The following is a 57671-nucleotide window of genomic DNA, read 5'->3' on the forward strand; positions in this document are numbered from 1 at the left end:
GTCCGTTGCAAACAGTATACATCATTCCAAACATATTTACAATTACCTGAAAGCATTAAATCTCGGATTATTTTTATCCGATGTGTATCTGAACCACTTATTGACCATCATCCTGTCTGTTTTTCTCCGGGGATACCGGGGAAAAACAGTTGATTTCCAAGAAGTCAGCCATTGCCACAGGACAACGACCGCTTATTTCCTGAATCACGGAAAATGGAAGGACGATGCATTGCAGGATGTTTTAAAAAGCAGCATCCTCCAAGCCATTTATAGGGAAGCACAGCGTTCCGGACAACCGATTTACTGTATTGTGGATGATACGATTGCTTCACATACCCGGCCTTCGTCACAGGCGGTTCATCCAATCGAAGCTGCGTATTTTCATCAATCACATTTAAAAGGCTGTCAGGATTATGGGCATCAGGTTGTCTCCGTTATGCTTTCCTGCAACGGGATTACCCTGAATTATGCAGTCATCCTGTACGATAAATCAAGATCAAAGATCCAGATTGTACAGGAGATCGCGGAAGAACTTCCCGCTGCGCCGGTCATTTCCTACTTTCTTTGTGACAGCTGGTATACTACTGCAAAAGTGATGGACCGTTTTATTCGGAAAGGATTCTATACGGTTGGGGCATTAAAGACCAACCGAATCCTTTATCCATGCGGGATCCGTCAAAAAGCCAGTGCATTTGCCCTTCATTTGCGGAAAACAGACCCGGATGTCAGCCTCGTGACCGTTGGCAGCCGTGAATTCTATGTATACCGCTATGAAGGGGAGTTGAATGGCATTCCAAATGCAGCGGTGATCCTCAGCTATCCGAAGGATGGATTTGGGAATCCCAAAGCATTGCGTGTATTTCTCTCTACAAATGCAGAGTTATCCACGCAGGAGATCCTGGACACCTATACGAAACGGTGGCCGATTGAATTATTTTTCCGGCAGAGCAAAAGTAAACTTGCGCTGGATAGTTATCAAATCCGATCCCGTCAGGGAATCCAAAGGTATTGGCTGATCATGTCGTTGGTCCACTATTTGTGCTGTATGCATTCTGGAAACTACTGCACATTCGAAGAGGGATACGCATCCTTGAAGCAGCAGCTAAAGCAGGAACAGTTTGCAAACCTGTACCGCCTCATAAAAAGCAGCGCCTCATTCGAAGAAGCTTTTAAGTTTGTGGGATAAGTTTGTGCAAAATTCGATATTTGCTCATTTATAGTTCTTATAATGAAAATGGTGAGATGAAGGGCATTATCCCGGATTACTTCCGGAAAATTGCAGACTATGCCGGGATTTCCTATGAGTTTCTTACACCTGTCACCAGAGATGAGTATATTGCTTATCAGAAAAATAAGGAAACCACAGATATGAGCATCGATGCACGCCTGGAAACAGATAACTATGCTGAGACGAATAAATGGGGGATTACTGCACCTTTCATTACGATGCAGCTGGCAAGGGTGACACGGCGTGACTTTGATGGAAAAATTAATGTTGTTACTACGGTTGACCAGACAGCATCAAATTCCATTGAAGATGCAATGGCACCAGGCGCAGAAAAACTGATGTGCAGTACCCGGCAGGAAATGATGGAGGCTGTCCGTAAGGGAAAAGCCGATGCTGCCTTCGTCTACTATTACATGGCACAGGCGTTTGTGAATAGTGACACCACAGGCACCCTGACATATACTTTGCTGGAACAGCCTACATACACCTACCGCATGGTAATATCATCAACAGAGAATCATGCACTGGCTGGCATCCTGACGAAAGCAATGTATGCCATGCCCCAAAATCTTGTCGAAGATATAGCAGCACGGTATACCACATACAAAGCAGCAGATCTGACATTTGTTGACTGGATCCGTCTGCATCCTGTTGTTACTGTTTGGGTTCTTCTTATTTTCGGATGGCTGCTGACTACTATGGCTGTGATAGCAATGCGTCTCAGTGCAAGAAAAAAAGCTCAGAAGGCAGTCCAGGAGACGGCTGAGGAAATGGCGGAACTGGCAGAGCATGCGCAGGCTGCAAACAAGGCAAAAACAGCATTTCTGTCACATATGTCCCATGATATGAGAACACCGATGAATGCAATCATGGGATTTACCGGTATTGCAATGAAAAAAAATCCTTCAGACGAAGTGAAAAATTGTCTGGAAAAGATTGATGAAAGTTCAGAGTATTTACTGTCGCTGATCAATGATGTATTAGATCTGACTCGCGTGGAAAGTGGAAAAGTGAAATACAATCCGGTACCGGCAGATTTGAAAAGTATCACAGATTCTGCACTGGATATTACAAAAGGTTTTCTTACGAACAGGGATATCAGCTTTAAGATCCAGCGTGAAGAAGCAAAGATCCCAAATGTACTTGTGGATCCTGTACGTCTGCGAGATGTGCTGGTTAATATTCTGAGCAATGCCGTGAAGTTCACTCCGGATGGAGGGGCGATTACATTTGAAACCCGGTGTCAGGAAAAGGGCGGGGATGGATATATAAATATGCATTACCGCATTTCGGATACTGGTATTGGCATGAGTGAGGAATTTACAAAAGAAGTTTTTGAGGAATTTGCACAGGAAGATTCCGATGTGAGAACGCAGTACCATGGAGTTGGACTGGGGATGGCTATCGTAAAGAAGTATGTAGATATGATGGGTGGAACCATTTCCGTGCAGAGTAAAAAGCATGAGGGAACCACATTTACTGTGGATATTCCTTTGGAAATTACAGATAAGGAATGTAATAAGTCAGACACAGGTTTTTCTGAAAAGGTAAATCTTACAGGTGTGAATGTTCTTATTGCAGAGGATAATGAACTGAATGCAGAGATTGCTGCCGTGCAGTTGGAAGAGTTCGGGATGAATGTAGAAAGAGCTGTGGATGGAAAGAATGCTGTTGAGATTTTCAGAAATCATCCGGAAGGCACATTTGATGTAATCCTGATGGATATCATGATGCCTGAAATGAATGGTTATGAAGCGACAAAAGCAATCAGGGCAATGAATGACAGACCGGATGGAAAAAACATTCCTATTATAGCAATGACAGCCAATTCATTTGCAGAAGATGTTCAGGCATCACTGGATGCAGGAATGAACGCACATTTGTCAAAGCCGATTGTGATTGAGGAAGTTATAAAAACGATTTTAAGGTATGTTCATAATGATTAGCAGAGGTTCATGAATTAGTGGAATACAATTGACAGGAGGGCTAAAAGATGACAATGCAGGAGTGCTATAAAGCTATCGGAGGAAATTATGAGGCTGTTTTGGGACGCCTTCACAGCGAAGCACTGATTCAGAGATTTACATTAAAGTTCCTTGAAGACCAGAGTTATCTACAGTTAAAACAGGCATTGGAAAATAAAAATTATGAAGATGCTTTCCGCAGTGCGCACACATTGAAAGGGGTGTGTCAGAATCTTTCCTTTGACCGTCTGTTAGTAAATTGACACAAGTTGGCTGTAGAGTATAATTATAGTAAAAGTACAGCAGAAGCTGTCGCAAAGATATTTATAAAAATGTTGTGGGGGTATTGAACATTAATGAATGTAAAATTAAAATCTGGAAGCAAGCAAGCAAGCAAGCAAGCAAGCAAGCAAGCAAGCAAGCAAGCAAGCAAGCAAGCAAGCAAGCAAGCAAGCAAGCAAGCAAGCAAGCAAGCAAGCAAGCAAGCAAGCAAGCAAGCAAGCAAGCAAGCAAGCAAGCAAGCAAGCAAGCAAGCAAGCAAGCAAGCAAGCAAGCAAGCAAGCAAGCAAGCAAGCAAGCAAGCAAGCAAGCAAGCAAGCAAGCAAGCAAGCAAGCAAGCAAGCAAGCAAGCAAGCAAGCAAGCAAGCAAGCAAGCAAGCAAGCAAGCAAGCAAGCAAGCAAGCAAGCAAGCAAGCAAGCAAGCAAGCAAGCAAGCAAGCAAGCAAGCAAGCAAGCAAGCAAGCAAGCAAGCAAGCAAGCAAGCAAGCAAGCAAGCAAGCAAGCAAGCAAGCAAGCAAGCAAGCAAGCAAGCAAGCAAGCAAGCAAGCAAGCAAGCAAGCAAGCAAGCAAGCAAGCAAGCAAGCAAGCAAGCAAGCAAGCAAGCAAGCAAGCAAGCAAGCAAGCAAGCAAGCAAGCAAGCAAGCAAGCAAGCAAGCAAGCAAGCAAGCAAGCAAGCAAGCAAGCAAGCAAGCAAGCAAGCAAGCAAGCAACTGTAGCCCGGAGGGTGGGAGAAAGATGAAGAAGTGCAAATTAGTACAGAATATAAGAAATTTCAAATCTTGTTATTTTATATTTTGCACAATGATATGTTTAGTTGTTTTTCCTGTTTCCACATCTGCCCAAGAAAGATCCAGAGCGGATCTTTATCACAGGAAATACAGGAATTGATGCTTTGCACTATACGGTGCGAAGTGATTTTTATCATCCGGAAACAGAATGGGCAAAAGGCAGCAGACTGATTGCTGTAACAGCACACAGAAGGGAGAATCTGGGAGAGCCCATGCGTGATATGTTCCGGGCTATACGCAGGATCGTGGAAGAATTTACAGATGTGAAGGTTATTTATCCTGTACATTTGAATCCGCAGGTCAGGAAGATCGCAGATGAGGAATTTGGTGGATGCGAGAGAATACACCTGATCGAACCAATGGATGTGGTGGAATTCCATAACCTGATGAAAGCCAGTTATCTGATCATGACAGACAGCGGCGGAATTCAGGAAGAAGCTCCTGCACTGGGAAAACCGGTACTGGTCATGCGGGATACAACAGAGCGTCCGGAAGGTGTGGAAGCAGGAACCTTAAAGCTTGTAGGCACGAAGATGGAGGATATTTACAGAGAATGCAGGCGGCTTCTTACAGAGCCGGAGACATACAGAAAAATGAGTGAGGCTAGAAACCCTTATGGTGATGGGACTGCAAGTATCAAAATCAGAAAAATCCTGGAGGATATAGATGCATAAGCATAAACAGAGCCAATGCAAAAGAAAAGTGAAACATCGAAAGAACTTGATGGGACTTATTATATTTTGCATAACTGTGTGCATTGTGTTTATGTTTGCTTATTATCAGAACCTGAGAAAAGAAATATCTGTCCGGCAGGAATGGCTGGAAACCGTCCTGACCAGAGAAAAAAAGTGGATCCTTGAGAATCAGGGCCCTGAAGGCGAAATCTATATGAATGGAAGTAAAGCCGGAGATGTTAATCCATACTTTGCATGTATGGCTGCACTGGGGCTTCTGGCAGAAACAAAGAATTGCCCCATGACTGAAACAGAGCAAAAAGCTGTTGGCAGGTATCTGGACTGGCATACTGGGGTTTTGCTGGAAACAGATGGAAAAATGGGAATCTACAGGAAAGAGGGTGGGGAACTTATTTATAAAGAAAAGGCTGATTCCGAAGACGGATATCTTGGTATGTACCTTTTTCTTATGGGAAAATATCTGGAAAAGACAGAAAGTACAGATCTGCCGGAATCCTGGAAAAATGGAATCAGCCTTGCATTAAAAAAGATTCAAAGCCTGATGCAGGATGGAATTACACAGGTTTCAGAAGAAAACACAACAGTTTATCTGATGGATAATCTGGAAGTATGGAAAGGCCTGTACGAATTGGAACTTGCAGGACTGGAAGATACGCAGGCGATCAGTGAAATTCGTAAAAAGATACAGAAACAGATAGAAAAGATATTCTGGGATGATGCGAATCAAAGATGGAGAATTATCGGAAACAGTGATCGGTATCATCAGACAGAATTTTATCCGGATGGTGTTGCTCAGATTTATCCGCTGATTTATGAATTTCCGGTAAAAGAGAAGAAAAAGCAAAAGGTATTATATGATCAGTTTACGGAAAGGTTTCAGTGGCAGAAACTGAATAAAAAAAGAACTGGCTTTTTGTGGGCAATGACAGGAATGGCTGCTGCGCAGATGAGGGATATCAATAACCTTGTGGAATTAGTAGGAAATTATGAAACAGAATATTGTAAGAAACGAAAATATCCGCTATATACAGGCGAAGCAGGATGGATATGCATGGAATGCGAGAAATTGTATGGATTATATGAAAGAAAAATAAAAACAGCATTTATACTATGTATATGATCTTGTGCAGAGTGAATAAACGAATACTATCGCAATTTTCAAAAATAGTGCCTGTCAAAACAGCATATTTGCAATATGCAGTTTGCGGATGTTGATGAAGCCCAAAGAACCCGAATCTGATTGTAATCAAGTAAAACGCCGGTTGTGTGAATTTCTGAAAAAACGTGAGGAAGAATTAAGCTCCACGCATGAAAACCTCCAGTTTATTGCCGTGGACCAGGAAGGATACTATTATTCCGATGAGGGTCTGCAGGGCGTGTAGTACAGATCTAAAGATCTGCAGGATGCGGATATCAAAAGCTTTCTGACATCGGACTGGATCACCAATGAAAACCAGATGGTATTTGCCAGAAAACTGCAGAGCCAGCTGGTGGTCGACGGCAGTATCATCACACACTTTATTCTGATCCGTTCGATGGAGGAGATGGCACCGTATTTCAGAAGCAGTGCATTCAGCAACCAGAGCACGACGTATGTGGTGGACAGCAACGGAACGAAGATGTTCGAGGATACCGCTGTCGAGGAGCTGAGGATTCTGGCAGTAATTCTGCTTCTGATCCTGGCATCGGTTCTCTTTGTGACGAAATTCCGGAACAGCAGCCACCCGCTGGCAAAGAAAATCCCGATTCTTGCGATGACAGACAACGCATTTTCAGAAGATGTGCAGAATGCCTTCAATGCGGGCATGAACGCACACATAGTAAAACTGGTGGATATGAAGGTACTGATAAAAACAGTGTGGAATCTTCAGACGGGCGCCGGAGCGGCAGGAACTTTAAATTGAAAAAATCCGGCAGAGTGTTTATAATGGATGGGAAAAACAAAACAGAAAGGCAATGCCGTTATGCGTAAAATTACAGAATTAAAAGAAAAACAGGAGATTGCGCTTGGAATATTACTGTATCTGGATGAAGTCTGCCGGAAACATCACCTGATCTATTTTGCAGCAGATGGAACTCTGCTCGGGCTGATCCGGCATCAGGGGTTCATTCCGTGGGATGATGATGTGGATGTCTGGATGCCGAGAGCGGATTATGAAAAACTGGAACAGATTGTAAACAGCGAAACGGATACACCGTACCGCGTCATGAATTTTCATAATACAAAGGGTTTCACACTGGCATACGGAAAGCTGGTACACACCGGAACGAGTCTTGTGGAGCACGTGGCAGGAGCTGTGGATACCGGTCTTTTCGTCGACATTTTCCCGTTTGACGGACTGCCGGAAAAAGATACACCGGAGTACGACCGTCACTGGAAAAAGCTGCTGTTTCTGGAAAGCCAGCGGATGAATGCATTCCGCACCTACCGCCAGACCTTAAAAGGAAACAAAGGAAGCTTCGCAAAATGGTGCAAATGGGCGATCCGGAAATGTTATGGAAAAGAGCGGATTCTGCGCGAGATGGAAAAAGAGTGCAGAAAGTACCGCGCGGAGGACTCAAAGTGGGTGGCCTGCCAGTGCGGCGGTTACCGCAAGTCGGACGCGATTCCCAAAACAGCGATCGAAGAGATCGTGCGCCTTCCGTTTGAAGGCCATCTGATCAATGCCCCGGCGGGATACGAGACGTATCTTCACACCCTGTACGGCGATTACCATCAGCTTCCGCCGGAGGATCAGCGTCATCCTGCGCATGTGGGAGATGCCTACTGGCGTTAGAACAGAGAAAAAAGCAGATGAGAGGTAAGCAATGAGTAAAATACTGGTGCTGGGACGTACCATGGACATGGGCGGAACGGAAGTTGCCATGGCAGCGCTGCTGCAGAAACTGGTGGAGAAAAAAGAAGATGTAACGCTTCTTCTGGTCGAAAAAAGAGGCGTTCTGCTGGAGCGGATTCCGAAGGAAGTGGAAGTGCGCCAGATGATCTGGAACAAAAAGCCGCATCCGGCTTTGGAACGGATTGTGGGAAAACGGGAGACACCGGCAGAACGGTCTTTCTATGCCAGAGGAATGGGCGTATTTCTGATGCGCGTCGTGTATGGAAAGAAACGGTATGGAAAACTGTATGAACGGATTCTGGAGTGTGTGGAGCCGGAAACAAAACAATACGATCTTGTTTTCGACTTTTTCGGATTCGGTGCGTTCACAACCGCATTCGGAGCCAGAAAGACGAATGCGCGGAAAAAAGCGGTCTGGTTCCACGGAGAAAATCTCTGGTGGCTGTTCCGGACCAGGGACTTTATTCCGGAGTATGATAAAATTTACTGTGTTTCCGAGCCTGTCCGAAAACAGGTCATTGCCCGTTTTCCGGAACTCGCGGACCGGACAGAGGTTCTGCTGAATTTCATTGACATCAAACAGGTGCAGAGACGGAGTGAGGAGCCGCTTAGCGATCCGCAGTACACAGGAGAGCTGAAATTTCTGACGGTGGGAAGAGCTTCGGAAGAAAAAGGATATGATATTGCGGTGCAGATTACGGCGGAGCTGAAAAAACGGGGACTTCGCTTCAAATGGTTCATCATCGGTGATGGAAGAGATCTGAACAAGCTGCGGACCATGGCAAAGGAATATCAGGTGGAGCAGGAAATTATTTTTCTCGGAATGCGCGAAAATCCTGCGCCGTACGTAAAATCCTGCGACCTGTATCTCCAGCCGTCCCGTCACGAAGGCTATCCGATTACGATTGTAGAGGCGAGAAGCCTGCAGAAGGTCATCATCGCTTCCGATATTCCGTCCATGCGCGAGCAGATCCGAGATGGGGAAAACGGATATCTCTGTCCGCTGGATGTGATGCAGTTTGCCGATAAAATCCAGAAAGTGCTGGCAGATCAGGAAGGACGCGATGCGGTCAGAAAGAAGCTGCGGGAGGAACCCATTGATTTTTCAGCGGGATATGCGCAGATAGAAGCGTTTGCAAAAAAATAAAAGAGAAACAGCAAGAAAAAACGCCAGAACCGGCGATAAGATATTTCCGGTTCCGGCGTTTCTTTAGTCCTGGCGTCCCTGCTTGTTTTCATACATATATTTATCTGCTTTGTCAAACAGCGTGCGGAGCGTACATTCGTTGTAATCGGTGGAAAGTGCCCAGCCGTGGGAATAGCTGATGCGGAACTGGGTTCCGTAGCTGTTGAACTGTTCGACTTCGTTCTGAAGCTCTGTGAGGATTTCTGTGATGCTTTCGCGGGTTGCATCATAGATGACCGCCATAATTCATCGCCGCCGTATCTTCCTACGAAATGCTTCGCGGGAATCGAGTTTCGCAGCAGCCGGGCAAAGTTCAGAATCAGCTGGTCGCCGATGGAGTGGCCGAGGCTGTCGTTGACGCGTTTCAGGTTGTTCATGTCAAAGACGATACAGGCGGTAGGAGTTTTGATGAATTCCACATTGTGGAACAGCTCTTCGCACTTGCTCTTGTTCGGCAGTCCCGTGTGAAGGTCGATGTAGGCTTTCTGTTCCAGCTGGCGGTTGGCACGGGAAACTTTGACTGCGGCAACCGTTTCATCTGCCATCTGGAAATACGTCTCGCTCATGTCTACCAGATCCGCCGTTCCGTTTTCTCCGGATCTGACCTTCTGAATTTCATTTTTCAGTTTATCCCAGTAGGCAATCTGGACATCCAGTTTTTTCTGATAATCCTTGTCGGAAAGACTCACGAGATCGTAGTGGCCGTCCTCGTATTTCAGTCCGCTTAAGATATCGTCCAGGTAAGGTCTATCTCAAATCCGGAAAGATCCCAGACTTCAATACTCTTTTTTCCCTTCCTGAAGCTCCTTTTTCTCCCCTCGTCCCGCTGAAACATGCTTTCCGCATTCTGAAACAGAAGCCTTCTTTCATCTTTCAGACGGATTACCGTTTCTAAACCGCATTCTTTCAAAGTATTGATAAACGGGGCATTCAGGTACAGCGCATCCGCCACAATCACATCTGCGAAATGACCATGCCTTTTCTTTAAATGCCGGATGAGCCTTTTCGCTCCTGTCAGTTCCCCTTCATCTTTTTCTGAACCATCTCTGGGTTTCAGCATTTCCTGCCCAAAGATCACATGCGGCGATTTTCCTACCGTCATACATACCACACTTCGATGAAAGTATTTTGTCTTCCCCGTCCCGTTCTTCCGGCTCAGGCAGTCTGGACAGGACTTTTTTGTACTGCTGAATAATTCCATCCCATCAATACCTGCTGCAACATATCCGCCTATGGTTCCTTCCCGAAATACGCGGTTGCGTTTCAGAACATCAATCGTCTGCGCGTGAATTTCCTCGATTTCTTTTGGATCAATCCGGGAAAGAAGATCCCTGACTGCATCAACTTTTGGGATTTTTCCACGGATACAGTTTTTCAGTCGTTTCTCCATGCTTTCCGGCGCTGAAAAAATGGTGTGAAAACTTTCATACTGAAGCATCAGGAAAATCAGCACTGGCATAACGATATTAAACAACGGGATGGATTTTCTTTTTCTTTCATCGGATAAACCCTTGATTTTTTGTGGAATTTTGTATACACTTTTCATATAAGTTAGCAGTTTCTTCAATGCTAATTTTTCATTAAGGACACCTTCTTTCGTATGTTTGTGGGGTAACATAATTATACAATAAAAGGTGTCCTTTTTGAGTGTTTATCCGGACTGCGGCACAGATGGCCCGGGCATTTGGTGCTAATTTTACAGCACTGTATGTGCAGACCGCGGAACCGGCAGAGAAAACGCCGGAGGATCAGGCAAGGCTGCAGAAGCATATCCGCCTGGCAGGACAGAGCGGGGCGGAGATTGTAACGACGCACAGCGAGGACATTGCCCTGCAGATTGCAGAATATGCGAGAATTTCCGAAGTAACGCGGATTGTCATTGGAAAAAGCATGATGGATCAGGGATTTTTTCGAAAGAGAAGGGGATGGACCGAACGGCTGACCGATCTGGTGCCGGATTTGGAAATCCATATCATTCCGGATTCCAATATCATTACCATATATCTGGTCGGCGTTATGATGACGTCCATTCTGACCAGCGGTTATACCTGCAGCGTAATCAGTTCTGTGATCAGTGTAGTGCTGTTTAACTACTTCCTGACAGAACCGCGTCTGCCACTATACGCGTACGGTTCCGGTTATCCGGTGACCTTTGCCATCATGCTGGGCATTTCCATTCTGACAGGTACGCTTGCATCAAAATTAAAAGAGAATGCAAAGCTGTCTGCGCGGGATGCGTTCCGGACGAAAATTCTTTTCAATACCAGCCAGCTTCTGCAGAAGGCAGAGGATGCGTCGGAGATTTTTGATATTACAGCGACAAAGCTTGTAAAACTGCTGGGAAGGGATCTGACGGCCGCACCGGCAGGGGCACAGGAGAGCAGAATTGTCCGCGGAACACTTTACAGCGCGCAGACAGGAGGAAAGACGGAAAAAATCTTTGACCCAAGGGAACAGGAAATCATTCAGTGGGTTCTCGACAGCCAGAAAAGAGGAGAAAAATATCTGGATCGCGGTGGAGGACAACGGCCCCGGGATTCCAAAAGAGTCCAGAGAGCATGTGTTTGAGATGTTCTATTCCGGGAAAAATAAAGTAAGCGACAGCCGCAGAAGCCTTGGCCTTGGACTGGCACTCTGCCGTTCGATTGTAAATGCGCACGGCGGGGAGATAGCACTTTATGACTGCGATCCACAGGGCTGCTGCTTTCGGTTTACCCTGCCGCTCAGTGAGGTGAATTTGAATGAATAAGACATTAATTCTGGTTGTGGAAGATGATACGCCGGTTCACAACCTGATTACTACGACGTTAAAAACACACGATTATAAGTATATTTCTGCAAAGAACGGTGCGGGTGCCATTATGGAGGCATCCACACATAATCCCGACATTGTTCTACTCGACCTTGGCCTGCCGGATATTGATGGCGTAGAGGTGATTGAAAAGATTCGAAGCTGGTCGAATATGCCGATTATCGTAATCAGTGCAAGAAGTGAGGACAGCGATAAAATCGAGGCATTGGACGCAGGAGCGGATGATTATCTGACGAAACCGTTTTCTGTGGAGGAACTGCTGGCCCGCCTTCGAGTCACACAGCGCCGTCTGTCCCAGATGCAGGCAGAAAATGGAGTCCAGTCGGCTGTCTTTGAAAACGGCGCACTGCGGATCGAGTACGCAGCGGGGTGCGCATATCTTGACGGAGAGGAACTTCATCTGACACCAATCGAATACAAGCTGCTCTGCCTGCTGTCGCAGAATGCAGGGAAGGTGCTGACGCATACGTTTATCACACAGAAAATCTGGGGAAGCAGCTGGGAGAACGATATCGCTTCTCTCCGTGTTTTCATGGCGACGCTTCGGAAAAAGCTGGAAAAGAACGGAGAGCAGACGCAGTATATCCAGACGCATATCGGGGTTGGCTACCGGATGCTGAAGGTAGAGTAAAAGAAGAAAAAATTTGACTTTACAGGCCTAAAATGATAGCATAAAGGACAGAGAACGCAGTTTTGGGAGGACGAAAAAACGGATGATGAAAAACCTCGAAGTACTGGAGGAAATTAGAAAACAGGGAAAAAATCTGATCGAGACAAAACGGGATGAGTTTGTAAAGCAGAATCTTTTATCGGATGAGTTTATTGAGATGATGCAGAAGAACAAAAAGCCGTTCGATCTTCTGATGTCGTATTATCAGTGCGCCATTATGGAAATCGAGACAAAGTTCCGCGTGCTGAATCAGGAATACTCGCTTTCCTATGACCAGAACCCGATCGAAGGAATCAAAACAAGGGTCAAATCGTATGAGAGCATTATGCGGAAAATCCGCGTGAAAGACATCCCGGTCACACTGGAATCTATTGAGGAAAATATCCGCGATATCGCCGGTGTGCGCGTGATCTGTTCTTTTCCAAGCGATATTTATAAGCTGGCAGACAGTTTTCTGAAACAGGATGACATTACGCTGATTGAGCGGAAGGACTATATTCAGCATCCGAAGGAGAGCGGCTACCGCAGTCTTCATCTGATCGTTCAGGTGCCGATCTTTTTACAGGATACAAAGAAACTGGTCTACGTGGAAGTACAGTTCCGTACGATCGCGATGGATTTCTGGGCGAGTCTGGAGCACAAGATGCGCTACAAGAAAAATATTCCCGAAAATCATGTCAAATATCTGCAGGATGAACTCTACGACTGCGCAAGACAGAGCGCGGAGCTGGATAACCGTATGCAGAATATCCGGAATCTGATTGCAGAGGAAGCAGAAGAGGAAGAGCGCGATACGCTTGCAATGCTGCCGATGAAATAGAGAACGGATTTGGGAGTTGGAGAAAAAGAGCATAAAAATACGCCGCAGGTCTAGTGATCAGATCTGCGGCGTATTTTTGCTCATGCTTCTTTCGAATAATGAATATGCTGCAATTTCCATTTCTCGTCCTCTTTGACGGCGACCTGTGTCTCGAGTCCGCGGATGCCGTACGAAGTGCCATCCTCACGGCGGATGCATTCGGTGTGGTAAGAGAAAAGGATGAGAGCTGTGTTTTCGTTGATCAGACGCGGTTCAATTTTATCTGTGCGGAACAGGATGGAAAAATCAAGCGAAGGTTCATAAGCGGCTTGCGCGGCTCGATTCGGTTAAAAAATCAGCTCCTGTTCCCGAAAGAGCGAATCAACGGCCTCTTCATACTCGGCAAGGCGATTTGCTTTTTTGATCTTTTTCAGATACTTCTGGGGATTCGTAAACGATGTTCCGAGGTAAATCCACAGTGCCTTTAATTTAAACAGCACATTTTTATCCCCGGAAATAACGCGCGCATAGCCGGCACAGAGATCTTCGCAGAATGCGCGCAGCAGCTCCTTATCTGCCGGAGCTAAATTTTCACTGCTGGCAGGATCTGTACTGCGCAGCATCCCGATCAACCAGGGGTTCTGCAGCACCCCGCGGCCGAGCATGACCTTTTCCGTCAAGGGAAAATCATGGCAGAGCTTCTGAAAATCAGCGGTTGAGAAAAGATCCCCATTGTAGCACAGCGAGTGGCGGCTCGTCTCATATGCTGTCCGATAACACTCCATGCGCGGCGTATATTTGTAGAAATCTTTCTGAATCCGCGGATGAATAATCAGCTCTTCCAGCGGATATTTGTCATAAATCGCAAGCAGCGTCTCCCACTCATCGGTGTCGGTTGTGCCAAGTCTTGTCTTGATGGAAATCCGGCAGTCGCAGGACGAAAAGATTTCATCGAGAAATGCATCGAGTGTATGCGGCCACGCAAGCAGTCCGGAGCCGCGCCGCTTGGCGACAACCGTGCCGGACGGACAGCCAAGGTTCAGATTGACGGTATCGTAGCCGTACTCCTTCAGTTCTTTTGTCAGAGAAAGAAAGTCCTCCGCCTGGTTTGTGAGAATCTGCGGGATCACCGTCATCCCTTCGTTATGCTCCGGGAGAATGTCATTGCGCTCGCGGGAGCTCATCTTTTTATTTGTAATAAATGGCGTGAAATAACGGTCAGCCGCCGGAAAATATTTGTGGTAGGCGCTCCGGTACACATATCCGGTCAGCCCTTCCATTGGGGCGAGATAAAATTGCATGATGATAAAATCCTTTCAAAAAAATCGGTTTTCCAATACGAAAAGTGTATCATAAAACTGCCGGAAGGGACAGAAAAAAATGAAAGTAAAATAATATCTACTAAACAAGTAAGAGGTTAAAAGAAGAAGCCGGTGCGACGTCTGTTTTACAATATGTGATGAGATGTAGAAAAAATCCGATACAGAATCTTTTTTGAGGGGTCCTCAAAGATTTCTGTACCGGATTTTTCTAATTCTGCATATGGATCTGCTCGCCCGTCACCGGCGCAAAGCAGCGAAGCGTTTCGCCATCGAGATTCTCGCGGTGCATATCAACCGCAGAAATCTGATGATTGTCATACGTCGTATAATAGTAAATTCCCTGCGTCGCATTGCAGCAGGAAGTATAGAGCGTGATCTCATACTTTCCGTCCGCCACCTCACAGCATCCTCTCTGCTGGTCAACAGAATTTAAAATATGGAAAAACTGGCTGACACTCTCCGTTTCGCTGTTTCCCGAGATCGAGTTCTGCTTTACAAACGCCACGCGTGCAAAGCGGGAAGCAGAAGAGAGGTCGCCCGGCAGTCCGAGGCCACCCATGCCGCGGCTGTACGTAGAAAGATCGAGCTGGTTGGAAAATGTGTTGGCCGGCTGTTTCGGTGACAGATGCAGGTAATTGTTCAGTGAGAACATCTGCATTGGAAACGGCGGATTGTTTGTCAGAACGCCGACCGGATTGTCGTAGACATGCAGACCGTCCGCCGTGGATTCCACGGTGATGGCACCCGATGCATCTGCGATGATCCAGTGAAGCTGTGCGAGCGGAAGATTCTTTTTAAAAGGTGTGCTGATGAGATTGATACGGGAGAGGGATTCTTTTGCTTCCGCAAGCGAAGCACATGTACCGAGAATCCACGGGATCAGCTCGAACTGCGCGATATTGTCTTTCTCCGGTTTCGGATCGAAATAAACGGCATTTCCTACAAAATTAAGGCCGGCGATACCAAGCCCTTTTTCATTGAACGCCTCATAATAGAGCGGGTAATCATCCATCACACACGCCATGCCGATCATTGCATAGTGATGGGAAAGGGACGGCATATGAAGAAAGGAAAACGGGTAATTGCGAGGTGTAACGGTGATCTGGTCGCCATAGGAAAATTCATAATCGAGTGTGCGGCCCATATAAAAGTCGCGTGTTTGATAGGTTGCTGCTGTACACATAGAAAAACTCCTTTCGATGGATGATTTGTCATTGCTATAAGGTATCATAGCACAGAAGCGGAGGAACGAACAGGAGAAAAATATGAAAAAAGTATAAAAAAGGATCCTTCAGAGTGGAGACAAAACCCTGCTTTTGCAGGGTTTGCTATGGATGTTTTTTGAGGGATGATTGCTCAGATACGCTCCGGGTCGCTGACCGGTACCTGTTTCGAAGCAGCAGATCAGACATAGATGCTGTGATTTGAAAGGATGCTGCAGGAAGAGGTGGAATTACGCAAGATGCTTCCGGAAGTGTTCTATGACAGCAACGGATTCTGCACTGACAGGTTTCGGAACAGCGGACGGTTTTGCAAGAAAATAGCCCTGCAGGAGATCAACATCCAGTTCCAGTACCTTCAAAAGTTCAGCTGGAGTTTCCAGACCCTCGGCAATGATTTTCATGCCTCTTTGATGTGCATAGGAAACAATATTTTCTACGATCTGCTGCTTGTCCGGATCGGAGTCGATATCGCGGATGATGGAAAGATCCAGCTTGATATACGCCGGTGCAAGCTCCAGAAGCGTTTTTTCATTGCTGTAGCCGCTGCCGTAGTCATCCAGGGCAAATACACCGGAAAATCCCGGCATCTCACGTTTTTTCAACAGAGCTGTAAGATCCTGTGAATCCTCCTCTGTGATCTCGATGACAATCCGATCCTGAAGAAAGCTGTATTGTTCGACGTAAGCCACTGACTCATCGTGATTCATGTATTGGCTTGCAATCGAATTGACAAAGAGAAGCTCATCACCGCGTATCTGATGGGTGGAGAGGAATGTGGCATAGGATTTTGCAGAGAGAAACATAGTCAGACGTTCTATTTCATGCAGGCACTCTTCCTCGTGAGCCAGCTGCAGGATCTGATCCGGACGAGTAAGTGCCGGGAGATTTCCGCGCATCAGCGCCTCGTAGGCGTAGATACTGCCGTCCGCAGCGGAAACAATTGGCTGGAAGTAATACGTAAACAGCTCTTCATTCAACATTTTATGGAACAGGCGGCGCATCTCGGTTTCCTTTGCGTTTTTTGTAAAAAGCTCCAGATCGAATTCGGTAATGTACCCTTTTTCTGCTTTCTTTACCTGGTACATTGCGAAATCCGCATATTTTTTCAGCGTAGACAGATCTGTACTGTTTTCCGGATACCAGGAAACTCCGCCGGAAAGGCGAAGGGGCAGTTTACGACCACTTGGCAGCTCCAGGGCTGTATTTGAAACCGCAAGGGAAAGATTCTGCAGAAGTGCTCGAATTTCTTCCTGCGATTGGTAGCCGTAGAACAGAAGATTAAATTCATCGCCGGAAATACGGGCACAGAGCGTTTTAGCCGTCACAGAGGAGATAAAACACTGTCCTGCCTGCCGGATATAGGCATCGCCCCAGTCGTGGCCGAAGGTGTCGTTGGTGCGTTTTAGATTGTCAAGGTCGATCATCAGAAGGGCAGCGTGACCGAGAACTTCCGAATGCTCAAAAAGAGCTTCACTTTCCCGCTGAAACGCGCGTCGATTGTAGAGACCGGTCAATGCATCGTAATCACGCTCGTGCTCTATGCGCTGCCGTTCCAGCATAACGGAGGTAAAATCTTCGACAAGTCCGATCTGCGCATAGCCCTCGCGGGAGGTCTCCATACGGATGTAGCGGATTGTTCCGTCAGAAAATGAAATTTCATACACCTTAGAATGCTCGACCCATACGGTATGAGAATGTGTCTGGTCAAATTCACGCAGCATCTGCTGGAAATACCGGGTGGAAAGCCCGGAGACATCTTCAGATGGAAGGTTGAGCATGGGAAAAAAGTTCTTTGTGACATAGACCGTGTTGAGATCAAAACGCATCTCATAGCCACCCAGTTCAATACTTGCCATTTCCATGATACGCAGGAATTTTGTGGAGGTTGTCAGAATAATGTGGATACTGCCGTCATCGGAAAAGTCACCTTCTTCCAGGTAATTGGGAAGATAGGCAGCCTTTTCTTTCTCTGTAAGATAAGGGGAAAGATCAACGACCTGTCCCATCTGCTCAAGCGTATAGGCGGTATCGGCGTAGGCGGAAAAAATATTTGGCATGGCAAGGGCACCAATCCTTCCTTTGGCGGCATCGAGAACATTTTTTCCCAGGTCATTGATGCTGCCCTGACTGGAGGCTTCGACCGTAATATGCTCTTTTTTTCCGATCGTTGTATTGAATTCCTCAACAAGACGTTCAAAGGAAGCTAACTGATCTCCGTTGTAATACGTCCATACGGTCAGCGTAACGGGTTTGTCGGAGGCGCGGCATCCGCCAAGAAGCGATACAGCGAGAACAGAACTCAAAAGAAAGGTTGTGACTTGATTTGAAAGAATTATAACATAAAGGAACAGGAGCCGCAATCGAAATTAAGCCGTGGAACAGAAAAGTTGTTACAGTTCACTGGTTCCCAGCGAACTGTAACATTCGCAGCCCTCATTTAAAGTTTTGCTTCGCAAAAGGAGGGCTGCTCACGCCTGAATCACTTTCTTACGCAGCGAAACAGCAAGTGTTTCACTGCTGAGTGAACAGTAACGAAAAGTTACCTGTTGTTTGCCGGGTACCGGTGAAGTGTAATGCAGCAGGAAAGAATCCGGTAAAGGAAAAAAGCTCCGCCGGAAAAAAAGGTGGTATTTCCGGTGGAGCTCTGTGAAAAAAGTGATCAGAATTTTACTGATGATAATAAGAGAGAAAGTCGGTGATCTTTCCAACCGCATCCTTTAAAACTTCAATTCGCGGCAGGTAAACAACGCGGAAGTGATCCGGCTGTCCCCAGTTGAAGCCGCCGCCGTGGACAATCAGAAGTTTCTTGTCGCGCAGCAGATCGAGAGCAAATTTTTCATCGTTTGTAATATTGAACTTTTTGGTGTCAATTTTCGGGAACATATAGAACGCAGCTTTTGGTTTGACTGCGGTAATGCCCGGAATATCGCAGAATGCTTTGTAAACGTATTCACGCTGCTCGTAAATCCGTCCGCCCGGAATGATGTAGTCGTTGACACTCTGGTGGCCGCCAAGAGCGGTCTGGACAACGGACTGTGCCGGAACATTGGAGCAGAGACGCATGTTGGAGAGCATTTTGAGCCCTTCAATATAGTCCTTTGCGATAGCTTTATTTCCACTTAAGATCATCCAGCCGATACGGAAGCCTGCGATCATGTGCGATTTGGAAAGACCACTGAAGGTGACACAGAACAGATCCGGTGCGAGGGATGCAATAGAAACATGCTCGAGACCGTCCATGACGAGCCGGTCATAAATTTCATCGGAAAAGATGATCAGCTGATGTTCTCTGGCAAGCTCGACAATCTGCTGCAGTACCTCTTTCGGATAGAGTGCACCGGTCGGGTTATTCGGATTGATGATAACAATCGCTTTTGTGCGGTCGGTGATCTTCTTTCGCATATCATCAATGTCCGGATACCATTCGGACTGTTCATCGCAGATGTAGTGGACGGCTTTTCCACCGGCCAGCGTTGCGCAGGCGGTCCAGAGCGGGTAATCCGGGGATGGGATGAGGATTTCATCCCCGTCATCCAGAAGAGCGGACATGCAGAGGTTGATCAGCTCACTGACGCCGTTTCCGGTGTAGATATCATCGATAGAAACATTTGGCAGTTTCTTTAACTGCGCATACTGCATGATCGCTTTTCGTGCAGAGAAGAGACCCTGGGAAGGAGAGTAACCCTCGCAGTCGGTAAGCTGATGGCTCATGTCGTAGATGACCTCATCAGGAGTACGGAAGCCAAATGGAGCCGGATTTCCAATGTTCAGTTTCAGAACCTGTGTGCCGCACGCTTCCATGCGGTTTGCTTCTTCTACGACAGGTCCGCGGACATCATATAAGACATTGTCGAGTTTCGATGATTTTTTAAATTCTCGCATAGGGGAACCTCCTGTTTTTGTCTGGGAAAGGGAAGCGGCAGATGGATCAGAAAAGGATTCTGCCGGATCGGAAATCGTATCTGCCGTATAGTTTACTGTGGAATCTTTTGCAAGCAGCCAGTCGGGATCGACCTGGAGCACATCGGCCAGAAAGTGAAGAATGTCGGAGCGCGGAACCGTTTTTCCGCTGACATACTGGCTGACATGGCTTTTTCCAAGCTTCACACCGCGCCGCTGGGCCGCTCGGATCAAATCGACCTGCTTGAACTGTTTCGCCTGCATGGTCAGTTTCAGACGGTCGGAAAAGGTTTCATTTGTCATAGAAAATCTCCTTAAGATAGAATACAAAATAAAAAAAGTTCAAAACTGTGCTTATTGTAGCATGGACAAGAAAAAAGTTCAATAGAAAAACTGAAAATTGTAAAAATGTTGAAAAGTTCAAAATTAAAGCGAAACAAGTTCAATTATAATATTGTCTATTCTGTACAGGTAAAGCGTTAAACCTTGCGCATTTTGCAAATTGACAAACGATGAGATTTCGGTAGAATAAAAAAATAGGATGCTATGCGTTTCTGTTGGGATCCGCCAATAGAAACGGGAGAGAAAGGAAGGAAAATGTATGGGGGAAGGTCATAAAAAACTGAATTTTTCCGATTGTATGGGACTTGCGATCGGACAGATCATCGGTTCGGGCATCATGGTACTGACGGGAATCGTCATCGGTCTGACAGGACACGGCATTGCCGCAGCGTTTATTTTAGGTGCCGTGCTTGCCATTATCACCTGTGTACCGTTCATCATCCTGACGTCCGCAATCCCGTCATCAGGCGCCGGCTTTACTTACATCCGACGATTAATGGGTGAAAAAGCCGGCTTTATGTACATTGCGATGTTTGTTTTAAGCCAGGTTCTGATCGCAACGTACGCGAAAGGCTTTGCAAGCTATTTCTGCTCGATTTTTCCGCAGTTTGGCGAGTCGGCTGTCGCAATGGCAGCACTTGTAATCTGTACCGCCGTCAATCTCATTGGACTGAAATCGAGCGCACTGGTGCAAAAGGGCATGGTTGTGCTGCTGCTTTTAAGCCTGTTCTTATTTATTGTATTCGGGTTGCCCAAAGTAAGCTGGGATGCCCTGACACCGACGGTATCCAACCTGATGCCGAACGGTCCGAAGAACTTTTTCACAGGCGTGGCACTTTTGAGTTTTGCGTGCGGAGGCGCAAAATTCGTTGCGGAGAATGGAGACGATATTGTGGAGCCGTCCCGCACAATTCCAAAGGTTATCGTGCTTTCCACGAGTATCGTTGCTGTATTCTATGTGCTGATCGGTATCGTGGCAGGCGGCGTGCTTCCGGTCGAAACGGTTGCATTTCAGAATCTGACGCTTGTCGCACAGGAGATTTTTCCAACCTGGCTGTACCTGTTTTTCGTGTTCGGTGGTGCTGTATTTGCACTGCTCACCACCCTGAATGGAACCTTGAGCTGGGTGACGCGAGGACTGCAGGCGGCCGCAAAACAGGGCTGGCTGCCAGAAAAAACTGCGAAGGAGAATAAAAACGGTGTTCCGGTGATCCTTCTGATGGTCTTTTTCCTGATGGGCGCTATTCCGATTCTTACGGGAATGGATCTGACATTGATTTCCAACATGGGTGTCGGAACCGATATGGTGACGGAATTTATGGTACTCCTGGCCTGCTGGCGTCTGCCGGATATTTTCCCGGAAGAGTATCAGAAGTCTGCGTTTTGTATGAAAAAGCGGACACTTCACATTCTGCTGTTTTTCATCGGCATTCTGATGATCGGAACCTCGTATGTCAATCTGTCGGATCTTACGGTTCCCGCGGCGATTGCATGCGGCATCTATATTCTGGTGATGTTTGTTTACACGCAGGTCCGATATCCGTATGTGAAGGCAAAACAGGAAAAGAAAGAAAACAAATAAAGAAGAGAAATGGAGAAGAAACATGAGGGCAACAACAAAAGAGCAGGGTTTTTACAGCCAGATTTTTAAGCTGGTTCTGCCGATTGTGATTCAGAATCTTTTAAGCGCGGCAGTCAACTCTGCCGATGTCGTGATGCTGAACTACGTGGGACAGTCCGCTATTTCCGCGGTATCCCTGGCATCCAACTATGCAAATGTATTATTTATGGTTTATTACGGACTGGGAACAGGAGCAACACTTCTGTGTGCCCAGTACTTTGGAAAGGGCAATATGCGCGCAATTCAGACTGTCGAGGGAATCGCACTTCGATTCTCCGTCATCATCTCCGTTATTGTGGCAGGAATTGCTTTTACCATGCCGCAGATGATGATGCGTCTGTTTACAGATAATGCGGAACTGATCCGGATCGGTGCTTCGTATCTGCGCGTCATGGGTGTGACCTACCTGTGTTGGGGCATCACGGAGATCTATCTTGCGGTACTTCGAAGCCTCGGCCGTGTGACGATCAGCATGGCGATGAATATGATGGCATTCGCACTGAACGTATTTTTCAACGCATGCTTCATTTTTGGCCTCTTCGGATTTCCGAAGCTTGGAGCAACCGGTGTTGCAATCGCAACGGCGATGTCGCGTGTCATTGAACTGATCGGCTGCGTGATTGTGTCGATTATGAGTAAGGATATCAAGCTTGATCTGCGGTACATGTTCATCCGCAACAAGCTGCTGTTTTCCGATTTTGTGAAGCTGTCACTTCCGGCGCTTGGAAATGATCTTTCCTGGGGCGTTGCATTTTCGATGTATTCTGTGATCCTGGGCCATCTGGGAAGCGATGCGGTAGCGGCAAACTCGCTCGTTGTCGTTGTAAGAAATATCGGAACCGTGCTGTGCTTTGGTGTGGCAAGTGCAGGCGGTATTCTGCTTGGAAATGTTATGGGAGAAGGAAATCTGGAAAAGGCGAAGGAATATGCATCGAAACTGCTGAAGCTGACGGTTGTTGCCGGAGCTGTGGGCGGACTGGTTGTGCTGGGTATCACGCCGTTTGTATTGAAATTTGCTTCTTTAAATGAGACCGCGATGCATTATCTGAAATATATGCTGCTGATCAATACCTATTATATTATGGGGGCGGCCGTCAATACGACGCTGATTGCCGGAGTATTCCGTGCCGGAGGTGACACAAAGTTCGGACTGGTCTGTGATACGATTGATATGTGGTGCTACGCGGTGCCGCTTGGATTTATTGCAGCGTTTGTCTTCAAGCTTCCTGTCCTTGTGGTTTATTTCCTGCTGTGTACAGACGAGTTTGTAAAATGGCCGTGGGTTCTGAAACGGTATAAGAGCGGACTGTGGGCAAAAAACATTACGCGGGATCACCTGTTTGAGGATGAAGAAAAAGAATAGATGATATAGAAAAAAGACATCTGCAGGGGTGAAAAATCACTTCGCCAGATGTCTTTTTCAAACACGCTCTAACTGTGCTGCAAGAGTCAAAGAAACAACAGCGGAAAGTCAGAATGGTTATAGCATAACGGATCGGAAACTGGTATGATCAGACCGTAAAAGGATAGTGCAAAAGTTTTAAAGAACGGTATATCCTTTGCTCTTTAAGCTTGCTTCTGTCTCGTACACATCCGGTACATGGAACACCATGATCGGGCAGCCGGACTCGCGGTTGAAGGAGAGATAGATATAGTCGATGCTGATATTTGTCTCAAGCAGTGTTTTCAGAAGGGAATTTAAGTTGCCCGGCTGATCGACGACTTCAACACCGAGTACATCCGTCTGGCGTGTCATGTAACCGGCAGCCTGAAGCGCCTGCTCTGCTTTATCCGGATCGGAAACGACCATGCGGACAATGCCGTACTCTGCGCTGTCGTTGTTGACAGAACCTAAAATATTGACGTCGTTTTCAAACAGAATCTGTGTGATCTGCTGCATCGTGCCTTTTTTATTTTCTGCGAAAATAGAAAGTTGTTTTAACATAATGGGGGCCTCCTAAAATTGATCTCTGATTCCATTATACTGCCAAAATCAAACGCGTCAACGAATTTTGTAAAAGAAGACGAAAAAAAAGGTAAAAAAGCGTATCGTTTACAGAAAATTAATAGAATAAAAGCATCAATATAAAAAAATAAAAAAAGAAATCAATGAGCGAAAAAAAGACAGAAAAGTCGGATAATAAGAGAAAATGCACAAAATACAAATAAAATATGAGAAAACGGGTGAAAAAACTTTTGCATAATGACGAAAAATGCGTTACAATATAAGCGCTATATGTGAAATTATTATTGGGAGGTATTAGAATTATGGCAACATTTTATGCATCAAAAACAGGAGAAGTATCTGCAAGAGAAAAAGAACATTCCGCGCTGGTACGTGAACTGGCCGGTGAGTGTATGACACTTCTTGAAAACGACGGAACCCTGCCGCTTGCCGGTGCAGGAAAAGTCGCAGTTTATGGTAACGGCGTCCGCCACACGGTAAAAGGGGGTACCGGTTCCGGAGACGTTAACACAAGAACGGTTGTTACGATCGAACAGGGCTTAAAAGAGGCCGGCTTTGAAATTCTGACTGGTAAATGGCTCGATGAATATGACAAAGTGCTTGCAGATGCGCAGGCTGCATATCAGGCAGAGCTGGCAAAAAAAGCAGAGGAGCTTCACGTTCCGATTTTTGCTGTTATGTTCTCGGAAGTATTTGCACAGCCTGATGTGCCGGTAATTACCGAAAAAGAGGACACCGATACCGCTATCTATGTTCTGTCAAGAAACTCCGGTGAAGGTGCAGACCGCTATAACAGAGCATGCGATTATCTGCTCGGCGAAAACGAGCTCGCTGACATTGCCTATCTGGCAGAGCATTATGAGAAAACAGTTTTAATTTTGAATATTGCGAACCTTGTAGACACCACAGAGTTAAAGAAAATCAAAGGACTGAATGCAATTCTTCTTGCAGGACAGGCCGGAAATGCAACCGGAAACATCGTTGCAGACGTTGTTCTCGGAAAGAGCATCCCATCCGGAAAGCTGACTGATACATGGGCTGCTTCCTATGAAGACTATCCGTCCTCAAAAAATTTCAGCCACAACAACGGTGACACCAACGATGAGTATTACAGCGACGGCATTTATGTCGGCTACCGTTATTTTGACACCTTCAACGTAACCCCGAACTACTGCTTCGGCTATGGCAAAGGTTATACTGATTTTGAGACGGAAGTAAGGGACGTGGAGGCAGATGCCAAGAACGTTACCGTTACCGCATCCGTAAAGAATATTGGTGATACATTCGCCGGAAAAGAAGTCGTACAGGTTTACTATTCCGCACCGGATGGCACGATTGAGAAACCGTATCAGGAGCTTGGCGGCTTCGGAAAATCCGATCTGCTCTCGCCGGGTGAGTCCCAGACGATTACCATTTCCTTCCCGACAAAATCTATGGCTTCCTACGATGAGAAAAAAGCAGCATGGGTACTCGAGGCAGGAACGTATTACATCCGTGTCGGCAACAGCTCCAGAACAACGAAAGTAGCAGCAGCCCTGAATCTCAAAGAGACCGTTGTTACGGTTCAGGGAAAGAATCTTTTCCCGGCAGATGACGCTCCACAGGAACTCTCCAAAGCAGGCGTAACACCATACAGCTATGAAGGTGAGGCAGAAGAAAAAGCAGCTGCAAAACAGATTGAGATTTGTAGTAAATGCATCAAGACAGAGACCGTTATCTACAGTGGAACACCGGAAGCATTCCCGGTTTATGAGGGAGAGAAGCTGACTGCGGCAGATGTAAAGAGCGGAAAAGCGACGTTAAAAGATCTCGTATCGCAGCTGACCGTAGAAGAGATGGCTGCCGTTTGCAATGGTACGGCAGACGGCCTCGGACAGGAAGGCTTTATCGGATCTTCTTCCGATATGGCGCCTGGAGCAGCGGGAGATACAACTTCCATTCTTCTGGAGGACAGAGGTATTTACAATACGATTCTTGCAGACGGTCCGGCCGGTCTTCGTCTGATTCCGCACTTTGTCGTTGATGCAGACGGAAAGATGGTATCCTCCGGAAATCCTCTGGAAGATGCGTTTAACAAAAATGAAATCGAAGTTCCGGAAGGCGGCACGGAGTATTTCCAGTACTGCACCGCAATCCCGGTAGCAGCGCTTCTTGCGCAATCGTGGAACATGGATCTGATCCGGAAATGTGGTGATATCGTCGGAAAAGAGATGGAAGAATTCCACATTTCTGTATGGCTGGCACCTGGCATGAACATTCACAGAAATCCGCTTTGCGGAAGAAATTTCGAGTACTACTCGGAAGATCCGCTGGTGGCAGGTATGTGCGCCGCAGCCGATACCAGAGGAATCCAGTCCCATGCCGGAATCGGAACCAGTATCAAGCACTTTGCAGCCAACAACCAGGAAGACAACCGTATGTACGTCAATGAGCACATCAGCGAGCGCGCAATGCGTGAAATCTATCTGAAGGGCTTTGAAATCGCAGTCAAGACAGCACAGCCGATGACGATCATGTCTTCCTACAACCTGGTAAACGGTGTACATACTGCCAACAGCCACGACCTTCTGACCGCAGCAGCAAGAGATGAGTGGGGCTTCGCAGGTTATGTCATGACCGACTGGGGAACCTCAGAGGACATGAGCGGATTGTTCGCTTACAAATATAACCTGAAATACGGACATTCCACTTCAAGAGAGTGTGTTCTTGCAGGAAACGATCTGCAGATGCCTGGCCAGCAAGGAAACCGTCAGGAAATTGTAGCATCTGTTGCAGACGGAACTCTGCCGCTTGGACAGCTTCAGACCTGTGCGTACCGTATTCTGAATGTTGTTCTGCAGTCCCTCGCCTATGATGACTGCAAACCATATGGTGATCAGTTCGATCTCGAAGAGGCAGTTACCGTTACAAAAGCATAAAAAATCAAAAAAACATAGAAGCAGCCCCGCAGACCTTTACCATAAGGCTTTGCGGGGCTGCTTTTTGTACGGTCAAAGGAGCAAGGCTGTGACTGCAAGAGATAAGCGATTTCCGCAATCTGCAAGCCCAGCTTGGTGGCATAAAATGTAAAAAGCTCACGAAAGAACTGTAAAACTGGAGAAAAATACAGAATAAAATCGGTAAAAAAATAAAAAATAGTGAAAAATGCACAAAAAGATTGTCCATAGAGCAAATAGTGTGTTATAATGAATGCATCTATTAAAACAGGGGGATAGATTATGGCAAAAGAAATGATAGCAATGCTTCTTGCCGGAGGTCAGGGATCTCGCCTTTATGCGCTGACCGAGAAGCTTGCAAAACCGGCAGTTCCATTTGGCGGAAAATATAGAATCATCGATTTCCCACTTTCTAACTGCGTAAATTCCGGAATTGATACCGTAGGTATTCTGACACAGTATCAGCCAATGGTGTTAAATGAGTACATAGGAAACGGCCAGCCGTGGGATCTGGACCGCCTCCATGGAGGTGTTCACGTGCTGCCTCCTTATCAGAAAGCCTCAGGTTCTGACTGGTATAAAGGAACTGCAAATGCCATCTACCAGAACATTCCATTCATCGAGAGCTACGATCCGGAGTACGTCATCATCCTTTCCGGAGACCAGATCTGCAAACAGGACTACAGCGATTTCCTCCGCTTCCATAAGGAAAAGGGCGCAGAATTCAGCGTTGCGGTTATGGAAGTGCCGTGGGAGGAGGCATCCCGTTTCGGACTTATGGTAGCAGATGAAAATGACAAAATCACCGAGTTCCAGGAAAAACCAAAACAGCCGAAATCCAATCTGGCATCCATGGGTATCTACATTTTCAACTGGGATATCCTGAAAAAATATCTGATTGAGGACGAGGCAGACCCGAATTCTTCGAACGATTTCGGAAACAACATCATCCCGAATCTTTTAAAAGACGGACGCAATATGTACGCTTATCATTTCAGCGGATACTGGAAAGATGTAGGAACCATCTCCTCTTTGTGGGAGGCAAATATGGAAATCCTCGATCCGGAACACAGCGGAATCAACCTGTTTGACAATAACTGGAAGATTTACAGCCGAAACAGCGGAAAAACAGGCCATAAGATCACCGAAACCGCTGTTGTGGAAAACTGTATGATCACCGATGGCTGCCGTATTGCAGGTCATGTCAAACATTCGATTCTGTTCTCCGGTGTAAAGGTTGCAGAGGGCGCAGAAGTAGAAGATGCCGTTATCATGGGAGGAACCGTGATCGAATCCGGAGCAGTCGTGAAACACTGTATCGTTGCGGAAAACGTTGTGATTGGCCAGAATGCCGTGGTAGGAGAAATGCCGCATGACGGTGAAAAAGGTGTTGCCACCATCGGATCCGGAATCCATATCGGTGAGCGTGCCAAAGTAGGACCAAATGCAATGGTAAATGCAAATGTAAAGGATGGTGAAGAAGAATGGTAAACGCAAATGCAGATGCACTGGGCATCATTTTCCCAAACAGTTATGATGAGCAGGTACCGGATCTGGTAAACGAGCGTCTGATGGCCTCCATTCCTTTTGCCAGCCGTTACCGCATGGTGGACTTTATTTTATCCAGCATGGTAAACTGCGGAATCGGAAATGTATCCATTATCGTCCGCAAAAATTACCATTCGCTGATGGATCATCTCGGCTCCGGACGTGAGTGGGATCTCGCCAGAAAAAAAGGCGGCTTAAACATTGTTCCGCCTTATTCCGAGAAGAAAATTCAGGTGTATTCCGGAAGAGTGGAAGCACTGGCAAATGTTCTCGATTTTCTGAAATGGCAGAAAGAAAAATATGTTGTTATGGCGGACACCAACATTGCCTGCAATTTTGATTTCAAAGAGATGCTGAATCAGCATATCGAAAGCGGCGCAGATGTTACTGCAGCTTATACCAAGCAGCCGATTCCGGAAGGCGTCAGAAGCTCTTACGAGAAAACCAATTATCTGCACTACACCTTCTCCATGGCAGGACAGAAGATCAGCAAGATCTTTGTAAACTCGGAGGAAAACGGAGTACAGAATGTATCGATGAATATCTACGTGATGGAGCGTCAGCTTCTGATCGACGAAATCAAAAAAGGCTTTGTCCTTGGAAATAAATTCTTTGAGCGTGATGTCCTGGCACCGCAAACGGAGAAACTGAACATTCAGGGATATGAGTTTACCGGTTATCAGGCAAGAATTGATGATATGAAGAGCTATTTCGATGAGAACATGAAGCTCTTAAAAGATGAGAATCTCGATAGTCTCTTCTCCGGCAACCCGATCTATACCAAAGTCCGCGACGACAATCCGACCCGTTATATCAACGGATCAAAAGCGAAAAACGTGATGGTAGCAGACGGCTGTGTGATCGAAGGCGAAATCGAAAACAGCATTTTGTTCCGTGGTGTCAAGGTAGCCAAGGGAGCAAAAGTAAAGAACTGCATTCTGATGCAGGATACTGTGATTGAAGCAGGCGCTGAGATTGAGTACGTTGTTTCTGATAAATACGTTACGGTATCTGAAGGAAAACAGCTCAAAGGAACCGATTCCTTCCCGGTATTTATTGCGAAGGATCAGGTTGTATAAAGAAAAGAATAGAATGAAATAGAAATACCGACTGCCAATGTAGAATATATCAATATTGATGGGCAGTCGGTATTTTTTGGAAAAATTCAGAGAAAAATAGTAGATTGAGTAATGCATCTGTGATATGGTAATAAAACAAAACAGTGACAGCCTAAGGAAGGGAAGATTCTTACCATAAAAATTCCCGGTTGTACAGCTTATGGTTACAGTACAGTCTGTTTTCAGGCTTTTACATCCGGCAGCTGATACTGTTTTTTCAGCTCTTTATATTCTGCCTCAAATTCTTCTTCTTTCTTCAATGCATGCAGATATTCATGTGTATCGAACGATCCGCTGTGGATCTGGCTGACGCAGACGGCGATGTTGGAGCAGTGGTCGGAGATTCGCTCGAAATCGGTCATGACGTCGGATAAGATGAAGCCAAGCTCGATCGTGCATTTTCCACTCTGGAGCCGTTCGATGTGGTGGTTCTTCAGGCTGGAATTCAAGCTGTCAATCACCTGCTCGAGTGGTTCTACTTCATTTGCTTTTTTCACATCTTCATTATTGAAAACGGAGAAGGTCAGACTGACGATATCTTTGACTGCTTTTCCATAAACAGCAAGCTCTGCGGCTCCGTCAGAAGAGAACTGCAGGTTCTTGTCATGCATCTCTCTTGCAGCCTTCATGATGTTGACGGTGTGATCGGAAATTCGTTCGAAATCGCCGATGCAGTGCAGAATCATGGAAAGTGTCTGGCTGTCCTTCGGAGAAAGCTTTTCGCTGGAAAGCTTCACCAGATATGTGCCGAGGGCATCTTCAAAATGATCCACCTTTTTCTCAAGAATATCTACATTTTCCGCATCCGCCTCGTTGTAGGAGGCCATCAGGTCAACAGAAGTAACAAGGCCGGTTTCGGTCAGCTCTGCCATTTTTGCGGCTGCAACTTTACACTGCTGCAGAGCAAAAGCCGGGCTGTCGAGAAAACGGGTATCGAGCATCTGAACAGCTTCGTCTGCTTTTTCTTCCGGTCCGTCCGGAATGGTCAGTTTCGCAAGTTTGACCAGTCTGTCTGCAAACGGAAACAGGATCAGTGTTGCAAAAATATTGAAGCCGGAGTGAACGATTGCGATGCCGGCTGCATTTGCGGAGGTTTCCAAAAATGGAAAATGTACAAAGGCATTGATTCCATAGAAGAGAACCAGGAAAATAACAGTACCGATGATGTTAAAATAAAGGTGAACCATTGCGGTACGGCGTGCATTGCGGCTTGTACCGATGGAGGAGAGCAATGCGGTGATACACGTACCGATATTCTGTCCCATAATGATCGGAATGGCCACGGCGTAGCTGACGGAACCAGTTGCGCAGAGTGCCTGAAGAATACCGACAGAAGCAGAGGAACTCTGGATCACGGCGGTCAGAATGGTTCCGGCGAGAACACCGAGCACCGGAATTGAGAATTTTACGAGAAGTCCCGTGAATTCCGGTACATCTGCAAGCGGTGATACAGCGCTGCTCATGGTGTGCATACCAAACATCAGAATGGAAAAACCGGTTAACAGGGTACCGACATTTTTCTTTTTATCGCTCTTTGCCAGCATCAGCATAAAAACGCCGATGATTGCAAGAATGGGGGAAAAGGACGACGGGTTCAGCATTTTAATGAACACATTGTCGCCCTGAATGCCGGTAAGACTTAAGATCCAGGAAGTGATGGTGGTACCGATGTTGGCGCCCATGATAATACCGACTGCCTGGTTCAGCTTCATGATGCCGGAGTTTACGAATCCGACAACCATAACAGTAGTTGCAGAAGAGGACTGGATAACTGCGGTAACACCGGCACCTAAAAGAACTGCCATAATCCGCTTTGATGTCAGCTTTTCCAGCAGGTATTCCAGTTTACCGCCGGAAAGTTTGGTCAGGCCATCGCCCATGGCGCTCATGCCGTATAAGAACATGGCAAGGCCACCAACAAAGGATAACACTCCAAAAATGTCCATAATTTCTCCCTTTACGTAATTTTCTTTTTCTTTTCGTGGTTTTAACAATAGATACACGTTTTGCAGGTCTTACTCGAGAAAAAACCTACATTTAGAAGATAACATATCTAAAAACAGTTTTGTGTTAAATGTATGTAAAGTTTGTAAAACGGTCAAAACAACTCAAAATCCGGTGCGGCACTGTTTTGTGCCGGTACCGGATCGTTTCTCGATTCCTTTGCATCTAAAAGAAGCTGCTACTAGAGCGTGTCTGCAGATGCGGGTAGTTTGGCTGAATATGATTTTCATAAGAAATCTTTTAACTTTTCCATGTTGTATTCTTCAAATTTTCGCAGCTTATCCATCAGATCCCGGATTTTGGGATCCGCGTCCTCATACTGGCGGTACTTCTGGATTGCCTCGACGATGCCCATGCTGCTTCCGGTAATCAGCATGCTGGCAATGTGTGAGACGGACGGATCCGTCATAGTCTGCAGGTTTATCATAAAATACGTGCGTGCTTTTTCCATTATGCCAAGGCCTTTTTCATCGTAGCCGTGTTCATTCAGCAGCTCCTTTGCCGCTTGATGAAATTCCTCATAGCCCTGAAACTGGGTTTTCAGATGTTCTTTTAAGTCTTTGTCCTCAACGACTCCAATGAGCTGCCGGATCGTGTCGACACCCATCTGGGAGTTCTGGTAAATAAAGTTTAAAAGCTCTGCATCTCCACTCATCGTGCATCTTCCTTTCTTACTTTCTTTGGTGGTTTCATGAAAAAGTATTGCCGGAAATCGGGGTAAATATACCTGATTTTAATTGTAATTTTACCTGAAATCCATATTTCGGCAGCGACAGGAAAGACGGCTGGCATCTGCTGACCACAAAAGATATGGTGCATTACGGGCCGGAGACGGCGATTGGGATTCTGGGAGGAACGGGATCTGTCATCTGGGCAGATGGTCTCTTTTGAGAGAGTTATTCATTTGGTAACTTTTGCTTGCAGTTTTGCCGGAGTGTGGTAAAGTAGTAGAGGAGTTATATGAATTTCAGCGGGAGACAGAAAATCGGATCTGTCGTTCCGCGTTCAGAAAGAGGATAGAACATTATGCTGAAAAAAATTGGAAGAAATGATCCCTGCTGGTGCGGCAGCGGGAAGAAGTACAAAGACTGCCATCTGGCGCTGGATGAGAAAATCAATTCTTATAAATTAAAGGGATGGAAAATTCCGCCGAAGAAAATTATCAAAAGACCGGATCAGATCGATGGAATTCGTGAAAGCGGTCTTGTCAATATTGCAGTTCTGGATTATGTGGCCGAAAACATTCATGCAGGCATGAGTACGGAAGATATCGACCGTCTGGTCGCAGAAAAGACAAAAGAACTCGGCGGAATTGCAGCACCGCTGAATTATGAAGGATTTCCGAAGAGCGTGTGTACCTCCATCAACGATGCAGTATGCCATGGAATTCCGAATGAGGAGGAAATTCTGCAGGACGGAGACATCATCAACGTCGATGTTTCTACTATTTATAAGGGATATTTTTCCGACTCTTCCCGTATGTTCTGTATCGGTGAGGTAGACGATGTTTCAAAGAAGCTGGTGGAAGATACGTTAAAAGCCGTACAGCTCGGACTCTCCGAAGTACGTCCGTTTAACCGGCTTGGCAATGTCGGCGCGGTGATCAATGAATTTGCCCAGAGCCAGGGCTATAAAGTTGTCCGTGACATCGGTGGCCATGGCGTCGGTCTGGAGTTTCACGAGGATCCGTTCGTCAGCTATGTCACAAGACGAGATACCGGAATGCTGCTCGTACCGGGCATGGTATTCACCATTGAGCCTATGATCAATCTCGGAACCGATGAAATCTTCATCGACTCCGACAACGACTGGACTGTCTACACCGAAGACGGCGCACCGTCAGCCCAGTGGGAGGTTACGGTTGCGGTAACAGAAGATGGATATGAAATTCTGGCATATTAATTGACGCATAGAAATACAAAAGCTGTGTCTGTGGAAGAAACTATTTTCCGGAGACACGGCTTTTTTCTAAAGAGAAAAGGGAGAAATATTATGCTGGATTTGGAACAGGAGATGAGCCGGTGCCGGGTTTGTCCGCGGAAGTGCGGAGCGGACCGGGAGCATGGAAAGACGGGATATTGTAAGGCGCCCTCCGGGGTTGCGGCGGCGCGGGCTGCACTGCATTTCTGGGAGGAGCCGTGTATTTCCGGGACGACGGGGTCGGGGACGGTTTTCTTTTCCGGATGTAATCTGCGGTGTGTTTACTGTCAGAACCATCATATTGCGGAGATGGAGAGCGGAAAAGTGATTTCGATCGGGCGGCTTTCGGACATTTTTCTGGAGCTGCAGGCACAGAATGCAAACAATATCAATCTTGTGACACCAAGCCACTACGTGCTGCAGATCCGGGAGGCACTTTTTCAGGCAAAGAAAAAGGGACTTACCGTGCCGGTTGTGTATAACTGCGGCGGGTATGAGAGCGTGGAAGCCCTGCAGGCCCTGGATGGGCTGATCGATATTTATCTGACAGATTTTAAGTATATGGACTCCTCCCTTGCAAAAGTGTACTCGCGGGCAGAAGATTACCCGGAAACAGCAAAACGGGCGCTGGCGGAAATGGTGCGTCAGACAGGAGAGGCTGTATTCGATGAGAATGGTCTGATGAAAAAAGGTGTGATTGTGCGCCATTTATTGCTGCCCGGTGCTGTAAAAAATGCAAAAGCTGTGGTAAAATACGTCTATGAGACGTACGGCGATACCGTCTGGCTGAGCCTCATGAGCCAGTACACGCCGCTTCCGCAGGTGGAAAACATAAGTCCGCTGAACCGGAAAACGACAAAGCGGGAGTATGAGCGTCTGCTGGACTATACGTTTTCCCTCGGCGTCACCAACGCCTTTTTACAGGAAGGCCCGGTGGCTGAGGAGAGTTTCATTCCGGAGTTTGATGGAAGAGGAATCTGACGTTATAGTTCACTCGTGCAAAAAGGAGCTGCGCAGCAGCAAAAAGCGCTGGAAGCGCGGTTTTGTGAATGCAAGCAAAACACATTTGTCTATGATTAGATATGACTAACTATATTGTTTTAAGGAGGAAAAACTTTTGAGCAACGCAGTTGTAACACTGAAAAAAGGAGAGGGCCGCGCCTTAAAGCAGGGCGGAGCCTGGATTTTTGATAATGAGATCGCTTCGATTTTAGGAGCATATGAAAACGGAGATATCGTGCTGGTGCGCGACTTCGACGGATACCCGATGGGACGAGGTTTCATCAACGAGCATTCCAAAATCCGCATCCGTATGATGACAAGAAATATCGACCAGGAAATCGATGAAGCATTTTTGAGAAAAAGAGTGCAGGATGCTTGGGAATACCGCAAAAAAGTGACAGACACATCAAGCTGCCGCCTGATCTTTGGCGAGGCAGACTTCCTGCCGGGACTCGTAGTGGATAAATTCTCCGATGTGCTGGTCGTTCAGTCGCTGGCACTTGGTATCGACAAAATGAAAATGACGATTATCCGCCTGTTGGAGGAGGTTCTGGCAGCTGACGGGGTTAAGATCCGCGGCGTGTTTGAGCGAAGCGATGCAAAAGTGCGTGAGCAGGAGGGCATGGAGCGTGTGAAAGGATTTCTCTCCGAGCCGTTTGACACCAGCGTGGAAATCATCGAGAATGGTGTCCACTATCTCGTCGATGTCAAGGACGGCCAGAAAACTGGTTTCTTCCTGGATCAGAAATACAACCGTCTGGCTGTGCAGAAGCTCTGCAAGGACGCGAGAGTGCTCGACTGCTTTACCCATACCGGGTCGTTTGCACTGAATGCGGCATATGCAGGAGCAAAGGAAGTTATCGGCGTTGATGCATCAGAGCTCGGTGTAGAGCAGGCACGGAAAAACGCAGCCTTAAATGGTCTGGAAAACGTAGCATCTTTCGTGTGCGAGGATGTCTTTGAACTGTTGCCGCGTCTTGAAAAAGAGGGAGAAAAATTCGACGTCGTTATCCTTGACCCGCCGGCCTTCACAAAATCAAGAAACTCCATCAAAAACGCAATCAAGGGATATCGTGAAATCAATCTGCGCGGCATGAAACTGGTCAAAGACGGCGGCTATCTGTGCACCTGTTCGTGTTCCCACTTTATGGACTACGAACTCTTCACGAAAACCATCAACCAGGCGGCTCACAACGTCCACAAACGTCTCCGTCAGGTAGAATACCGCACCCAGGCTCCGGATCACCCAATTCTGTGGGCGGCGGATGAGTCCTATTACCTGAAATTTTATATTTTCCAGGTTGTGGATGAAAAATAGAAATTCTTCCTCTGTCGGAAGCGCAGAAACGGAAAAGCGAAGTGTAAGAAATGGGAGGAATTGCCATATGACAGAACCAACACCCCATGCACAAAAGAAAAAGCACTCCCGCCAGATGGCCACAAGCTGTGAGTCGTGCGGCAATTTTGTGTATGATGATGATTATGAGTGCTACACCTGCGAGGTGGATCTCGATGAGGATGAGATGGCACGTTTTCTGCAGGATAAATTTTACAACTGTCCGTACTACCAGCTCGGCGACGAGTATCGGATTGTGCGGAAACAGATGTAGGCAGGCAATGCGTCCGGTATACAAAGCTGCGGCGTTTGCGATAAAAACAAAAAAAGAACAGGAGGATTTTTACCATGAACAACGAAGTATTAAATGCAATCAAAACAAGAAGAAGCATCCGCAAATACAAAGCGGAGCAGATTACCGATGAGCAGCTCGATGCAATTCTGGAGGCCGGAACGTATGCGGCAACCGGCATGGGAAAACAGTCGCCGGTGATTGTTGTGGTACAGAAACCGGAGCTGATTGCAAAACTTTCGAAAATGAATGCGGCTGTTATGGGTACAACATCCGATCCGTTCTACGGCGCACCGACCGTTCTGATCGTGCTTGCTGACCCGGAGCGCGGAACTTATGTGGAGGACGGCTCTCTTGTCATGGGAAATCTGATGCTGGCAGCACATGCCGTTGGTGTGGATTCCTGCTGGATCCATCGTGCAAAAGAAGAGTTCGCGAGCCCGGAGGGAAAAGCCCTCTTAAAAGAGTGGGGACTTTCCGAAAATTATGTTGGAATCGGCCACTGCATCCTCGGCTATCGCGACTGTGAGTACCCAGAGGCAAAAGAAAGAAAATCAGATTATATTGTAAGAGTATAATCATCTGCGAAAACGGCTCCGGGAGCGGCTGTGCGTTGAAAACACCCGCCCGGAGTCCATATTTTTAACCGAATCAAGCAAGTAGCGAAGCGGATTGCGAATATCCGCTTTGCTAGAGACAACAGAGGAACAGCCATGTATCGAATTATGATTGTAGAAGATGATGAAGTCATCGCCCGCGCCGTGCAGCAGAGTCTGGTTTCCTGGGGCATGGATGCGTTCTGCGTACAGGATTTTTCCGGCGTTCTCGCCGAATTTGCCGTGAAAAATCCGCAATTAGTGCTGATGGACATTCATCTTCCCTTTTTTAACGGATTTCACTGGTGCCAGGAGATTCGAAAAGTCTCGAAAGTGCCGGTAATTTTTCTTTCTTCTGCATCGGACAACATGAACATTATTATGGCCGTTAATATGGGCGGCGATGACTTTATCGCGAAGCCGTTTGATTTAAGTGTCCTGACCGCCAAAGTCCAGGCGATGCTCCGCCGCACCTACGAATTTGCCGGAGAAACGAATTTCCTCGAGCACCGCGGTGCCATGCTCGATACGGGAAGTGGTGTGCTGAATTACCGGGGAAAGCGAATTGAGCTGACAAAAAATGAGTGGCGCATTCTGCAGTCCCTTCTCGAAAATAAAGGAAAAGCCGTCAGCCGCGATATGCTGATGATGCATCTGTGGGAGTCGGACAGCTTTATAGATGACAACACGCTGACAGTCAACGTCACGCGCTTGCGGAAAAAACTGGAGGAGGCAGGACTTACAGACTTTATCCAGACGAAAAAGGGTGTCGGCTACCTGATCGCATGACGGAAGCAGAACAGGAGAAAGAGGATGGAACAACAGAAAGAGGGAATCCGGCAGGAGTTTATGCTTCTTAACTGGTATTTGAAAGAGCATCTTGCATCGGCCGTGCGGATTGCCGCTTTTATAGGAGTATTTTCACTCCTCTGTTTTCTGCGCAATGTGCCGCAGGATGTCACCGTTTATATGATCGTGCTGATGGCTGCTGTCGGAGCCACAGGTTTTTGCTTTCATTATGGGAAGTACCGGAAACATCATCTGGTCTTAGCACTCCTTGCCGCCGAACCGCAGGGCAAAACAGAAGCGCTTCCGGAGGCGGACGGGCTTCTGGCGCGGGATTACCAGCAGATCATCGCATCCTATGAGCGGCAGTTTCAGGAAGAACAGATTAAGATGGAGCAGAAATACCGCGATATGATGGAGTATTATACGATGTGGACCCATCAGATCAAAACGCCGATTGCGGCGATGCGGCTGCTTCTGCAGGAGGAGGATACGCCGCTTTCGCGTGAAATGCAGAGCGAACTTTTCCAGACGGAGCAGTATGTGCAGATGGCGCTGCAGTACCTGCGCATGGAAAAAATGACATCGGATCTTGTCTTTGCAAGGTACGATTTGGATGCGCTGATCCGCCAGGCTGTGCGGAAATATGCTCCGCTTTTTATCCGCCGGAAGATTATCCTTTCCTACGAGCCGGTGCACTGCGAGGTGCTGACAGATGAAAAATGGCTCGTCTTTGTGCTGGAGCAGATTCTGTCAAATGCGCTGAAATACACGAAAAGTGGAAGCATTCACATCTATCTGTCACCGGATGCACCAAAAACGCTGGTGATTGAGGACACCGGCATCGGCATTGCGCCGGAGGATCTGCCGCGGATTTTCGAAAAAGGCTACACGGGCTGCAACGGCCGCGCAGACAAGCGGTCAACGGGCATCGGACTGTATCTGTGCCGCCAGATCATGGAGAAACTTTCGCATACCATCCGCATCGAGTCGGAGATGGGAGTGGGAACGAAGGTGTATCTTGGGCTGGATACCGTATCCCTGTAGTACATAGAGAGCTTCGCCGGGAATCTTACAGAAATGTAAGGTTGCCGGTCTTTTTGTAAGATGATCCTAAGGCAGAAGAGGGCGCGGACGGGTATAATAAGCCTTGTCAATTAAGAAAACAGTTCAGACAGAAAGGAAAATGTGACATGGCAATTCTGGAAGTAGAACATCTGAAAAAAACATATACCACGCGCCTTGGCAGCAACCGGGTGGAAGCGTTGAAAGACGTTAATTTTACAGTGGAACGGGGCGAATTTGTTGCAATCATGGGCGAATCGGGAAGCGGAAAAACGACGCTTCTGAACCTGCTCGCAGCACTAGACAAGCCAACCGGCGGACAGGTGCGGTTAAATGGAAAGAATCTCGGCGAATTAAAGGAGAAGGAGATTGCCGGATTCCGCCGCGAAAATTTAGGTTTCGTGTTCCAGGACTTCAACCTGCTCGATACCTTTTCCCTGCGTGACAACATTTATTTGCCGCTCGTGCTGGAAGGAAAAAAATACGAGGAGATGAGTCTTCGGGCAGAGCCGATTGCGAAAAAACTCGGCATCACCCAGATCCTCAATAAATACCCATATGAGGTGTCCGGCGGACAGAAGCAGCGTGCAGCCGTTGCGCGTGCGCTGATTACCAATCCGGAGCTGGTTCTTGCGGATGAGCCTTCCGGCGCGCTCGATTCCCATGCAGCGGATGGCCTCATGAAACTGTTCGGGGAGATCAACGAGGAGGGCCAGACGATTGTTATGGTAACGCACAGTGTGAAGGCGGCCTGCTCGGCGAAGCGTGTGCTGTTCATCAAGGACGGCGAGGTCTTCCACCAGCTGTATCGCGGTTCTTTAGGGCGCGATGAGATGTATCAGAAGATCTCCGATACGTTGACAATTCTTGCGACGGGTGGTGAACGGGATGAATAATCTGCTGTATGCCAGACTGGCAAAAACAAATTTGAGCAAAAACCGTCAGAATATTCTTCCGTATCTGCTGTCATGCATCGGCACGGTGGTGATGTTTTTTATCATGGATACACTGGCGCAGGGAAGTGGCTTTGATTCCATGATCGGAAAAGATACGATCCTGACAGTGATGGGGATGGGAACCTATATCATTGGCCTGTTCGCGGTGATTTTTCTGATCTACAGCAACAGTTTTCTGGCAAAAAGAAGAAAAAAAGAGTTCGGTCTGTTCCAGATTCTCGGCATGGAGAAAAAGCATCTGGCGAAGATCCTCTTTTTTGAGAGTCTGTATCTGTGGGCGGCATCGCTTGGAATCGGTATTCTGCTCGGTGTGTTGCTGTACCGCCTGCTGTTTCTGGTGCTGATGAAGCTGACCGGACTGAACGGAACAATTGGTTTTGCGTTCAGTGCAAAAGCCGTGGGAAGTACGATGCTGCTGTTCGGCCTGACTTTTGTGATCAATTTTCTCTTAAGCCTTCGCCAGATCCACGTCTCACAGCCGGTCGAACTGCTGCACGGCGGCGCGCAGGGTGAGCGGGAACCGAAAACGAAGCTTTTGACGGCGGTTCTTGGATTCATGCTTCTTGGTGTTGGCTATTATCTGGCTCTGACCTGCCAATCCTCGATGGATGCACTTGATAAGTTTTTTAATGCAATCGCTTTGGTTATGGTGGGAACGTACTGCCTGTTTTCTGCTGGAAGTATTGCATTTTTGAAAATTCTGAAGAAAAACAAGAATTACTATTACCAGACACGCCATTTTACAAGCATTTCGGGCATGCTGTACCGCATGAAGCAAAATGCGGTCGGTCTTGCGAATATCTGTATTCTGTCAACGGGTGTGCTTCTGGTTATCTCCATCAGCACATGTCTGTGGACGGGAATTGAGGAGGTTACCTATACGCGGTTTCCACATCAGATTTCGATCGAAGCAAATACTGGCGTGAGCGGCATTATGAAGACGGTGGAGCCGGTCAGTCAGAAGATGATAGAGGAAGTGAAAACTGGGATTATCAGCATCTGGAAGAAAAGCAGCTCAGAAAAAAGTATGAAAGTGATCAGAGATACTATGTTATGCTTGCTGCTGTAGATAGAAACAAAGTAGAAAAAACACAGTCAGATGATGCTGCGGCGAGCACACTGATAAAAATCATGGAAGAGTCGGAGTACAATCAGGTAACCGGCGAACAGGTAGAGCTGGAACCAGGGCAGGCTCTGGTTTTTCAGGCAAAACAGAAAAATTATGGATATGACACGATTGAACTGGGAAATCAGATGTATGAAGTAAAAAAATGGAATACCGATAAAAAATCGTACATTCTGGATGAGAAGACGCAGGTGTATGAGACAATGACGGTGGTGACGCGGAACCATGAAGCAAAGGAAGCGTATGCGGCTGTGCAGGGAAAGGAGCCAGAAGGATACAGTTGGGAATATGCTCTGGATCTTATCGGGGATGCTGGCGAACAGATCACAGTTGGAGATGAGATTGAGACGATACTGACGGAGTCATCTTTTAACGGATGGGTGGAAGTGCGCGAAAAAGAGCGCAATACGGTTTACAGTCTATATGGTTCACTTCTGTTTTTAGGTGTTTTCGTCGGTGCGCTGTTTTTGATGGGTGCCGTTATGATTATCTATTACAAGCAGGTTTCAGAAGGCTTCGATGACCGAAAACGGTTCCAGATTATGCAGAAGGTCGGCATGAGCCGCAAAGAAATCCGTCAGACGATTCAGTCACAGGTGGTAACGGTCTTTTTCCTGCCGCTCGCGGTGGCCGTGGTGCATACAATGGTAGCGTTTCCATTGACCAGGCGTATCATGGCAATGCTGAATTTCCCGGACAGCAATCTGTTCCTGGCTGCAACAGCGATTACGATTGCGGCGTTTGCCGTGGTTTACCTGATCGTCTATGTGCTGACGGCGCGGGCGTATTACAAAATTGTGGAATAAGAAGATGTACTTTTTTTAATACATCGAAGCGCCTTTGAAAAAAACTTAACAAAAAAATAATAAGAAAAAGACATCCGGCGCAGACGGAAAATCTGCTGGGGATGTCTTTTTGGTTGTTCTATTTATAAATGCCGTTGATGGTAACTTTGAAAAGAGCTTCCTTTCCATTGAGTTCGTCTTTTCCATAGTCTTCCGGGAAAGTGACGGTTACATCTACGCTGTCGCCCGGGTGATGGCCGATGAGCTGTTCTTCAAAGTCATCGATGTAAGTGTGGGAGCCGATCACAAGATCAGCGCCGTTTCCTTTTGTGTTTCCACCTTCAAATTCCACGCCGTCAATGGAGCCGACATAGTCGATATTGACGGTATCACCGTCCTCAATGGTGAGGGAAGTGTCGGTCTGCAAAGAGGCAGAAGCCGAAGTGGAGGCTGATGAGGCGGATGCGGCCGATGAGGCTGTGGAGGTATCCTCCGAGGCACTTTTGGCAGAGAGTCGTTTGGAATCGAGTACGCTGGCGATGATAAGGCCGACGATCACAACGACAATCAGAGCTGGTCCGGCCCAGCTCCAGATCTTTTTGTAATGCGCTACTTTCGCTTCGTGCTCCCGCTCTTTGGCACGCCGTTCCCTGGCAGCTTTTCTGTTTTCTTTGTTCATAAAAAGGATCTCCTTTGCGCTTTTACGACTGCAATCGTATTTTATAATATCAAGTATATCATAAAAATATGGTAAAAGTGTGAAAAAAATAACACGATCCAACATTGTCAATGCTCAAAAATGACGATATAATGAGTGCAAGTGAGTCAAATGAAAATTTATTTTCATTTGACGAACGACGAATGTCGCTTACGCGGCAGCGTAAGATTGAGTGCAAGTGAGTCAAATGAAAATTTATTTTCATTTGACGAACGACGAATGTCGCTTACGCGGCAGCGTAAGATTGAGTGCAAGTGAGTCAAATGAAAATTTATTTTCATTTGACGAACGACGAATGTCGCTTACGCGGCAGCGTAAGATTGAGTGCAAGTGAGTCAAATGAAAATTTATTTTCAATTGACGAACGACGAATGCCGCTTACGCGGCAGCGTAAGATTGAGTGCAAGTGAGAAAACGCGGCGAGTAAGGGAGTGAATAAAATGGATGACTGGAGTAGTTTCAGAACGACGACATCCGAACAGCAGCGCCTCCGGGCTGCACTTTCCGGCTTTTGTGAATTGCAGGATCTTCCGGAAGAACAGCGAGCCGCATATACCGCATACCTGCGGAAACGCATCCGTCCCGCTGTCGAAATGCTGATTCGTGAGGATGATTTTTCAAAGCTGGAACATATTCTGCAGACCGGATGGCTGTCCGATGCAGACCGAAAACGTTTTCTCAACTTTGCTGCCGACCAGCAGAAATGGCAGGTCTTCCGCATTCTCCTGAACCGGAGCTCACAGGATCCGATGCAGGAGAATACGGAAAGCAGAAAAACAGAAGCTGCGTTTCAAAAAGAAAAGCCCACAAAAGAAAAAGAAGCGCTGGCGCTCCGGCTTTTCGAAGAAGCCCGCAAAAACCTCTGCTGGCTGTACCCGGAACTTGGTGAAGCGATTCTTTTCTTTCAGCATCAGCCATCCGACAGGACAAAAGCCATCACATCCGACGGTCATACGATATATTTTAACTCCGATTTTGTACTCTGCATGTGTGCCGAAAATTCATCGTTCCTCAAGGAAGGCTATCAGCACCTGCTGCTGGAATGCATCCGCCGGTTTGGGAAAGAAACACCGGAGCCGGAAAAAAAAGAACAGCCCCCGGTTTCATGGCTGATGCCGGAAAAAGAAAAACAGTCTCCGGTTTCATGGCTGGTGTCGGGAAAAGAACCGGAACTTATCGAGTCTTTTCAATCAGTCTGGAAACGTGCTTCCCGCAAGTTGGCGGAAAACTACGGCACCGGCGGCCTGCGGCGAGGCCAGAACCGTGGTGGAAAAAAAGAAACCCTGTCCGGGATCGAAAAAAGAGCGTACGATTACCGCCGCTTCCTGAAACGCTTTACCGTTACCCGCGAGGAAATGGAGCTGGATCTCGACAGCTTCGATCCAGTCGCTTACCATTATGGGCTTATGTATTACGGAAATTTCCCTTTCATCGAGCCGCCGGAGACGCGCGAGGGAAACCGTCTCGAAGAGCTGGTTATCGCGATCGACACATCCGGTTCGTGCAAAAAAGAAATCGTAGCAAAATTTCTTGGTGAGACGCGCAGCATTCTTGAAGAAAAAGAAAACTTCTTTTCCAGCTGGAACGTCTGCCTGATCCAGTGCGACAGCTTCGTGCAGGATGTCACGATGATCCATTCCCCGAAAGAATGGGAAGCTTACCGTGAAACAATTATCATCAAGGGCCGAGGCGGAACCGATTTCCGTCCTGTCTTTCAGAAAGTGGAAGAGTTGCGGGAACAGCACGTATTCCGAAACTTAAAAGCGTTGATCTATTTTACCGACGGAGACGGAATTTATCCCGAACAAAAGCCCGATTACGAGACGGCATTCGTCTTTGTCAGACAGACCGAAAAAATGAATCTTGTCCCCAAATGGGCAAAAAAACTGCTGACAGAAGAATGTACTCTTTGAACACAACTGACAAAAAAGCATCTCGCAAAATCAAACACAGAAAGATTTCGAGAGTACATAAAGAGCGCATAAGATAAGAGAGAACATATGAACATACAAGAAGCAAAAGAGACAATTGAAACAGCCCTGCGCGCATACTTTGCAAGAGATGAAATTGGTTTTCCACTGGTTCCGCTCCGGCAGCAGCGTCCCATTCTCCTGATCGGCCCGCCGGGCATCGGAAAAACGGCAATTATGGAGCAGATCGCAGAAGAGTGCGGTGTGGGGCTTGTCGCCTACACGATGACACACCATACGCGTCAGAGTGCCATGGGCCTTCCGGAGATCTGCAAACGTGAAATCGAAGGGAAAACGGTACATACAACGGAATACACGATGAGCGAGATCATCGCCTCGATCTATGACCGCATGGAGCAGACCGGAAAGAAGCGGGGTATCCTCTTTCTCGATGAAATTAACTGCGTCTCCGAGACCCTCGCTCCGGTAATGCTGCAGCTTTTGCAGGACAAAAAATTCGGCAATCAGCACATCCCGGATGACTGGCTGATCGTGGCCGCCGGAAATCCGCCGGAATATAATAAATCTGTGCGGGAATTTGATGTGGCAACGCTTGACCGTGTGCGGAAGATCGAGGTGCTTCCCGAGCTTTCCGTCTGGCTCTCCTACGCAGAGAAAAATCAGATCCACAGCGCCGTGACAACGTACCTTATGGCACACAGTGACCATTTTTATTCTGTTTCGCAGGAAGCGGATGAGAAGCGTTTTGTGACAGCACGCGGCTGGGAGGATTTGTCGGCAGTGCTGAAAAGTTATGAAATCCTGCATTTTCCGGTCGACGAAGCACTGATCGGACAATATTTGCAGGAAGAAAAGACGGCGGAGGAATTCAGCTCGTACTACAGGATTTACGAAAAATATGGACAGGATTACGGTGTAGAGGAGATTCTGACCGGTGCATTTTCCGGAAAAATCATGGCAGAAAAACAGAAGATGGCGGCAAATGGTTCCGCAGAAGAGCGATCTGTATTGTTGTCTCTGTTTCATGCGGCACTTCAGAAAGAGGCATCTGGCTGCCAGAAGCAGGAGCACACGGCAAAGGAGTTCTCCGAGTGCTTTCGCCAGTTTACCGGGCTTTGCAGGCAGAAAAAAGATGAGACATACGCATCCTGGCTACAACAGAAAGAGCAGGGATTTGCAGTGTGCAAAAAGCAGGGACTGCTGAAAAAGGACGAGGAAGAAACGAATGCGCGGGTCTTGAAAAAGTTAAAAAAACTCGAGGAGACCGCTAAAAAATGTCGCAAAACCGATTCGGATCAGATGAAAGAGCTTTTTGAAACGGTATGTGAACTGGAACAGGAAAAAGTGGAGAAGGAAGTAAAGGATGTGAAACTGCAGATCCGCCGTGCCGCTGAATTTTTACAGAACAGCTTTCCGGGCGGAGCAGAAGTGGTGCTGTTTGAAGCAAATCTTGCGCGAAGTCCAGCGTTACGGAGCTTTTTGATTGAGAAAAGCATGGATGCCAAATGATAAGCTGCCACTTTGTAAAGAAGAAAATGGTTCTGAAAAGCCCATTTCTGGAGAAAAATGATTTGAAAGGAAGAGGAAGAACAGGACAGAGGAAGGAAGAAAAAGATGAATTATAAAATGATCCTGCAGTACGATGGCACGCGCTATAACGGCTGGCAGAAGCAGGGAAATACGGACAACACGATTCAGGGCAAGCTCGAAACGCTGCTGTCCAGGATCGCAGGAGAGCCGGTGGAGATCCACGGCGCGGGCAGAACCGATGCCGGCGTCCATGCGGCGGGACAGGTCGCAAATGCAAAGTTTCATACGGATCTATCCGATGAAGAACTTCTGCAGACAATCAACCATTATCTGCCGGAAGACATCGAAGTTACCAGCCTCGCGCGGATGCCGGAGCGCTTCCACAGCCGTCTGAATGCGGTGGACAAAACATACGAATACCGTATCGTGATCGATGGCAGAAAGCATGTTTTCGAGCGGAAATACGTGTATTTTCCGGAAGCACCGCTCGATGTGGAAAAAATGAAAGAAGCATCGAAAGCGTTTATCGGAACGTATGATTTCAGGAGCTTCTGTGCCAACAAACGTATGAAAAAATCGACAGTACGGACGATTACCGGAATTGATTTCTGCGAGAAAGACGGGATTCTTATCATTTCCTATACCGGAACCGGTTTTCTGTACCACATGGTGCGGATCCTGACCGGAACACTTGTGGAGGCCGGGATGGGAAAACGGGATATCGCATCAATGACGGAGCTTCTCAAAGCAAAAGACCGCGAAAGTGCGGGTTTTCTTGCACCGGCATGCGGACTCCTGTTAAAAGAAGTCCGATATGAATAACCGAAATAATCAGGGCAATGCACCAGCCTTTTTTGCATAAAAAACCGAAAAAAGGCTGTGAATTGATAAATGCAGCATAGAAAAGAGAAAGGATGAGGTGAAAAGCATGTTTCAGAAGAAAAGAAATACTTTTCATGGCGGCGTTCACCCGTACGAGGGAAAAGAGCTCTCCAAGGACAAACCGATTGTCAAAGCGCAGCCGGGCAACTTATTGTATTACGCAGTGTCACAGCACATCGGAGCGCCTGCTGTGCCGATCGTACAAAAAGGCGACCATGTAAAAGCGGGACAGAAAATCGCAGAAGCGGGAGGATTTGTTTCGGCTCCTGTTTACGCATCGGTTTCCGGCACGGTAAAAGGAATTGAGAAAAAAATTTCCGCAGCCGGTTCCCAGGTAGACTGTATCGTTGTGGAGAACGACGGGCTGTATGAAAAAGAAGCATTTGAGGAGTGCCCTCATTGGGAAAAACTCGACGCAGATACGATCCGGAACAAGATCAAAGAGGCCGGAATCGTGGGAATGGGAGGTGCAGGCTTCCCGACACACGTCAAAGTATCCCCGAAAGATCCGTCAGCGATTGACCACATTCTCGTCAATGGAGCAGAGTGTGAGCCGTATCTGACGAGCGACTACCGCAGAATGCTCGAAGAGCCGGAAAAGGTGATCGGAGGCTTAAAAATCATGCTGCATATGTTCCCGAAAGCAAAGGGAATCATCTGCATTGAGGACAACAAACCGGACTGTATCGCGAAATTTTGCGAGCTGGTGCTTCCGGGGGACAATATTGAGGTTCTAGAACTTAAAACGAAATACCCGCAGGGTGCCGAGCGTATGCTGATCTATGCAGCAACGGGGCGAAAGGTAAATTCTTCCATGCTGCCGGCGGACGCGGGCTGTATCGTGGATAACATTGATACCGTGACCGCTATTTACCAGGCAGTCCGCTTCGGCGAACCGCTGATGAGCCGTATCGTTACCGTGACGGGAGATGCTGTACAGAATCCGTGCAACTTTGAAGTACCGGTCGGCATGCTCTTGTCCGAACTTTTAGAGCAGGCAGGTGGTCTGAAAAACGAGGCATCCAAGATCATCTGCGGCGGTCCGATGATGGGAAAAGCCCTGTTTACAATGGAGGTTCCTGTTACCAAGACAACATCTGCACTGACCTGCCTTACGGAGGATGAAGTATCTGCGCTGGCACCATCTGCCTGCATCAACTGCGGACGCTGTGTTTCCGTCTGTCCGGGTCAGATTCTTCCGGCCCGCCTTTCTGTTTTTGCGGAGCACGGTGAGGAAGAGAAGTTCCTGAAATATGGCGGAATGGAGTGCTGTGAATGTGGCTGTTGTTCCTTTATCTGCCCGGCAAGACGTCCGCTGACGCAGGAAATCAGCTCAATGCGTAAAGTGCTTCTGGCAAAGAGAAAGAAGAAATAGGGGGATCTTACATATGAAGGGATTATTACACGTATCATCTTCCCCACACGCGCGGTCCAAGGTGACGACAGACAAAATCATGTTTGCCGTCCTGCTTGCCCTTGCCCCGGCAGCCTGCGTGGGAGTCTGGAATTTCGGCCTTAGGGCGCTGCTTTTGATTGCGATTTCGATGGCAGTCTGTCCCCTGACGGAATATCTGTATGAAAAAGGAATGAAGAAACCGGTGACGATTGCCGACGGCAGTGCACTGGTAACCGGCCTTCTGCTGGCCATGAACATGCCGGTGCAGGCGCCTCTTTGGATGCCGGTGATCGGCGGTGTGTTTGCAATTCTCGTCGTAAAACAGCTTTTCGGCGGTCTTGGCCAGAACATCATGAACCCGGCGCTTGCAGGAAGATGTTTCCTTTTGATTTCCTTCCCGGGTCATATGACAAACTTCGCTGCCCCGGCAGCCGCACACCTCGTGGATACCGTATCCGGTGCGACACCGCTTGCCGCAGCAAAAGCAGGAGAGCAGGTGAATCTGCTGTCCATGTTCCTTGGAAACACGACAGGAACCATCGGCGAGACTTCCGCGCTTGCCCTTCTGATCGGCGGAATTTTCCTTGTCTGCATCCATGTGATTGACCTCAACATTCCGCTCATTTACATCGGAACCGAGCTTTTATTCGCCCTGCTTTTCGGCGGCCACGGCTTTGACATCAATTTCCTTGGCGCGCATCTTTTGGGCGGCGGTCTGATGCTCGGCGCATGGTTCATGGCAACCGATTACGTTACCCGCCCGATCACAAAGAAGGGACAGTATATCTATGCGGTCATTTTAGGACTTCTGACCGGTGTATTCCGTATCTTTGGAAATTCGGCAGAGGGCGTTTCCTATGCCATCATCTTTACCAACCTTCTGGTTCCGCTCATTGAGCGTGTGACCGTGCCGGTTGGATTCGGAAGAGGAGGCAAGAAAAAAGCATGAACAAAATTATAAAAAACGCACTGATTCTTGCGGCGATCACGCTGATTGCCGGACTGCTTCTCGGTGCGGCCCACCAGGTAACCTTAGAGCCGATCCAGAAACAGCAGGAAAAAGAAAAACAGGAATCCTGCCAGAACGTATTCCCGGAGGCAGTTTCCTTTGAAGAAGTAACAATGAGCGATGCGGAACAGGCAGAGCTTACGGCAGCACTGATCGGCCACGGTTTTGAAGCACAGACGATTGACGAACTGCTGCTTGCAAAAGACGCATCCGGCGCGACGATCGGCCTGGTTGAGATCATCTCCACAACCGAAGGCTATGGCGGCGGCATGCAGTTCTCGATGGGAATTGCATCGGACGGAACGACAAAGGGAATCTCTTTCCTGTCACTTTCCGAGACGGCCGGCCTTGGTATGCGTGCCGACACAGACGATTTCAAGAATCAGTTCAAGGATAAAAACGTAGAAGCATTCTCCTACACAAAATCCGGCGCATCCGCGGATGATGAAATCGATGCGCTGAGCGGAGCAACTCTGACAACGAACGCTGTAACAAACGGTGTCAATGCAGGAATCTGCTGTTTTAACTACTGCAACGAATCCGGTCTGCTTTCCGGAGAGGGAGGGAACTCATGAGAAAAGATACGCCGCTGGAACGGCTTTATAATGGTATCATAAAAGAAAACCCGACCTTCGTCATGATGCTGGGTATGTGTCCGACGCTTGCGGTTACCACTTCTGCAAAGAACGGTATCGGCATGGGCCTTGCGACGATGGTCATCCTGACCGCCTCCAACCTGATGATTTCCCTGCTTCGGAAAATCATCCCGGACGGCGTGCGTATGCCAGCATACATCGTTGTTGTGGCATCGTTTGTAACCATCGTGGAATTTTTGATGGAAGGTTTTATTCCGGCACTCTATTCCGCCCTTGGCATCTACATCCCGCTGATCGTTGTAAACTGTATCATCCTGGGACGCGCCGAGGCATATGCTGGAAAACATGGTCCGATCCCGTCTTTATTTGATGGTATCGGCATGGGCCTTGGATTTACCGTCGGCCTGACCCTGATCGGTATGTTTCGTGAGCTGATCGGAGCTGGAACCCTGTTCGGTATCCAGGTAATGCCGAGTGCTTACGAGCCGGTCAACATCTTCATCATGGCGCCGGGTGCATTCCTTGTGCTGGCAATGCTCGTTGCGGTGCAGAACCGCATCAAACGCCAGAAGTCAGAGAAAACCGGAAAACCGGCAGTCCCGGCAGAAGAGACCGGCTGTATGGCATGCGCCAATAAGGCATACTGCCAGGCTGTGAAAGGAAAGGAGGAAGCGAAATGAAAGAACTGATTTTAATTGCGATCGGTGCGGCGCTGGTGAACAACGTTGTCTTAAGCCAGTTCCTCGGCATCTGTGCTTTCCTCGGTGTTTCCAAAAAGATGGATACGGCGGCCGGCATGGGCGGAGCGGTTATTTTTGTCCTCACGATTTCTTCATTTGTGACAAGTCTGATTTACAAATTTATCCTGGTACCGGCAGAACTTGATTATCTGAAAACGATCGTTTTCATTCTTGTCATCGCGGCGCTGGTACAGCTCGTTGAGATGTTCCTGAAAAAGACGATTCCGTCTCTGTACCGAGCGCTCGGCGTTTACCTTCCGCTGATTACAACAAACTGCGCGGTACTCGGTGTGGCACTCATCAACGTACAGAAGGATTACACGATTCTGCAGGGTACGGTTTACGGTCTGGCAACCGCAATCGGCTTTACAATTGCCATGGTGCTGATGGCCGGCCTGCGGGAAAAGATGGAGTACAACGATATCCCGGAGTCATTCAAAGGAATGCCGATTGTTCTTCTTACGGCTATGCTGATGTCAATGGCATTTATGGGATTTTCCGGAATGATCTAGGAGGAATGAAGAGATGAATGGTATTTTAGCAGCCACCCTGATGGTGGGTGGAACCGGCCTTTTGATTGGTATTCTCCTTGGAATTGCCGGAAAGAAGTTTTATGTGGAAGTGGACGAGCGCGAGACGAAGGTCCGTGAAGCGCTGCCGGGCAACAACTGCGGCGGCTGCGGTTACCCGGGCTGTGACGGAGCGGCGGCTGCAGTGGTAAAGGGTGAAGCCCCGATTTCGGTCTGTCCGGTCGGCGGAGCGCCGGTTGCGGCAGCGATCGGTGCCATTATGGGACAGGAAGCCGGAGCACAGGAGCGCAGAAAAGCAGTGGTACGGTGCGCCGGTACGTGTGACGTGGCAAAGAACAAGTATGAATACACGGGTGCAAGGGACTGCTCCTACGCCGGTTTTGTACCGGGCGGCGGTCCGAAGAGCTGCGGAAACGGATGTCTTGGTTTTGGAAACTGCGTGAAGGCATGTAAGTTTGATGCGATCCATATTGAAAACGGCATTGCCGTTGTGGACGGCGAAGCGTGCAAGGCATGCGGTGCCTGCGTGAAGGCCTGTCCGAGAAATCTGATCGACCTGATTCCGTATGAGCAGAAGATCACGGTGAAATGCCGCTCAACCGAGAAGGGCAAGGCGGTGATGGCAGCGTGTGAGATCGGCTGTATCGGATGTAAGAAGTGCGAGAAGAACTGCCCGTCGGATGCAATTCACGTTGTGGACCAGCGCGCGGAGATCGACCCGGCAAAATGTACAGGCTGCGGCCTCTGCGCGGAGAACTGCCCGCGGAAGTGTATTATGGTAGAAAAATAAAAATGAGAAATTCCATGCTGTGGGAGGGAACTTCTGCGGCGTGGAATTTTTGCTTTTCGGTGATATCGTGTTAGCCAATGCCGGGGGTGGCTGGCTTGACTTGAATTTGGGAAAATGATAAACTGAAAGTCAGAAAACGAGGGGCAAAAAGCTAAAAAAATATAAAATGGCAGAAAGGACGGGGCAAAAGTATGACAATGACAATGGATGAACTGATGAAAGTGCTCGATATGCAGGAGGATATTCTGCAGTTTACGCATTTTACAAATGCAGACGCATGGGAACTGGGAACGATGATCCTGATGGAGGCAAGACGGCGCGGAGCACAGGTTGGCATCGTGATCCGCAGAAGCAACGGGGAAGTTGTATTCCAGTATTGTGATAACGGCATTACGCCGCACAATGTGGAGCTGATGAGACGGAAGAGCAATTCGGTGCTTCTGACGGAGCGGAGTTCGCTGCAGCTCTACATGGCAGCGACGAATGCGCCGGAGAGCGTAAAACAGATGGTACTGGACCCGAAGGAATACGCAATGCTGGGCGGAGGTTTTCCGATCTGCGTGGAAGAAGTCGGCGTTGTGGCAACCGTAGCAGTGTCCGGCATGGGACAGGTTTCGGATCATGATGTGATTGTGAAATGCATCAGCAAATATTTGCATATCGATGAAGTACCGAGAATCAGAACTGTATGAAAATGATGATTGAAACTAAATTTTGTGTATGATACAATGTCACCGGCAAAAAGACATGACAGTTCCATCAGGGACAACAAAACCCCCGTGAGCGGCAACTCACGGGGGTTGGTTTATGTCAGCAGGTTTTGCATATCTTCCGGCAGTGGTGCGTGGAAGTTTAAGGGTTCTCCGGTGATCGGATGGACGAAGGAGAGCGATGCAGAGTGAAGTGCCTGGCGGGGGAAAGTGCCGGGAGTTTTGTTGTAGAGGGTATCGCCGAGCAGCGGATGGCCGATGTAAGCCATGTGGACGCGGATCTGGTGGGTGCGGCCGGTTTCGAGATTGAGTTCGAGGTGGGAGAAAACGGAGCAGTGCGCGAGGGTGCGGTAATGGGTTACGGAGCGCTCGCCGGAGGCAAAGTCGACGGTGCGCTGGATGAGGGAGCCGTTGAGGCGGGCGATCGGGGCGTCGATGGTGCCGGATGCAGCGGTTTCGCCGAGGGCGAAGGCCTGATACGTGCGGTGGATTTCGCGGGAGCGCATGGCCTGGGAGAGAACGGCGGCGCTTAAGGCGTGCTTGGCGAGCACGATAAGGCCGGTGGTGTCGCGGTCGAGGCGGTTGATACAGCGGTAGACGAAGGGTTCACCTTTCTGTTCAAAATACCATGCAATGCCGTTTGCCAGCGTATTTTCATAATTTCCAATCGACGGATGAATCGGCGTATCAGCGGGTTTATCCACAACGAGGATGTCGTCATCCTCATACACAACCGAAAACGGAACCGGCCGCGGCAGAATTCCGTCGGAGGGTTCTGTTTCGACAAGGTGCGTTTCGATCACATCCCCGGCGTGCACGGCCTGGCTCGTCCAGGCGCGGACGCCGTTTCGGAAAATGCCGTCCTCTGTGCGTTTTAAGCCCGTAATAATATGGCGCGAATATCCATGCCGGCGGAGAAACCATTCCACAGTCAGATTTTCCCGTTCCTCCTCCGGCGAAACCACATATGTAAACCTGTGTCCCATACACAAAACCTCCGTTTCTATAGCTTTTTTTATCGAATGAATCCTGTCATTTCGGGGCAAAATTTCAAAAAGAGACTTTCCCAGTCTTTCGCAAGTATAGCCGAAAACAGATGGAAAAGCAAGAAACTTACCTTTCTATAGCGAAAATATAAAAAAGTATAAAAGTTTCATGAAATGTCAGAATTTGATTGATTTTAGCGAAAGAAAAGTTTATGCTACTAAAAAAGAAAGAAAATCAAGAAACAGGAGGGGATACAGATGAAGCAGGTGCAGAAACCGAAAAAACCCATGATTTTTTATTATGTGATTGCGCTGATCGTCATTCTGCTGTTAAATCTTCTGCTTTTCCCGAGACTTCTCGAGCCCAAAGTAACAGAAGTTGATTACGGAAAATTTTTGCAGATGGTAGATAACAACGAAATCAGCGAAGTCCAGATCCAGTCAAATGAGATTATTTTCAGCGACAAATCAAGCCCAGCGAATTATTATAAGACGGGTGTGATGAATGATTACAAGCTGGTAGACCGTTTATATGAGGCAGGTATTACCGAATTTGGAACGCCGATCATAGAGCAGATGTCGCCGCTCATGGAATTTCTTTTAACATGGGTAATACCGATCGTTGTGATGGTTGCGCTCGGACAGTGGCTGATGAAACGCATGACGAGTAAGATGATGGGCGGCATGGGAAATGCGATGAGCTTTGGAAAGAGCAACGCCAAGGTTTATGTACAGTCCGAAACCGGCATTAAATTTGCAGATGTTGCCGGAGAGGATGAGGCAAAAGAAATTTTACAGGAGATTGTTGATTTCCTGCATAATCCAAAAAAATATGAAGAAATTGGTGCAAAAATGCCGAAAGGAGCACTGCTTGTCGGCCCTCCAGGAACCGGTAAAACGCTGCTTGCAAAGGCAGTAGCCGGAGAGGCAAATGTTCCGTTCTTCTCCATTTCCGGCTCCGAGTTCGTCGAGATGTTCGTCGGCATGGGAGCTGCAAAGGTGCGTGACCTGTTCCAGCAGGCAAACGAGAAAGCACCGTGTATCGTCTTTATCGATGAGATCGATACCGTCGGCAAAAAACGTGACGGCGGCGGATTCTCCGGAAACGACGAGCGTGAGCAGACCCTGAACCAGCTGCTTGCCGAGATGGATGGATTCGATGGAAAGAAAGGCGTTGTCATTCTGGCAGCGACGAACCGTCCGGATTCCCTGGACCCGGCACTTCTTCGTCCGGGCCGTTTCGACCGCCGTGTGCCGGTTGAACTGCCTGACTTAAAAGGCCGTGAGGAAATCCTGAAAGTCCATGCGAAAAACATCCGCGTGGGCGACAATGTCGATTACAATGCGATCGCACGTATGGCATCCGGTGCTTCTGGTGCAGAACTTGCCAATATGATTAACGAGGCAGCACTCCGTGCCGTCCGTGATGGAAGAAAATTTGTCACCCAGGCGGATCTGGAGGAGAGCGTTGAGGTTGTCATCGCCGGATACCAGAAGAAGAATAAGATCATGACCGACAAAGAGAAACTGATCGTTTCCTACCACGAGGTCGGCCATGCACTCGTCGCAGCACTGCAGAGCCATTCCGCTCCGGTTACGAAGATCACCATTATCCCGCGTACGTCCGGCGCCCTCGGCTATACGATGCAGGTGGATGAAGATGAGCACAACCTGATGAGCCGCGAAGAGCTGGAAAACAAGATTGCAACGCTGACCGGCGGCCGTGTGGCAGAGGATCTGGTGTTCCATTCCATCACGACAGGTGCTTCGAACGATATCGAGCAGGCAACGAAGGTGGCAAGATCCATGATCACCCGCTTCGGTATGAACGAGGAATTTGGTATGGTTGCATTTGAGACGGTAACGAACCAGTACCTCGGCGGCGACACTTCCCTGGCATGCTCCGAATCGACAGCAGCACAGATTGATGAGAAGGTTGTTGCAGCAGTCAGAAAACAGTACGACAAAGCAGAGCAGCTCTTAAAAGATAACATGCCGAAACTCCACGAGCTGGCAAAATATCTGTATGAGAAAGAGACGATCACAGGTGATGAGTTTATGGAAATCCTGAATTTATCCCCGGATCAGCTTACGACAACGAGAATGGAAACAAACTAAAAAGCGATAAAAGCAGATGAGAATCCCGCGTTACTGTTCACCCAGCAGTGAAACACTTGCTGTTTCACTGCGTAAGAAAGTGATTCAGGTGTGAGCAGCCCTCCTTTTGCGAAGCAAAACTTTCAATGAGGGCTGCGAATGTTACAGTTCGCAGGGAACCTGTGAACTGTAACGAATCCCGCGTTTCAAGGCGACTTCAGCCTTGCGCGGGATTCTTTCTTGTGCTATAATGCTGTAATGCGAAATTATGACACAAAAAGACAGATTTTTTTAGGATAGATCAAGAGAACATAAGGAGAAACGCAATGAAGAAAAAACAGGCATGGAAAGTGATGGGTGCTGTCCTTGCGGGCACACTGGTATTTTCCGATGCAATTCCGCTCCGTGCCAGCGCATCGGCAGGAACGGAAAAAAGCGCAGTACAGAACGAAACTGTCTCCGGAACGGAGAACGGTACAGAGACAAAGACAAAACGGGCAGCCGTTTATGTGAATCTGAAAACCGGCGATGATACGGCAGACGGTACAACGGCAGAGACAGCAGTAAAAACCGTGGAAAAAGCACAGGAGCTTCTTGCAGCTGCAGCGGCAGAACTGCAGGCGGACGGGAAAACAACCGAAAAAAACACTACTGCAGATACCAGCAAAACGGCAGCGGAGGAAGCAGCAGAAAAATATCTGGTATTCGTCGGAATGGATGAAAAAGAGCTGGAAACGTATCGAAAGAAACAGCAGAAAACAGACTTCTGGGGAAGAGTAACAGATACCGTTTTTGCGGCAGATGAAATCGTGGTGACAGAAGCCGGATATGAGGCTGTTCTGGCAGCAGAAAAAGCAAAAGAAACGGTTTCGGAAACACCAACGCTTGCGCCAGGCGAGTCTCCGGCACCGGATGCGGCAGAAGATACCGTAACACCAACTCCGGGTCCGACGGAAACGCCGGATGCAGAGCCGACCGCAGAACCAACGGTGACCCCGGACGCAGAGCCAACGGTAGAACCGACGGAAACGCCGGACGCAGAGCCGACCGTAACGCCGGCGGAGGAACCAACGGCAACTCCGACACCGGATGCGGACAACGGAGAAAATACAGGGGATACACCAACGGCAGCTCCGACACCGGATGCGGAACCGACCGTAACGCCGGAAGTAACTCCGACGACAGCACCGGGCGAGAATACCGATGACAGTGAAAATCCGGATAATCCGGAAACTCCGGCAGAAGATCCAACCGTGACACCTGCCCCGGATGATACAGCAAAAGACGATCCTGCAGCAGATGACACAAACCAGGACGATACAAACCAGGATAACCAGAACGGAACGGGAAAGGATGCATCATCGGACCAGTGGAAACAGGATGAAAATCTGGGTGACCTTGTAAAAGATGAAATTCAGAAAGAAAACGAAACCGTAAAAAATTTCGATGAAATTTCCAATCCATCCGGTACGGACAGCACAGAAGACGGCTATCTGATCTCCGATGTCTCTCTTTTAATCCAGCCGATGGCAGTAAGTCTGTCCGGAAGCGTTGTATCAGAGGAGCAGACGGAAACAGCAGAAGCTGAGACGGCGGACGAAGACGAGCATGAACTGCTTGCAGCTGCAGAGCAGAAATCCAACCTGAGTGCCGGTGAAATGACAGCAAGTGCAGCCGATGACGTAAGTACGCTGCGTGCCGCAGGAACGATCCTTGTAGGACCGGACAACTACGGAACGAATAAGACATCCACTCCGACTCCGACAGCCACACCGTCGAAGAGCAGCAGTAACAACAGCTCTTCCAATTCCAATACCGGAAGCACAAAGATTCCGCAGAAGAAGACACAGACCACTGCAAGCATCCGCAGCATCCCGGTCAACACCGGCGATGAGACGCTGGTGCTTCCGCTGGCGATCAGCTCCGCACTTTCTGCAGCCGTTATGTTCTGCATGGCATTCCTTCAGATGCAGGCGAAACGCGCAAAGAGCATGGCCGCATGGCTGGAATTCAAAAAGAATCATCCGTTTGACGAAGAATAAAGAAACAGGCATATCCGAAAAAGCCATTCCATACATTTACAGTATGGGAGGGCTTTTTCTTATGGAAGAAAAGAAAACATGGGCGGTGGGTGCGGGCAGCGGGATCGGCTGGCTGAAGGCTCTTCTCGTTTCCTATCTGATCTCGGTGCTTCTTCTTTTGCTGCTGTCTTTCCTGCTCTGGAAATTTTCCTGGAAGGAAAGCTGGGTGCAGGCGGGCATTGTGGTGATCTATCTGGCATCAAGCTTTTCCGGCGGAAGAATGGCAGGAAACATGGCGGGAAAACGGCGGTTTCTCTGGGGCATCTGCTTTGGAATCGTGTATTTTGCCATTCTGATCATCGTCTCCGCAGTCTTCCTGCCGGGCGGATTTGCCGGAGCCGGAAGACTTCTGTGGGCGGCAGCAGTCTGTGCCGTCGGCGGAATGGCAGGCGGAATGACGGCACACGGCAGATAAAAGCGGACAAAACAGAACATTTTTTCAAAAAACAGACTTTTAAATTTGAAAAACCTATGCTATAATGGGAAGAGCTAATGGCCGAAGACTATAAAAAAGTCGCGCGTCAACTACAATGAAGGAGGAATGTGCCATGAAACACATCAAAACTTTAAATA

The 57671-nt window shown here is 47.9% G+C and carries 53 protein-coding genes and 2 pseudogenes (1 of these 55 running past the window's edge); 43 read left to right on the top strand and 12 right to left on the bottom strand.

All coding sequences use genetic code 11. From position 1 onward, the window contains the following. The 10 genes and pseudogenes from DWW13_RS02025 to DWW13_RS02065 all read left to right on the top strand — a co-directional run. Window positions 1–1186 (top strand): transposase (locus DWW13_RS02025; protein ID WP_330425585.1); only part of this gene is annotated, 1186 nt, incomplete at its 5' end. A gap of 56 nt (window positions 1187–1242) precedes the next feature. Further along, window positions 1243–3174: an ATP-binding protein gene (locus tag DWW13_RS02030; RefSeq protein WP_243025955.1), complete on the top strand. Its 1932-nt coding sequence runs from the start codon at window positions 1243–1245 to the stop codon at window positions 3172–3174. Window positions 3175–3221: 47 nt separating this feature from the next. Beyond that, entirely contained in the window at window positions 3222–3455 is a 234-nt protein-coding gene (locus tag DWW13_RS02035; RefSeq protein WP_238061014.1) for an Hpt domain-containing protein, read from the top strand. Window positions 3456–3548: 93 nt separating this feature from the next. Next, window positions 3549–4187: a hypothetical protein gene (locus tag DWW13_RS18755; protein ID WP_158579734.1), complete on the top strand. Its 639-nt coding sequence runs from the start codon at window positions 3549–3551 to the stop codon at window positions 4185–4187. 128 nt (window positions 4188–4315) lie between these two features. After that, window positions 4316–4933, top strand: a pseudogene (wecB, locus tag DWW13_RS02045) (non-hydrolyzing UDP-N-acetylglucosamine 2-epimerase); the annotation flags it as partial. 214 nt (window positions 4934–5147) lie between these two features. Continuing rightward, entirely contained in the window at window positions 5148–6074 is a 927-nt protein-coding gene (locus DWW13_RS02050) for a hypothetical protein (protein ID WP_147398310.1), read from the top strand. Between the two features lie 94 nt (window positions 6075–6168). Continuing rightward, window positions 6169–6336, top strand: coding sequence for a hypothetical protein (locus DWW13_RS18760; RefSeq protein WP_158579735.1), 168 nt, complete (start codon window positions 6169–6171; stop codon window positions 6334–6336). Window positions 6337–6411: 75 nt separating this feature from the next. Further along, on the top strand, window positions 6412–6858 hold the full coding sequence (locus tag DWW13_RS19815) for a hypothetical protein (protein WP_118719093.1): 447 nt from the start codon (window positions 6412–6414) through the stop codon (window positions 6856–6858). Window positions 6859–6885: 27 nt separating this feature from the next. Continuing rightward, on the top strand, window positions 6886–7731 hold the full coding sequence (locus DWW13_RS02060) for a LicD family protein (RefSeq protein WP_022461471.1): 846 nt from the start codon (window positions 6886–6888) through the stop codon (window positions 7729–7731). Window positions 7732–7762: 31 nt separating this feature from the next. Next, the gene (locus tag DWW13_RS02065; RefSeq protein WP_117760761.1) at window positions 7763–8938 is read left to right on the top strand and encodes a glycosyltransferase; all 1176 of its coding nucleotides are present in this window, start codon (window positions 7763–7765) and stop codon (window positions 8936–8938) included. A 63-nt stretch (window positions 8939–9001) separates the two neighbouring features. On the opposite strand, the gene DWW13_RS19235 is transcribed toward DWW13_RS02065, so the two are convergent. The 3 genes and pseudogenes from DWW13_RS19235 to DWW13_RS02075 form a co-directional block, all read right to left on the bottom strand. Then, window positions 9002–9211: a hypothetical protein gene (locus DWW13_RS19235; protein WP_442857772.1), complete on the bottom strand. Its 210-nt coding sequence runs from the start codon at window positions 9209–9211 to the stop codon at window positions 9002–9004. Between the two features lie 5 nt (window positions 9212–9216). Beyond that, window positions 9217–9543, bottom strand: a pseudogene (locus DWW13_RS19960) (GGDEF domain-containing protein); the annotation flags it as partial. Between the two features lie 158 nt (window positions 9544–9701). Further along, window positions 9702–10523 (bottom strand): transposase, encoded by an 822-nt coding sequence (locus tag DWW13_RS02075; protein WP_243025971.1) that lies wholly within the window; start codon window positions 10521–10523, stop codon window positions 9702–9704. A 101-nt stretch (window positions 10524–10624) separates the two neighbouring features. On the opposite strand from DWW13_RS02075, the gene DWW13_RS19245 reads away from it, so the two are divergent. From DWW13_RS19245 to DWW13_RS02090, 4 genes are all read left to right on the top strand, one after another. Then, window positions 10625–11545, top strand: coding sequence for a DUF4118 domain-containing protein (locus DWW13_RS19245; RefSeq protein WP_243025973.1), 921 nt, complete (start codon window positions 10625–10627; stop codon window positions 11543–11545). Further along, the gene (locus tag DWW13_RS19250) at window positions 11493–11726 is read left to right on the top strand and encodes a sensor histidine kinase (RefSeq protein ID WP_242856696.1); all 234 of its coding nucleotides are present in this window, start codon (window positions 11493–11495) and stop codon (window positions 11724–11726) included. Before DWW13_RS19245 ends, DWW13_RS19250 begins: the two co-directional genes overlap by 53 nt. Then, a complete protein-coding gene (locus DWW13_RS02085; protein WP_022461465.1) occupies window positions 11719–12420 on the top strand; it encodes a response regulator in 702 nt (233 codons plus the stop codon). The genes DWW13_RS19250 and DWW13_RS02085 overlap by 8 nt, the downstream gene beginning before the upstream one ends. 82 nt (window positions 12421–12502) lie before the next feature. Further along, window positions 12503–13279: a GTP pyrophosphokinase gene (locus DWW13_RS02090; protein ID WP_118595151.1), complete on the top strand. Its 777-nt coding sequence runs from the start codon at window positions 12503–12505 to the stop codon at window positions 13277–13279. A 326-nt stretch (window positions 13280–13605) separates the two neighbouring features. Here the strand turns inward: DWW13_RS02090 and DWW13_RS02095 are convergent, their stop codons facing one another. From DWW13_RS02095 to DWW13_RS02110, 4 genes are all read right to left on the bottom strand, one after another. Continuing rightward, a complete protein-coding gene (locus tag DWW13_RS02095; RefSeq protein WP_055227649.1) occupies window positions 13606–14559 on the bottom strand; it encodes a tRNA dihydrouridine synthase in 954 nt (317 codons plus the stop codon). A 229-nt stretch (window positions 14560–14788) separates the two neighbouring features. Further along, entirely contained in the window at window positions 14789–15763 is a 975-nt protein-coding gene (gene bsh, locus DWW13_RS02100; RefSeq protein ID WP_055219508.1) for a choloylglycine hydrolase, read from the bottom strand. Window positions 15764–16033: 270 nt separating this feature from the next. Beyond that, a complete protein-coding gene (locus tag DWW13_RS02105) occupies window positions 16034–18106 on the bottom strand; it encodes an EAL domain-containing protein (RefSeq protein ID WP_118719095.1) in 2073 nt (690 codons plus the stop codon). Window positions 18107–18470: 364 nt separating this feature from the next. Further along, on the bottom strand, window positions 18471–20006 hold the full coding sequence (locus tag DWW13_RS02110; RefSeq protein ID WP_118719097.1) for an aminotransferase class I/II-fold pyridoxal phosphate-dependent enzyme: 1536 nt from the start codon (window positions 20004–20006) through the stop codon (window positions 18471–18473). Window positions 20007–20304: 298 nt separating this feature from the next. On the opposite strand from DWW13_RS02110, the gene DWW13_RS02115 reads away from it, so the two are divergent. Further along, window positions 20305–21627, top strand: a complete 1323-nt coding sequence (locus tag DWW13_RS02115; protein ID WP_118719099.1) for an APC family permease — start codon at window positions 20305–20307, stop codon at window positions 21625–21627. Between the two features lie 22 nt (window positions 21628–21649). Continuing rightward, the gene (locus DWW13_RS02120) at window positions 21650–23029 is read left to right on the top strand and encodes an MATE family efflux transporter (RefSeq protein ID WP_117804351.1); all 1380 of its coding nucleotides are present in this window, start codon (window positions 21650–21652) and stop codon (window positions 23027–23029) included. A 177-nt stretch (window positions 23030–23206) separates the two neighbouring features. Here DWW13_RS02120 and DWW13_RS02125 read toward each other — a convergent pair whose 3' ends face one another. Beyond that, window positions 23207–23611 carry an amino acid-binding protein gene (locus DWW13_RS02125; protein ID WP_117801750.1) on the bottom strand — a complete coding sequence of 135 codons (405 nt, stop codon included), beginning with the start codon at window positions 23609–23611 and terminating at the stop codon, window positions 23207–23209. 323 nt (window positions 23612–23934) lie between these two features. Between DWW13_RS02125 and DWW13_RS02130 the strand changes: the two genes are divergently transcribed. The 3 genes from DWW13_RS02130 to glgD all read left to right on the top strand — a co-directional run bounded on the left by DWW13_RS02130 (window position 23935) and on the right by glgD (window position 29195). Beyond that, the gene (locus tag DWW13_RS02130; protein ID WP_118640208.1) at window positions 23935–26550 is read left to right on the top strand and encodes a glycoside hydrolase family 3 protein; all 2616 of its coding nucleotides are present in this window, start codon (window positions 23935–23937) and stop codon (window positions 26548–26550) included. A gap of 300 nt (window positions 26551–26850) precedes the next feature. Then, window positions 26851–28059 carry a glucose-1-phosphate adenylyltransferase gene (locus DWW13_RS02135; protein ID WP_117509275.1) on the top strand — a complete coding sequence of 403 codons (1209 nt, stop codon included), beginning with the start codon at window positions 26851–26853 and terminating at the stop codon, window positions 28057–28059. Then, window positions 28053–29195 (top strand): glucose-1-phosphate adenylyltransferase subunit GlgD, encoded by a 1143-nt coding sequence (glgD, locus tag DWW13_RS02140; protein WP_117801747.1) that lies wholly within the window; start codon window positions 28053–28055, stop codon window positions 29193–29195. Before DWW13_RS02135 ends, glgD begins: the two co-directional genes overlap by 7 nt. Window positions 29196–29416: 221 nt before the next feature. On the opposite strand, the gene DWW13_RS02145 is transcribed toward glgD, so the two are convergent. Together DWW13_RS02145 and DWW13_RS02150 are read right to left on the bottom strand one after the other, a co-directional pair. Next, window positions 29417–31180, bottom strand: a complete 1764-nt coding sequence (locus DWW13_RS02145) for a Na/Pi cotransporter family protein (RefSeq protein ID WP_118719101.1) — start codon at window positions 31178–31180, stop codon at window positions 29417–29419. A gap of 284 nt (window positions 31181–31464) precedes the next feature. Further along, on the bottom strand, window positions 31465–31893 hold the full coding sequence (locus DWW13_RS02150; protein WP_022461386.1) for a hypothetical protein: 429 nt from the start codon (window positions 31891–31893) through the stop codon (window positions 31465–31467). Window positions 31894–32264: 371 nt separating this feature from the next. Here DWW13_RS02150 and DWW13_RS02155 point away from each other — a divergent pair, with 371 nt between their 5' ends. From DWW13_RS02155 to DWW13_RS02200, 10 genes are all read left to right on the top strand, one after another. Continuing rightward, window positions 32265–33140, top strand: a complete 876-nt coding sequence (locus tag DWW13_RS02155) for a methionyl aminopeptidase (protein ID WP_022461385.1) — start codon at window positions 32265–32267, stop codon at window positions 33138–33140. A 90-nt stretch (window positions 33141–33230) separates the two neighbouring features. Beyond that, window positions 33231–34139, top strand: a complete 909-nt coding sequence (locus tag DWW13_RS02160) for a radical SAM protein (protein ID WP_226906368.1) — start codon at window positions 33231–33233, stop codon at window positions 34137–34139. 136 nt (window positions 34140–34275) lie between these two features. Then, window positions 34276–35478 (top strand): class I SAM-dependent rRNA methyltransferase, encoded by a 1203-nt coding sequence (locus DWW13_RS02165; protein ID WP_118719103.1) that lies wholly within the window; start codon window positions 34276–34278, stop codon window positions 35476–35478. A 115-nt stretch (window positions 35479–35593) separates the two neighbouring features. Then, window positions 35594–35770: a DUF6472 family protein gene (locus DWW13_RS02170; protein WP_243025989.1), complete on the top strand. Its 177-nt coding sequence runs from the start codon at window positions 35594–35596 to the stop codon at window positions 35768–35770. Between the two features lie 74 nt (window positions 35771–35844). Further along, window positions 35845–36366 carry a nitroreductase family protein gene (locus tag DWW13_RS02175; RefSeq protein ID WP_118595159.1) on the top strand — a complete coding sequence of 174 codons (522 nt, stop codon included), beginning with the start codon at window positions 35845–35847 and terminating at the stop codon, window positions 36364–36366. A 135-nt stretch (window positions 36367–36501) separates the two neighbouring features. Continuing rightward, on the top strand, window positions 36502–37173 hold the full coding sequence (locus DWW13_RS02180; protein ID WP_022461380.1) for a response regulator transcription factor: 672 nt from the start codon (window positions 36502–36504) through the stop codon (window positions 37171–37173). A 24-nt stretch (window positions 37174–37197) separates the two neighbouring features. Continuing rightward, window positions 37198–38217, top strand: a complete 1020-nt coding sequence (locus tag DWW13_RS02185; RefSeq protein WP_199688469.1) for a sensor histidine kinase — start codon at window positions 37198–37200, stop codon at window positions 38215–38217. 146 nt (window positions 38218–38363) lie between these two features. Beyond that, the gene (locus DWW13_RS02190) at window positions 38364–39131 is read left to right on the top strand and encodes an ABC transporter ATP-binding protein (RefSeq protein WP_055219485.1); all 768 of its coding nucleotides are present in this window, start codon (window positions 38364–38366) and stop codon (window positions 39129–39131) included. Next, window positions 39124–40260, top strand: a complete 1137-nt coding sequence (locus DWW13_RS02195; RefSeq protein WP_118719105.1) for an FtsX-like permease family protein — start codon at window positions 39124–39126, stop codon at window positions 40258–40260. Before DWW13_RS02190 ends, DWW13_RS02195 begins: the two co-directional genes overlap by 8 nt. After that, on the top strand, window positions 40245–41123 hold the full coding sequence (locus DWW13_RS02200) for an ABC transporter permease (protein ID WP_118719107.1): 879 nt from the start codon (window positions 40245–40247) through the stop codon (window positions 41121–41123). The genes DWW13_RS02195 and DWW13_RS02200 overlap by 16 nt, the downstream gene beginning before the upstream one ends. 118 nt (window positions 41124–41241) lie before the next feature. Here DWW13_RS02200 and DWW13_RS02205 read toward each other — a convergent pair whose 3' ends face one another. Then, window positions 41242–41781, bottom strand: coding sequence for an FKBP-type peptidyl-prolyl cis-trans isomerase (locus tag DWW13_RS02205; protein ID WP_022461376.1), 540 nt, complete (start codon window positions 41779–41781; stop codon window positions 41242–41244). 479 nt (window positions 41782–42260) lie between these two features. Here DWW13_RS02205 and DWW13_RS02210 point away from each other — a divergent pair, with 479 nt between their 5' ends. From DWW13_RS02210 to DWW13_RS02255, 10 genes are all read left to right on the top strand, one after another. Continuing rightward, the gene (locus DWW13_RS02210; protein ID WP_118719109.1) at window positions 42261–43733 is read left to right on the top strand and encodes a vWA domain-containing protein; all 1473 of its coding nucleotides are present in this window, start codon (window positions 42261–42263) and stop codon (window positions 43731–43733) included. A gap of 87 nt (window positions 43734–43820) precedes the next feature. Next, a complete protein-coding gene (locus DWW13_RS02215; protein ID WP_118719111.1) occupies window positions 43821–45260 on the top strand; it encodes an ATP-binding protein in 1440 nt (479 codons plus the stop codon). Window positions 45261–45365: 105 nt separating this feature from the next. Beyond that, window positions 45366–46103, top strand: coding sequence for a tRNA pseudouridine(38-40) synthase TruA (truA, locus tag DWW13_RS02220; RefSeq protein WP_117801773.1), 738 nt, complete (start codon window positions 45366–45368; stop codon window positions 46101–46103). A 106-nt stretch (window positions 46104–46209) separates the two neighbouring features. Next, window positions 46210–47538, top strand: coding sequence for an electron transport complex subunit RsxC (gene rsxC / locus DWW13_RS02225; RefSeq protein ID WP_118719113.1), 1329 nt, complete (start codon window positions 46210–46212; stop codon window positions 47536–47538). A gap of 13 nt (window positions 47539–47551) precedes the next feature. Then, entirely contained in the window at window positions 47552–48508 is a 957-nt protein-coding gene (locus tag DWW13_RS02230; protein ID WP_118719115.1) for an RnfABCDGE type electron transport complex subunit D, read from the top strand. Next, window positions 48505–49143 (top strand): FMN-binding protein, encoded by a 639-nt coding sequence (locus DWW13_RS02235; protein WP_118719117.1) that lies wholly within the window; start codon window positions 48505–48507, stop codon window positions 49141–49143. Before DWW13_RS02230 ends, DWW13_RS02235 begins: the two co-directional genes overlap by 4 nt. Next, window positions 49140–49844 carry an electron transport complex subunit RsxE gene (gene rsxE / locus DWW13_RS02240; protein WP_022461369.1) on the top strand — a complete coding sequence of 235 codons (705 nt, stop codon included), beginning with the start codon at window positions 49140–49142 and terminating at the stop codon, window positions 49842–49844. Before DWW13_RS02235 ends, rsxE begins: the two co-directional genes overlap by 4 nt. Next, a complete protein-coding gene (rsxA, locus tag DWW13_RS02245; RefSeq protein ID WP_118719119.1) occupies window positions 49841–50416 on the top strand; it encodes an electron transport complex subunit RsxA in 576 nt (191 codons plus the stop codon). Before rsxE ends, rsxA begins: the two co-directional genes overlap by 4 nt. Before the next feature lie 13 nt (window positions 50417–50429). Continuing rightward, a complete protein-coding gene (locus DWW13_RS02250; RefSeq protein WP_118640218.1) occupies window positions 50430–51224 on the top strand; it encodes an RnfABCDGE type electron transport complex subunit B in 795 nt (264 codons plus the stop codon). Window positions 51225–51415: 191 nt separating this feature from the next. Next, the gene (locus DWW13_RS02255) at window positions 51416–51916 is read left to right on the top strand and encodes a heme-degrading domain-containing protein (protein WP_243025975.1); all 501 of its coding nucleotides are present in this window, start codon (window positions 51416–51418) and stop codon (window positions 51914–51916) included. A 113-nt stretch (window positions 51917–52029) separates the two neighbouring features. Here the strand turns inward: DWW13_RS02255 and DWW13_RS02260 are convergent, their stop codons facing one another. Next, on the bottom strand, window positions 52030–52920 hold the full coding sequence (locus DWW13_RS02260) for an RluA family pseudouridine synthase (protein WP_055219470.1): 891 nt from the start codon (window positions 52918–52920) through the stop codon (window positions 52030–52032). 258 nt (window positions 52921–53178) lie between these two features. Here DWW13_RS02260 and ftsH point away from each other — a divergent pair, with 258 nt between their 5' ends. The 4 genes from ftsH to scfA form a co-directional block, all read left to right on the top strand. Further along, window positions 53179–55038 (top strand): ATP-dependent zinc metalloprotease FtsH, encoded by a 1860-nt coding sequence (gene ftsH / locus DWW13_RS02265; protein ID WP_118719121.1) that lies wholly within the window; start codon window positions 53179–53181, stop codon window positions 55036–55038. 305 nt (window positions 55039–55343) lie between these two features. Then, window positions 55344–57059, top strand: coding sequence for a hypothetical protein (locus tag DWW13_RS18765; protein ID WP_158579736.1), 1716 nt, complete (start codon window positions 55344–55346; stop codon window positions 57057–57059). Between the two features lie 61 nt (window positions 57060–57120). Then, window positions 57121–57513, top strand: a complete 393-nt coding sequence (locus tag DWW13_RS18770; RefSeq protein ID WP_022461130.1) for a TIGR04086 family membrane protein — start codon at window positions 57121–57123, stop codon at window positions 57511–57513. 133 nt (window positions 57514–57646) lie between these two features. After that, a protein-coding gene (gene scfA / locus DWW13_RS02275; protein WP_022461131.1) for a six-cysteine ranthipeptide SCIFF crosses the window boundary here: on the top strand, window positions 57647–57671 show its beginning. The gene runs 116 nt beyond the window's last position; only the first 25 of its 141 coding nucleotides appear in the window; its start codon is at window positions 57647–57649; its stop codon lies off the right edge, out of view.

The sequence above is a fragment of the Blautia sp. AF14-40 genome (genome assembly GCF_003479665.1).
Classification (GTDB): domain Bacteria; phylum Bacillota; class Clostridia; order Lachnospirales; family Lachnospiraceae; genus Fusicatenibacter; species Fusicatenibacter saccharivorans.

Bases quoted from the DNA above. Each gene is read 5' to 3' on its own strand.
- DWW13_RS02030 (WP_243025955.1), top strand. From the start codon at position 1,243: ATGAAGGGCATTATCCCGGATTACTTCCGGAAAATTGCAGACTATGCC.
- DWW13_RS02035 (WP_238061014.1), top strand. From the start codon at position 3,222: ATGACAATGCAGGAGTGCTATAAAGCTATCGGAGGAAATTATGAGGCT.
- DWW13_RS18755 (WP_158579734.1), top strand. From the start codon at position 3,549: ATGAATGTAAAATTAAAATCTGGAAGCAAGCAAGCAAGCAAGCAAGCA.
- DWW13_RS02050 (WP_147398310.1), top strand. From the start codon at position 5,148: ATGAATGGAAGTAAAGCCGGAGATGTTAATCCATACTTTGCATGTATG.
- DWW13_RS18760 (WP_158579735.1), top strand. From the start codon at position 6,169: ATGAAGCCCAAAGAACCCGAATCTGATTGTAATCAAGTAAAACGCCGG.
- DWW13_RS19815 (WP_118719093.1), top strand. From the start codon at position 6,412: ATGGTATTTGCCAGAAAACTGCAGAGCCAGCTGGTGGTCGACGGCAGT.
- DWW13_RS02060 (WP_022461471.1), top strand. From the start codon at position 6,886: ATGGGAAAAACAAAACAGAAAGGCAATGCCGTTATGCGTAAAATTACA.
- DWW13_RS02065 (WP_117760761.1), top strand. From the start codon at position 7,763: ATGAGTAAAATACTGGTGCTGGGACGTACCATGGACATGGGCGGAACG.
- DWW13_RS02075 (WP_243025971.1), bottom strand. From the start codon at position 10,523: ATGAAAAGTGTATACAAAATTCCACAAAAAATCAAGGGTTTATCCGAT.
- DWW13_RS02085 (WP_022461465.1), top strand. From the start codon at position 11,719: ATGAATAAGACATTAATTCTGGTTGTGGAAGATGATACGCCGGTTCAC.
- DWW13_RS02090 (WP_118595151.1), top strand. From the start codon at position 12,503: ATGATGAAAAACCTCGAAGTACTGGAGGAAATTAGAAAACAGGGAAAA.
- DWW13_RS02095 (WP_055227649.1), bottom strand. From the start codon at position 14,559: ATGCAATTTTATCTCGCCCCAATGGAAGGGCTGACCGGATATGTGTAC.
- bsh (WP_055219508.1), bottom strand. From the start codon at position 15,763: ATGTGTACAGCAGCAACCTATCAAACACGCGACTTTTATATGGGCCGC.
- DWW13_RS02110 (WP_118719097.1), bottom strand. From the start codon at position 20,006: ATGACAAATGAAACCTTTTCCGACCGTCTGAAACTGACCATGCAGGCG.
- DWW13_RS02115 (WP_118719099.1), top strand. From the start codon at position 20,305: ATGGGGGAAGGTCATAAAAAACTGAATTTTTCCGATTGTATGGGACTT.
- DWW13_RS02120 (WP_117804351.1), top strand. From the start codon at position 21,650: ATGAGGGCAACAACAAAAGAGCAGGGTTTTTACAGCCAGATTTTTAAG.
- DWW13_RS02125 (WP_117801750.1), bottom strand. From the start codon at position 23,611: ATGTTAAAACAACTTTCTATTTTCGCAGAAAATAAAAAAGGCACGATG.
- DWW13_RS02130 (WP_118640208.1), top strand. From the start codon at position 23,935: ATGGCAACATTTTATGCATCAAAAACAGGAGAAGTATCTGCAAGAGAA.
- DWW13_RS02135 (WP_117509275.1), top strand. From the start codon at position 26,851: ATGGCAAAAGAAATGATAGCAATGCTTCTTGCCGGAGGTCAGGGATCT.
- glgD (WP_117801747.1), top strand. From the start codon at position 28,053: ATGGTAAACGCAAATGCAGATGCACTGGGCATCATTTTCCCAAACAGT.
- DWW13_RS02145 (WP_118719101.1), bottom strand. From the start codon at position 31,180: ATGGACATTTTTGGAGTGTTATCCTTTGTTGGTGGCCTTGCCATGTTC.
- DWW13_RS02150 (WP_022461386.1), bottom strand. From the start codon at position 31,893: ATGAGTGGAGATGCAGAGCTTTTAAACTTTATTTACCAGAACTCCCAG.
- DWW13_RS02155 (WP_022461385.1), top strand. From the start codon at position 32,265: ATGCTGAAAAAAATTGGAAGAAATGATCCCTGCTGGTGCGGCAGCGGG.
- DWW13_RS02160 (WP_226906368.1), top strand. From the start codon at position 33,231: ATGCTGGATTTGGAACAGGAGATGAGCCGGTGCCGGGTTTGTCCGCGG.
- DWW13_RS02170 (WP_243025989.1), top strand. From the start codon at position 35,594: ATGGCCACAAGCTGTGAGTCGTGCGGCAATTTTGTGTATGATGATGAT.
- DWW13_RS02175 (WP_118595159.1), top strand. From the start codon at position 35,845: ATGAACAACGAAGTATTAAATGCAATCAAAACAAGAAGAAGCATCCGC.
- DWW13_RS02180 (WP_022461380.1), top strand. From the start codon at position 36,502: ATGTATCGAATTATGATTGTAGAAGATGATGAAGTCATCGCCCGCGCC.
- DWW13_RS02185 (WP_199688469.1), top strand. From the start codon at position 37,198: ATGGAACAACAGAAAGAGGGAATCCGGCAGGAGTTTATGCTTCTTAAC.
- DWW13_RS02190 (WP_055219485.1), top strand. From the start codon at position 38,364: ATGGCAATTCTGGAAGTAGAACATCTGAAAAAAACATATACCACGCGC.
- DWW13_RS02195 (WP_118719105.1), top strand. From the start codon at position 39,124: ATGAATAATCTGCTGTATGCCAGACTGGCAAAAACAAATTTGAGCAAA.
- DWW13_RS02200 (WP_118719107.1), top strand. From the start codon at position 40,245: ATGCTTGCTGCTGTAGATAGAAACAAAGTAGAAAAAACACAGTCAGAT.
- DWW13_RS02205 (WP_022461376.1), bottom strand. From the start codon at position 41,781: ATGAACAAAGAAAACAGAAAAGCTGCCAGGGAACGGCGTGCCAAAGAG.
- DWW13_RS02210 (WP_118719109.1), top strand. From the start codon at position 42,261: ATGGATGACTGGAGTAGTTTCAGAACGACGACATCCGAACAGCAGCGC.
- DWW13_RS02215 (WP_118719111.1), top strand. From the start codon at position 43,821: ATGAACATACAAGAAGCAAAAGAGACAATTGAAACAGCCCTGCGCGCA.
- truA (WP_117801773.1), top strand. From the start codon at position 45,366: ATGAATTATAAAATGATCCTGCAGTACGATGGCACGCGCTATAACGGC.
- rsxC (WP_118719113.1), top strand. From the start codon at position 46,210: ATGTTTCAGAAGAAAAGAAATACTTTTCATGGCGGCGTTCACCCGTAC.
- DWW13_RS02230 (WP_118719115.1), top strand. From the start codon at position 47,552: ATGAAGGGATTATTACACGTATCATCTTCCCCACACGCGCGGTCCAAG.
- DWW13_RS02235 (WP_118719117.1), top strand. From the start codon at position 48,505: ATGAACAAAATTATAAAAAACGCACTGATTCTTGCGGCGATCACGCTG.
- rsxE (WP_022461369.1), top strand. From the start codon at position 49,140: ATGAGAAAAGATACGCCGCTGGAACGGCTTTATAATGGTATCATAAAA.
- rsxA (WP_118719119.1), top strand. From the start codon at position 49,841: ATGAAAGAACTGATTTTAATTGCGATCGGTGCGGCGCTGGTGAACAAC.
- DWW13_RS02250 (WP_118640218.1), top strand. From the start codon at position 50,430: ATGAATGGTATTTTAGCAGCCACCCTGATGGTGGGTGGAACCGGCCTT.
- DWW13_RS02255 (WP_243025975.1), top strand. From the start codon at position 51,416: ATGACAATGACAATGGATGAACTGATGAAAGTGCTCGATATGCAGGAG.
- DWW13_RS02260 (WP_055219470.1), bottom strand. From the start codon at position 52,920: ATGGGACACAGGTTTACATATGTGGTTTCGCCGGAGGAGGAACGGGAA.
- ftsH (WP_118719121.1), top strand. From the start codon at position 53,179: ATGAAGCAGGTGCAGAAACCGAAAAAACCCATGATTTTTTATTATGTG.
- DWW13_RS18765 (WP_158579736.1), top strand. From the start codon at position 55,344: ATGAAGAAAAAACAGGCATGGAAAGTGATGGGTGCTGTCCTTGCGGGC.
- DWW13_RS18770 (WP_022461130.1), top strand. From the start codon at position 57,121: ATGGAAGAAAAGAAAACATGGGCGGTGGGTGCGGGCAGCGGGATCGGC.